This is a genomic window from Streptomyces sp. DT2A-34 (assembly GCF_030499515.1).
In the GTDB taxonomy this organism is placed as follows: domain Bacteria; phylum Actinomycetota; class Actinomycetes; order Streptomycetales; family Streptomycetaceae; genus Streptomyces.
Genome location: NZ_JASTWJ010000001.1, coordinates 5,269,914 through 5,327,584, shown reverse-complemented (window position 1 = coordinate 5,327,584; position 57,671 = coordinate 5,269,914). Strand labels below are relative to the sequence as shown.

The following is a 57,671-nucleotide window of genomic DNA, read 5'->3' as shown; positions in this document are numbered from 1 at the left end:
CGTCGAGGCGGCGGCAGATCTCGGCGACGGCCTCCTGGACGCGCTCGTCGCGCAGCACGGCGTCGGGGCGGACGGCCGCCGCGCGCTCCGCGAAGAGGCGGTGTGCCTGGTCGGGGAGCAGGGGCTCGACCGGGCGCACCGACTCGCCGGGGATGCCCAGGGGTTCACGGCTGGTGGCGAGGATCGTGAGCCCTGGGCAGCGGGTGAGCAGGGTTTCGGCGAGGGTGGCGGCCGCGTCGATGACATGTTCGCAGTTGTCAAGGATCAGGGAGTCGGCTGCGCGGGGCGCAGTACTCGATCAGCAGGGCGACCGGGTCGTCCTGCGGGGCCGTCAGCTCGTTGGTCATGAGCACGGTCTTGCGCAGACCGAGTGCGTTGACCACCGCGCCCGGCACCGCCTCCGGCTGGTCGAGCGGGGCGAGCTCGACCAGCCATGCCTGTGGGAGCTCGGCGGCGGCTTCCTCGGCGAGGCGGGTCTTTCCAGAGCCGCCCGGTCCGGTGAGCGTGACCAGTCGGGCCCTGTGCAATTCGGAACGGATGGCGTCGAGTTCGAGTTCCCGGCCCACGAAAGAGGTAAGGCGGGGACGTAGGTTGCCGGCGCGTTCGGGGGGTTGGGGTTGGGAGGCCGGCGGGTTTGACGGGGTGGGCTGCGGTTGCGGTTGTGGTTGCGGTTCCGTTTGTGGTTGTGGTTGTGGTTGCGGTTCCGTTTGTGGTTGTGGTTGCGGCTGGGGTTCCGTCTCGGAGGGCTTCGGTGTCAGCAAGTCGGTGTGCAGGGCGCGGAGTTCGGGGCCGGGGTCGGTGCCGAGGCCTTCGGCGAGGGCTTGGCGGGCGGTTTCGTAGACCGTGAGGGCGTCGGCGGCTCGGCCCGTGTCGCGCAGGGCGCGGATGAGGAGGGCGTGCAGCGGCTCGTCATACGGGTGCGCCTCGGTCAGTTCTCTCAGTTCCGGTACGGCGTCCTGGGCGCGGCCGAGGCGCAGGTCCGCCTCGATGCGGGCCCGGGTCGCCTCCAGGCGCAGGGCCTCCGGGCGGGTCGCGGCGGCGGTGCGGGCGGGGAGGTCGACCAGGGCGGGGCCGCGCCACAGGGCGAGGGCGGCGGTGAGGTCGTGGGCGGCGGTGGCGGGGGCGCCGCTGTGGAGGGCGGTGGTGCCCTGGCGTACGAGGCGTTCGAAGACGAAGAGGTCTACGTCGTTCTTCGTGGCCGTGAGGCGGTAGCCGCCGGGGGCGGAGGTGATGGCGTCCTTGCCGAGTGTGCGGCGCAGGCGGCCGATCAGGGCCTGGAGGGCGGCGAGGGCGTCCTGGGGTGGGTCGTCGGGCCAGATCTCGTCGATCAGGGTGTCGGGGGTGGTGAGGTGGCCGGGGCGTAGGGCCAGGGCCGTGAGCAGGGCGCGTAGGCGGGGGCCGGCGATGGGTATGACGGTGCCCTGTTCGTCCTCCGCCTGGGTGATGCCCAGGATTCTGTACCGCACCGGGTCATTGTGGCGGGGGTGGCTGTGGGTGGCACGGGTTTTGGTGGCCGGGAGGGTCGGTTCGGCGGGGGGGCGGGTCGGGGGCTCGTGGTTGCGGTGGTCGTTCGGGTGCGGGCCGGGAGGGTTCTCGCCCCCGCCGCCCCTACCCGTCCCATCCCCCAGGGGCTCCGCCCCTTCGACCCCGCTGGGGCTGCCGCCCCAGACCCCGCTTCGGCCCTGAACGGGCCTCGTCCTCAAACGCCGGACGGGCTGGGGTGCCTGGACCGGCGCCGAGAGGCCACGCCCTCTACGGGTGGGTGGGGGCTAAGGATGGCGCGGCCTCGTCCTCAAGCGCCGGACGGGCTGGATGAAGCAGGCCGGGGTCGAGCAGTGCTCTTGCGTCACCCGAAGCACGCCCCCCGGTCGCCCGAAGCGAGCCCTACCGTCCTCCCGAGCGCCCCCTGCAGTCGCTCAGGACCCCTGCGTTCAAGTACTCGCCTACGCCCGCCCCGCCGCCCCCGCCCCCAGCGCCCCCCGCTGCGGCCTGATCCCCGCCGGTACCGCCCGCTGTCGGGCCGGTGTGCCCGTCCAGCAGGTGCCTCGGCGGGCCAGTAGGCGGCGTAGCCACAGTTCCAGGGAGACCAGGTCGGCCAGGCCGTCGAGGGGGAGGGGTTCGCCCTCGGCTGCCGCGCGGAGGGCCTTGCGGACCACGCGGGCCTCCACCAAGCCCGCTTGGGCGAGGAGAGGGGTGCCGAAGAGGGCCATCAACGAGTCCGCGGCCACCCTCAGGCCCGTTCGGGCCGCGACCGCCGTCGGCGCGTGTGACGGGGCGCCCCAGCCCGGGGGGAGGTCGGCGACTCCGGCGCCTTCCAGGACCGTACGGAGGATCGCGGCGCGGGCGCCGGGCTGGACGCGCAGGGCCTCGGGGAGGGCTCGGCAGGCGCGGACGACCTGGTTGTCGAGGAACGGGGTGTGGAGGCGCTGGAAGCGGATCTCAGCGGCTTGTTCCAGGACTCGTAGGTCGGACGCGTGGCGGGCCAGTGCCGCACGCGCGCGGTAGTCGCCGGGGCGTTGACCGGGGCCCACGCCGTTGCGGCTCGTCGCCGCTTGCAGACGAACCGATACTTCAGCCAGCGCCTCGCCGGTCAGCCAGCGGGCCGCCGGGCCCGGTCTGGCCCAGGTGAGCGCGGCGAGCGACGCCCCTACGGCACCTCCGGGTTCCTCGAAGCGGCGGTGGAGGAGGCGGTCCGCCAGGGATTCCAGGCCTGTTCGGTAGGGGGTGCGGGACAGTTTGCGTGCCGCGCCGTACACGCGCGCGGGGACCAGGACCGAGCCGTCCGCCTTCGCCAGGGCCGCGACCGGGCGGACCAGGTGGCGGCGTTTGCGGTCCATCAGGAGGTCGGCCAAGCGGGCCGGGTGGGCGTCCAGGACCTGGCGGGCGCCGTAACCGGTGAAGTGGTCCGCGCTGCCGGACGCCAGGCGTGCGCGGTGCCTCGCCGCCGTCACCAGGCTCGGGCCCGGCTCGTCCGTCAGCGGGCCGTCCAGGTCGGCGTACGGCAGCGTCTCCTCGCCGCCGGTGACCACTACGTGGTGCAGCCGGGGGTTGGCCGCCAAGGTGCCCGCGCGTTCCAGCTCCGCCTCGCGGCCCCCCACCGCCAAGTCGTTGAAGGTGACCGCCAGCAACCGCTCCCCCGCGCCCGTGCCGTGGCCCAGCACCGTCCCCGGCATTCCCGGGAGGCCGGCGGCCAGGAGGGCGAGAGTTCCTGAGGCCGGGCCGCCGGACAGGTCCGCGCCGATGCCCGGTACCGGCATCCCGCGCGCGGCACGCCGTTCGGCGGGGCCCATGCCCGGGACCGGGCCCGGGTCTATGTCGGCGCCGGGGACATGGCGAGGTGCGGACAGACGCGCGCGTACCGCCTCCACCAGGGCGTCCCGTACGGCGTCCACCGCGCTGTCCGGGTCCGCCGTCGGCGCCGCCACCGCCAGCGAGGCGACCGCTTCGTACCCGGCGATCTCGCGTGCCCCGGCGCGCAGGATCAGCGCATGCCCCGGCGGAATGCGTCGTACGCCGTCGTACGGGGTGGAGTCGTGCAGGGCCGCCGGTACGTCGGGGGCGGCGAGCAGTGCGGCGAGGTGGCCGAAGTCGAGGTTGGCCTCGATGAGGTCGGCGAGCGGGAGCGCGGCCGTCGAGTACGCCGTACCGCCCGCCCAGGGGGTGTAGAACACGGGCCGTGCGCCGGCCAGATCGCCGCACACGGTGACCCGGCGGCCGACCTGGACGACGGCCGTGTAGCTGCCGGACCACGCCGTCAGATGCCGAAGTGCCCCTCCGCGCGCGGCGAACAGGCCGACCCGCAGTTGCTCGTCGCTCGCCCCGCAGGTGCCGAGGACCGCGATCCGGGTCTGCTCGTCGGCCTTGACCACGCGCACCTCGTCCGGGCGCCAGTCGCCGACCGCCCACAGCGGATCCGGGTCGCCCCACAGCAGTTGGGACCCCACCGGGTGCACGGTCTCGCCGTCGCCTCCGGTGGCCCCCGCGGAGCCGATCGCGGCGGCCACCGCGGCGGTGCTGCTCCATCCCACCAACCACCGCATCGACGCCTCCACAGGCTGTGGACAACCAGTGCACCGCACGAACCGGTTCACCATGCTGCCATGAAGGACGCGCGGTGGAGGGGCGGCGGAGCCGCCCGAGATCCTGGAAATGCGCCCACGCGGGCGCCCACGCGCGGTCCGAACACCCGCGCGGGGCAAGGGGATCGCTCGACGCCTGCGACGCGAATGCGCCCCCGGTACGCTCCCTAAAAACGCCCCATGCGCCCTCAAGTTCCGTGGTGGGAGCGGTAAGTACCCGGAAGAGGCAGGGTCGATTTTCGGCCAAATCGGCGCTGCAGGGACAGGCTCGCGCACGCTCCGTGCAAGTCCTGCGCACTACTCGCCGTGCTCGGCGTGGGCGCAGTCCGGGGAACGCCGTACGCCCCCCGGACCGTTCCGCCGCCCGCGGGGATGTAGGCGGCGGAATCCCCCAGCCCACTGGATCCAGTACAGCGGGCCGACCCACGCAGAAGCCATGGAACCGCTCCCCCGGTGGCTGGAGAAGAGCGCACGGACAGGCGCACGGCCACACAACGGGAGCACGCCACAACTGTGCGTAGGGGGTGCGCACTTGAGTACGGACCACAATCCCGCCATCCGGAACAATGCCCCTTAACGCTTGGGATGCGGCGAACTACGCTGGGTTTACGAATGCCGCGTGGTTATGCCAGCGCGGCAGCCGTCTGTGTCGAGGGGTGGCGCATGTCCAGGGAGCAACGCGGGCCGAACGAAAAACTCGGCGCCGTTCTCGCCCTCGCGGGAATCAGCAACGCAGGACTCGCCCGACGCGTCAACGATCTTGGCGCTCAGCGGGGCCTGACTCTTCGCTACGACAAGACGTCGGTGGCGCGCTGGGTGTCGAAGGGCATGGTGCCGCAGGGCGCCGCGCCGCACCTCATCGCGGCCGCCATCGGCCAGAAGCTGGGCCGTCCGGTGCCGCTCCACGAGATCGGCCTGGCGGACGCGGACCCCGCACCCGAAGTGGGCCTCGCCTTCCCCCGGGACGTCGGACAGGCGGTGAAGTCGGCGACGGAGCTGTACCGTCTCGACCTCGCCGGGCGCCGCGCCGGCTCCGGCGGCATCTGGCAGTCGCTGGCCGGATCGTTCGCAGTAAGCGCATACGCAACGCCTGCCTCACGGTGGCTGATAACCCCGGCCGACAGCTCGGTCGCGCGCGAGGTGAGCCCCTCCGAGGGCTCCGGCGCACCGCTCAAAGTCGGCCACAGCGATGTGCAGAAGCTGCGCGAGGCCGCCGAGGACGCCAGGCGCTGGGACTCCAAGTACGGAGGCGGCGACTGGCGTTCGTCCATGGTGCCCGAGTGCTTACGGGTGGAGGCGGCACCGCTGCTGCTCGGCTCGTACTCCGACGAGGTGGGCCGGGCCCTGTTCGGGGCGAGTGCCGAACTCACGCGTCTCGCCGGGTGGATGGCCTTCGACACCGGGCAGCAGGAGGCCGCCCAGCGGTACTACATCCAGGCGCTGCGCCTCGCCCGCGCGGCCGCCGACGTGCCCCTCGGCGGGTACGTCCTGGCGTCGATGTCGCTCCAGGCGACCTACCGGGGCTTCGGCGACGAGGGCGTCGACCTCGCCCAGGCCGCCCTGGAGCGCAACCGGGGGCTCGCCACGGCCCGCACCATGAGCTTCTTCCGGCTCGTCGAGGCACGCGCGCACGCGCGCGCCAGTGACGCGCAGGCGGCCGGCGCGGCGCTGAAGGCGGCGGAGGGGTGGCTGGAGCGGTCCCGGGAGGGGGACAACGATCCGTCCTGGCTCGGGTTCTACTCCTACGACCGGTTCGCCGCGGACGCCGCCGAGTGCTACCGGGACCTGAAGGCGCCGCGGCAGGTGCGACGGTTCACGGAGCAGGCGCTGTCGAAGCCGACGGAGGAGTTCGTACGGTCGCACGGGCTGCGGCTCGTCGTTTCGGCGGTGGCCGAGCTCGAGTCGGGCAATCTCGATGCGGCGTGCGAGCAGGGGGTGCGGGCGGTGGAGGTCGCGGGGCGCATATCGTCGGCTCGCACCACGGAGTACGTAAAGGATCTCCTGCACCGTTTGGAGCCCTACGGGGACGAGCCGCGGGTCGTGGAGCTGCGGGAGCGGGCACGGCCGTTGCTGATGGCCCCCGCCTGAGCCGGAACGACCCCGTCTTCCCTGCGTTTGAACGCGTTGTCAGTGGCGCAGTGCACTATCGGATGCAGGAGGTGGTGCAGGTGCGGCCGGGGATCGTCTACGACTGTGACGTGCTCGTGATCGGTGGGGGGATCGTCGGGCTGTCCACCGCGTATGCGATCACGCGGGCCGCACCCGGCACGCGGGTGACCGTGCTGGAGAAGGAGCCGGGGCCCGCCCGGCATCAGACGGGGCGCAACAGCGGGGTCATCCACAGCGGGATCTACTACCGGCCGGGGTCGCTGAAGGCGCGGTACGCGGTGCGGGGCGCCGCCGAGATGGTCAAGTTCTGCGCGGAGTACGGCATCGCGCACGCCGTCACCGGCAAGCTGATCGTCGCGACCGAGCGGGAGGAGCTGCCGCGGCTGCACGCCCTGGTGCAGCGCGGGCGGGAGAACGGCATTCCGGTCCGGGAGCTGGGCGCCGCGCAGATCGCGGAGTACGAGCCCGAGGTGCGGGGGCTCGCCGCGATACACGTCGGGACGACGGGCGTGTGCGACTTCGTCGGGGTCGCCCGGCAGCTGGCCGAGGCGTCGGGGGCGGAGATCCGGTACGGCGCGCAGGTCGAGCGCGTCGACCGGCGGGCCGAGCTGGGGGTCGCCGTACGGACCACGCGCGGGGACGTGGTGCGGGGGCGGGTGCTGGTGAACTGTGCCGGGCTGTACTGCGACGAGGTGGCCCGGATGACGGGGGACGAGCCGGAGGTACGGATCGTGCCCTTCCGGGGGGAGTACTACTCGCTGGCGCGGCCCGAGCTGGTGCGGGGGCTGGTGTATCCGGTGCCGGATCCGGCGTTCCCGTTCCTCGGAGTGCACCTCACGCGTGGGATCGACGGGGATGTGCACATCGGGCCCAACGCGGTGCCGGCGCTGGCCCGGGAGGGCTACAGCTGGGGCGTCGTACGGCCTCGGGAGGCCGGGGCGACGGTGGCGTGGCCCGGGGTGTGGCGGATGGCGCGGCGGCACTGGCGGTACGGGGCCGGGGAGCTGCGGCGGTCGGTGTCCAAGGGGGCGTTCGGCGTGGCGGTGCGCAGGCTGTTGCCGGCGGTGACGGCGGACGATCTGGTGCCCGCGGCGGCCGGGGTGCGGGCGCAGGCGGTGTTGCGGGACGGGACGCTGGTGGACGACTTCCTGATCCGGGAGGGGCCACGGGCGGTGCATGTGCTGAACGCACCGAGCCCTGCGGCGACGGCTTCCCTGCCGATCGGGCGGGAGGTGGCGCGCAGAGCGTTGGCGGTGCTCGGGGAAGCTTGAGCGGCCGGCAGGGGGCGAGGGGGCGAGGGTGACGGCCGTGCCGGTCGTGGCCCGAAGGGGGACCGTGCGGAGCACGTAAAATCGACCCCACTGTGTCTGACTCCCTCAACGCCCCCGAAGTCCCCCAGCCCGGCATCCCCGGCATCCCCGGCGAGGACGATCCCGGCCACGTCCCCGGTGTCTCGGTTCGGCATACCCGGGCCAAGGGTGAGCCCCGGTTCCCGGACGGGCCCAAGGCCGACCCCGCCGGGTCGCACTTCGAGCGGCGGATCCGGAGCTTCCAGCCGCGGCGGAGCCGGGTGACCGCGGGGCAGGCGGACGCGTTGCAGCGGCTGTGGCCCAAGTGGGGGCTCGACATCGACGGCCGGCGCGTCGTGGACCTCGCCGAGCTGTTCGGGAACGACAACCCCGTCGTGCTGGAGATCGGCTTCGGGATGGGGGGGGCCACGGCCCAGATGGCCGCCGCCGACCCCGGCACCGACATCCTCGCCGTCGACGTCCACACCCCCGGGCAGGGAAACCTGCTCAATCTCGCCGACCAGAACGGGCTGTCCAACATCCGGGTCGGCAACGGGGACGCCATCATCCTGCTGCGCGAGATGCTCACGCCCGACTCGCTCGACGGGCTGCGCGTCTACTTCCCCGACCCCTGGCCCAAGAAGCGGCACCACAAGCGGCGGCTCATCCAGCCCGAGTTCCTCAGCCTCGCCGCGACCCGGCTGAAGCCCGGCGCTCTTCTGCACTGCGCCACCGACTGGGAGCCGTACGCCGAACAGATGCTCGAAGTGCTGACCGCGCACCCCGACTTCGAGAACACGCAGGAAGACGGCGGTTTCGCGCCCCGTCCCCCGTTCCGGCCGCTGACCCGTTTCGAGGGGCAGGGACTGGACAAGGGTCATGTGGTGAACGACCTGCTCTTCCGGCGCGTACAGCGGTAGGAGCAGCGGGAAGAACATCCGGCAGACAGCTGGAAGACAGCCGGAAGAACAGCACCGACCGACAAGAGCATCTACACCAGCACCGACACACAACCCCCCACCGGCGCCAGAGCCCCTCGCGCTGCTGCGGGCGGCGCCCCTGCCTCGTTAGGGTCAATGCCGTGGCCACCTGTCCCCCGTACCCGACGCCTCCCACCGGCCCCACCGGCGGCGCACTGCGGCACGCGCACTGGTGGCAGAAGCGGTGGGTGCGTTACGGCGCGCTCAGCACGCTGCTCGCGCTCTCCGGGCTGGTCATCCTCGCCCTGGTACGTGAGCAGACCGGCACCGAAGGGTTCCTGGTCGGGCTCGGGCTCGCCATCCTGCCCGTGCCGCTGCTCGTCGCCTCCTTCCGGTGGCTGGACCGGGTCGAGCCGGGGCCCTGGCGCAATCTGCTGTTCTCGTTCGCCTGGGGCGCCTGCGCGGCGGCGCTGATAGCGATCGTCGCCAACAGCTTCGCGACCAGATGGATAGCGACCGCGACGGCCGACCCGTCGCACGCGGACACCCTCGGCGCGACGGTCATAGCGCCCGTCGTGGAGGAGATGGCGAAGGCCGCCGCCGTCCTGCTCGTCTTCCTCTTCCGCCGACGGGACTTCACCGGGATGGTCGACGGCGTGGTGATAGCGGGGGTCACCGCCACCGGCTTCGCCTTCACCGAGAACATCCTCTACCTCGGCACCGCCTTCGGTACCGACCAGCTCTCCGGCGACAGCGGTATCGCCTCCGTCACGGCGGCGACCTTCTTCGTCCGCGTGATCATGTCGCCCTTCGCGCACCCGCTCTTCACCGTCCTCACCGGCATCGGCTTCGGCATCGCCGCGCTGTCGGGTGAGCGGCAGCATGTGCGCCGCGTCCTCCTCCCGCTCTCCGGGCTGCTGCTCGCCATGGGCATGCATGCCCTGTGGAACGGCTCGTCGGCCTTCGGGGAGTTCGGGTTCTTCGCCGTGTACGCGGCCTTCATGGTGCCCGCGTTCGGGCTGCTGACGTGGCTGGTGATCTGGACCCGGCAGCGTGAGCTGAGGACCGTGCGCGAGGAGTTGCCCGCCTACGTCGTCGCCGGGTGGCTGACGCCGGGCGAGCCCTTCGTGCTCGGCTCGATGCGGGCCAGGCGGATGGCACGGCAGTATGCGCGGCGCCGTGGGGGGCGGGCTGCGGCTCGGGGGGTGGCGCAGTACGAGGCGTACGCCACGTCGTTGGCCTTTCTACGGCATCGGGGGCGGCGTGGGCGGGCCGGGGCCGACTTCGTCGTACGGGAAAGGGAGTTGCTGCACGAGTTGTGGCTACGGCGGGAGCTGGCGCGGCCGGCGCTTGAGCAGGCGGGGGCCGCGCAGGCTTGGTCGGCGTACGGGTACGGGGCGCCGGTGCCGGTTTACTGGCCGGCGTATGGGCAGCCGTACGGGCCCAGGTATGGGGCGGCGCCGTATCCCGCGTACAACCCGTATCGGACGTGAGCGTCGGGGGGCGGAGTGGTTGGCTCGCCCCCGCCGCCCCTACCCGTCCCATCCCCCAGGGGCTCCGCCCCTTCGACCCCGCTGGGGCTGCCGCCCCAGACCCCGCTTCGGCCCTGAACGGGCCTCGTCCCCAAACGCCGGACGGGCTGAAATGCCGAGATGCCGGGCTCAGGCCGACGCCTCCGTCAGCCTCCCCAGTTCCTCGTCCGTCAGCCTCAGCTCCGCCATCCCCAGCAGCGCCGGTAGCTGTTCGAGTGTCCGGGACGAGGCGATCGGGGCCGCTACCGTCGGCTGGGTCGCCAGCCAGGCCAGGGCCACCGTGGCCACCGGGACCTCGTGGGCCTGGGCGACCTCGTCGAGCGCGGCCAGTACCCGTCGGCCCCGCTCCGTCTCCAGGTACTTGCCGGCGCCCTGGGCGCGCGGGCTCTGCACCGCCGTGCCGGCGCGGTACTTGCCCGTGAGGAAGCCGGACGCGAGGGCGTAGTACGGGACCGCGGCCAGGCCCTCCCGCTCGGCGAGGTTCTGGAGGTCGCCCTCGTAGGTGTCGCGGGAGACCAGGTTGTAGTGGGGCTGGAGGGCGACGTAGCGGGCCAGGCCCTCGCGGTCGGAGAAGGCCAGGGAGGCCGCCAGCCGCTCCGGCGAGATGTTGGACGCGGCGATGTGCCGGACCTTGCCCGCCTTCACCAGCTCGTCCAGTGCGCCGATGATCTCCTCGACCGGCACTTCCGGCTTGTCGAAGTGGGTGTAGTAGAGGTCGATGTAGTCGGTGCCGAGGCGGCGCAGGGAGGCTTCAGCGGCCGCCTTGATGTTGGCCGCGGTCAGGCCCTGGAAGTCGGGGTGCTGGCTGACCTTCGTGGCGATGACGACGTCGGAGCGGTTGGCGCGTGCCTTCACCCACTTGCCGATGATGGTCTCGGATTCGCCGCCCACGTTGCCCTCGACCCATGCCGAGTAAGAGTCGGCCGTGTCGATGAAGTTGCCGCCCGCCGCCGCGTAGGCGTCGAGGACGGCGAAGGACTGGGGCTCGTCCGCCGTCCAGCCGAAGACGTTGCCGCCGAGGGAGAGCGGGAAGACCTCGAGGTCGGAGGAGCCGAGCTTGCGCAGGGAAGCAGTCATGCTCCATAACAACGCCCTTGGCGGAGGCCGGTCTTCCGGGGCCGCCGCAAAGTTCCCGTAAACAAGCGGACCCCGGCGCTCCGAAAACCGGCAGCCCTGACGTCGGGGGGTTGCCGTCAGGACCGCCGGGGATCAGAAGTGGGGGAACCTCAGGGCGTAAGCCCCTTGCCGCGCAGCCACGCCAGCGGGTCGATGCCGCTCGTGCTGCCGTCGGGGTGCACCTCGAGGTGCAGGTGTGCGCCGGTCACGTTGCCCGTGGCGCCCACGCGGCCGATGACGTCGCCCGTGTTGACCTTCTGGCCGACGCTCACGCTGATCGAGGACTGGTGCGCGTACCAGAGCTCGGTGCCGTCGTCGAGGGTGAGCACCGTCTTGTAGCCGTACGACCCGTCCCAGCCGGCGAAGGTGATCGTGCCGGAGTGCACCGCCTTGATCAGCGTGCCGGTGGGGGCGGCGAAGTCGAGGCCCGTGTGGTAGCCGGAGGACCAGTAGGCGCCGGCCTGACCGAAGGTCGAGCTGATGGTGTACGAGGAGGTCGGCAGCGTGAACTGCTTGGCCAGCTCGGCCAGGCGCTCGGCCTCGGCCTTCTTGCGGGCCTCCTCCTCGGCCTTGGCCTTCGCGGCGGCGGCCTTGGCCTCGGCTTCCTCCTCCGCCTTGGCGGCCGCGGCGGCGGCCTCCTTCTCGGCGGCGGCGACGGCGGCCGCGGCGGCCTTGTTGTCGATCTGGTCCTGCTGCAGTTCGGCCTGCGCGATGATCCGGCTGCGCAGCGCCTCGCCGGCGTCGGTGGTGCCCTGCGTGGTCTCCTCGGTGGCCGTGCCCATGGTGCTGAGCGCGGTGGCCGTGTCCTCGGCGGGCTCGGCGGAGTCGTCGGAGATCAGGGGCAGGTCCGGCATGGTGATGGCGACCGGCGGCTTGCCGCTGTTCGCGCTGGCCATGCCGCCCGCGCCGACGGCGGCTATGACGCCGACGCCGAGAACCGTGGAGCTGCGGGCGAGTCCCCCGCCTCGCTGCTTGGAGACGCGATGCCTGCCGCGTACGGGACGAATGGACTCCGCGGTGGGGTTCCACTCCTCCAACGGGCCCTCGTCGGTGCGGTGGCGGTCGTAGCCAAAGGTGTCTGCACCGCGTTGACTCGGCACGAACGGGGCTTGCTGGGCAGGCCGGTTGGACGCCACGTGGGCGTGCTCCTTTCCTTCCTTCTCGCCTACCGGGTTAGCTGACGGGTTCGGAGCAGGAAGGTCTCCTACGCGCGTATACCGGCCGTGAGTTCACGGCGGCATCCATGCGATTCACCCCAAGGTGGTGGTTCCCCGGTTCCCTTGCGGGATTCGGCGCGTGCGCGCGGAGCCGCCTCTTGTGACGGCTGGGACGACCGCGCTGCGTTATCGAACGTTAATAGACGCGAGGTGCGGATTCCAAGCTGTTCCACTTGATCATTAACGATTCTCGCCTGGACTTACAGGTCATGAGCGTCCTAAATCGGGCGAGTTGGCCAGGGCTCAGGAATCACACAGGTATTGACGGTATGTCAGTTGTTATGCGGAGGGCGGTCGCCCGATCACGTCCGGTGACAACGATCACTGCCGTCGTACGGCGATGAGAGCCAGGTCGTCCGCCATGCCGCCCCCGGGGTGCCCGCGCGCCTCCGCCGCGAGCACGTCGAGCGGCGCGGCCGGCCTGCGACAGGCGTTGTCCCGTCCCGCGAGCCGCTCCTCAGCAGTGTGGCACCGCTCGGGAAGCCGGCCTCCTGGGCCCGGTCGGGCCAGGGCGCCGAGCTCGCCCATGCCGAGCGGCAGCGCGGGCTCGGGGGCGTGCAGCGAGCGCACGGTGCCGTCGGCGTACAGCAGCAGGGGCGGCGGATGTCCTCGCTCGACGAGGCGCACGGTCCCGTTGCCGTGCGGCAGCTCGGCGAGCACGACGGTGGTGAAGCCCTCGGAGGAGTCGATCCCCTCCCGCCGCGTGCGCTCACGCGGCAGCGCCCGCTGCAGCCGGTGCGCGACCGCCTCCAGCGTGGCCTCCTGCTCAGCGGCCTCCCGGAAGGCCCCGATGACGACGGCGACCGCCGCGACCGCCCCCATGCCCTTGCCGCGCACGTCCCCCACGAGGACCCGGACGCCGTGCGGAGTGTCCTGCACGGCGTCCAGGTCGCCGCCGATGGAGGCGCCCTCCTGCGCGGCCTCGTACCGTGCCGCGATCTGGAACCCGCCGATCCGCTCGGCGGGCTCGGGCAGTACGGCGCGCTGGGCGGCCTCGGCGATCTCACGGGCGGAGGCGAGGCGCTCGTCGCTGCGGCGGACGAGGACGTTGACGAGGACGGCGAGCGCGGAGACGGTGACCACGGTGGCCAGCTCGGTGATCACCTCTGCGCCGGGGGTGCCGCCGAGCGCGATGCGGAGCACGAGCAGTGCGGCGAAGGCGACGAGCCCCGTGAGCACCGTGCCGCGCAGCGAGTAGAGCGGGGCGGCGACGAGGGGTGCGGCGGTGGAGAAGGGAGCGCCGGTGAATTCGGTGGGCGTGGTGTAGTCGTACGCGCCCCCGGCCGCGATCAGCAGGGCGGGGAGCAGCCGGGCGAACCGGCGTGCGTGCGAGATCCGCCGTTCCTCCACCTCACCAGGGTTGCCGAAACGGGGTGGGGAGCGAGTGGTGAGGGCCGACCGGACGACGGGGGAAAGAGGGGCAAGCCCGTGGGCCGAACACCGGGAAAACACTCAGGGCCGGAACCAATTGGTTCCGGCCCTGAACTTTCAGTAGCGGGGACAGGATTTGAACCTGCGACCTCTGGGTTATGAGCCCAGCGAGCTACCGAGCTGCTCCACCCCGCGGCGATGACTCAATAGTACGCCATCCGCAGGACAGAAAGCACACGCCTTTCCCGGCGTCACGGCAGCAGGTGCCCATTCGGGGCTTTTGCCCGCTCTTCGTACTCCGGCAGGACCAGGACATCCACCCCCTCCCGCGCCAGCAGCCCGCTCCCGTCGGCGCCCACCACAAACGTGTCCGGCTCCCGCCAAGCCGTCACCACCCGCCGCACCCCGGCCTCCAGGATCAGCCGGGCGCAGGGCGCCGGCCGCGAGGCCCGCCGGGTGCACGGCTCCAGGCTGCTGTACACCGTCGCCGACGCCAGCCTCGGATCACCGGCCGCGATCTTCCCCAGCGCCGCCTCCTCCGCGTGCACCACGGGATCGTCGCCCTCCCTGGAGTGCCCCCGCGCCAGCTCCGTGCCGTCGGCCGCCACGACCACCGCCCCGACGCTGAAGGCCGTCTCCGACGGCGGGCACTGCGCGGCCAGGTCACACGCCAGTGCCAGCCAGTGCCGGTCCGCGGCGGAGGGAAGGGCGCCGACGCCGGGCGCCGTCGGCTCGTAGCGCATCAGGACGACGTCCTCGATCCGTCGCGTCTCCAGCAGCCGGAGCCGGCCGCCCTGGTACCCGCCCGGCCCGAACAGCCGCGGTGCGTCCGGGTCCCCGACGAACAGCGGCGCCAGCACCAGCTGGACCTCGTCCGCGAGGCCCTGCTGCAGCAGCTGCGTGTGGATCGTGCCGCCGCCCTCGACCATCAGCCGCTCGACGCCGTGCACCTCGCGCAGGTGCTCCAGCAGCGCCCGCCAGTCCAGGTCCGCGCCCAGTGCGACCACATCCGCCGCGACCGGCGTCCGCCGCAGCCGCTCCGCGCCCTTCTCCGTCGTATAGACGATCTTCTCGCCGCCCGTGTGCCAGAAGTTCGCCGCCGGATCCAGTTCGCCGGACGCGCTGACCGTGACCTTCAGCGGATACTCCGGTTTGCCCGCCGCCACCCGCGCGGCCCGCCGCTCGGCCGAGTTCACCAGCAGCCGGGGATTGTCCGCCCGGATCGTGCCGGCGCCGATGAGGATCGCGTCCACGCCAGCCCGCACCTCGTCGACGCGGTCGAAGTCGGCCGGGCTGGACAGGAGCAGGCGCTCGGGGGTGGTGTCGTCGAGGTAGCCGTCCAGGGAGACCGCGGCGGACAGCAGGACGTAGGGGTACGACGGCATCGGCGCGCTCTCCGGCTCGGTCGGGGAAACTCGGGCTTGGTTCAAGTTTGAAACAAACCTACACTGGGGGCATGACGACTCGCTGGCTCACCCCCGAGGAGCAGCGCGCCTGGCGCGCCTACATCGCCTCCGCCGCCCTCGTGGAGGACGCGCTGGACCGGCAGCTCCAGCAGGAAGCCGGCATGCCCCATCTGTATTACTCCATCCTCGCCACCCTGTCCGAGACTCCGGAGCGCCGGTTGCGCATGACCGATCTCGCGGAAGGGCTGAAGATCACCCGCAGCCGGCTGACGTACGCCGTGACGCGCCTGGAGAAGGACGGGCTGGTGCGGCGCGAGGACTGCCGCTGGGACAAGCGGGGCAGCATCGCGGCGATCACCGAGGAAGGGATGCGTGTCCTGGAGCGCACGGCTCCGGGGCACGTGGAGACCGTGCGGGCGCTGCTCTTCGACCGGCTGACCCCGGAGCAGGTCGGACAGCTGGAGGAGATCTTCACCGCGGTCGCCGAGGGCTTCCAGGGAGAGGACGCGCACGCCACCGCCGACGACGTGCCCTGGCGGCGGCGCTCCGGCAAGTCCTGTTCGTGAGGCACGAGTCCGGTCTGTGACGCGGGTCTGTGACGCGGCCGACAAACCTGTTGCTTCAAATTTAAAGCATGGGGTAGGGTCCTGGACCGAGGAGCTGCTTCAAATCTGAAGCAGCTGGCCCACGTACGGAACCCGGAGATCCCGCATGCCCGACTTCACCGCCGCCGCCACCCAGCGCGCCCGCGTCCGGGTCCCGCTGCGCTTCCACGACGGTTACTCCGTGGACGCCGAGCTGGTCACCTTCCACGGCCTGACCGACGGCCAGGAGCACGTGGCCGTCGTCCTCGGCGACCCGGCCCCCGGCACCACCCCCCTGGTCCGGCTGCACTCCGAGTGCCTGACCGGCGACGTCTTCGGCTCGGCCCGCTGCGACTGCGGCCCCCAGCTGCGCGAGGCCGTCGAGCGCATCGCCGAGCGCGGCGGGGTGCTGCTGTACCTGCGCCAGGAGGGCCGCGGCATCGGGCTCTACAACAAGCTGGACGCGTACGCCCTCCAGGACCAGGGCCTCGACACCTACGCCGCGAACGCCGCCCTCGGCCTGCCGGAGGACGCCCGCGACTACACGGCGGCCGCCCAGATGCTCACCGCCCTGGGCATCGGCGAACTGGACCTGCTCTCCAACAACCCCGACAAGGCCGACCAGTTGCGCGCCCTCGGCATCGAGGTCCAGGACCGCGTCCCCACCGGCGTCTTCGCCACCCCGGACAACGTCCGCTACCTGCGCGCGAAGGTCCTGCAGACCCAGCACACGCTGCCGCTGGGGGACCTCGCGGGGCTCAACGTGGGCTGAACGGGGGCAAGACGAAGGGGCGGGCGTCCGATGCCGGACACCCGCCCCTCAGTCGTACGTCGACCACAGCCTTACGACGACGGCAGCCTTACGACGACTACGGCGTGACCTTCTCGATCGTCACCCCGCCGACACCCGCGGTCGTCCCGCGCGTGTTCACCAGCCGTACCTCACCGAAGAGCTGCCGGCCCTCGGGCACGGCCCGCGCGACCGTGACGTTCGCCGCCACCTTCGCCGAGTCGCCCGTGCCGAGCTTCACCGGCGTCGAGTCGTCGGCCGTGATCGAGCCGAGCGCGGAGGAGAAGAACGCGTCCCGGTAGTCGTACGCGGTGGAGCCGGACGGCACCTTGAAGCCGACGACCTCGACGGTGTACTTGCCGGCGGCCGGGTTGGCGATGGAGACGGCCTCCTCGGAGTCGCCGTCCGCGGACTGGCCGACGAGCTTGCCCTCGGCGTCGTACACGTTCAGGTCGAGGTCGGAGGCCAGGTCGGAGACCTTGCCGATGGCGACGTCCAGCGACGTGGTGCCCTCGGGCACCTCGATGGTGCTGGTCTGCGTCTCACCGTCGGCGATGGTCGGCCGCGCGGTCTTCGACGAGCCGAGCGTGCCGCCCCTGAGGGTGCCCTCCACGGCCTCCAGCTTGTTGGTCACCGTCCAGGAGGCGGCGACCGGAGTACCGACCTTGGCCTCCGGCACGGTCACGGCCGCCGGGTCGAAGGACGCGCCGTACACGGTGGCGTTCAGCTTGTACGGGTTGTCCAGCAGGGCCGACGTACGGCGCGAGTCGACCTCGATCTCCCAGACGCCGGGCAGCGGGTCCTCGTAGGAGGCGATGTCCGGCGTGTTGGGGTCGTTGTCGGCGACCGGGGTGCCGTACGGGCTGATGGCGCTGAACAGCGTCCGGCTGCCCTCCGCCAGGCCGCCCAGCGTGACCTGGAGCGACTTCGTGCCCTCGGGGACGGTGACGAAGTACGACTTGACGTTGTTGCGCTGCACCGACCCGGACGCGGTGAAGGTGTGCTGGACCGGCGTGGAGACCACGACGGTGTTCAGGATCTGCTTGTCGACGCCCACGGTCCTCGGGTCGTCGGCCTCCAGGATCACGCTCTTGATGCCCGCGTGCTTCGGGGCGGCCTGGACCTTGACGGTCACCGCCTTGTTCAGCGGCAGGTCGACGACCCTCGGGCCGACGATCGAGAAGGTGCGGGCCTGGTTGTTCGCCAGGCGCAGGGTGTGCGGGAGCGAGCCGGCGGGACCGGACGTACGGGTGATCGTGACGTCGTACGTCTTCTTCTGCCCGGCCTTGAGGCCGCCCTCGCGGTCGTAGACGCCCGTGCCGAAGCCCGGCGTCTTCAGCGCCTGGTCGAGCGCGGTGTCGACCGGGGCTTTCACGGCGTAGTCGTGCGCGGTGGCGCCCGCCTTGATCGCCTTCCAGGCGTCGACGACGTCGATGAGGCCGGCACCCTCCTCGTACGCCTGAAGTCCCTCGATGTGGTGGGCGGTCGAGGTGAGCGCGGTGCGCAGCTTCTGGGGCGTCAGCTTGATGCCCTGCTGCTTGGCGGCGCTCAGCAGCAGCGCGCTCGCGCCCGCCGTCTGGGGGGACGCCATCGACGTGCCGTTGTACATGGCGTAGCCGGCCGGCAGCTTCCAGCCCGCCTCGGCGACCGGCGAGCCGGGCATCCAGGCCGGGATCGTGCTGACCGCGGAGCCGGGGGCGACGACCGTCGGCGTGAAGCCGCCGTCCTCACGCGGGCCGCGCGAGGAGAAGTTGAACAGCTGGTACTTGTTCTCGACGCCGGTGCCGTAGTTGGCGGCGAAGGTCTCCTTGGAGACACCGGCGCCGACCGAGATGACCTTGTCGGCCAGACCCGGGTCGGCGATGGTGTTGGCGCCGGGGCCGGAGTTGCCGCCGGAGAGGACGAGCTGGACGCCGTAGGTGTCGATCAGGCGGTTGTACAGCTCGGCGTCGGCGTTGTTGCCGTCGTTCAGGGGCGGCAAGCCGCCGATGGACATGTTGACGACGTCGACGCCGCGGTTGACGACGAGGTCGATCATGCCCTCGGTGATCGCGACGGTGGAGCAGCTGGGCCCGAAGAGGCAGGCGCGCGACGAGACGATCTTCGCGCCGGGGGCGGCGCCGTTCATCTTGCCGCCGAACATGCCGTTGGCGGCGGTGATGCCGGCCACGTGGCTGCTGTGCGAACCGGCGGTGAGGCCGATGTTGACGAAGTCGGCCTTCTTGCCGACCCAGTCGCCGCCCAGCGGATCCATCGGGACGTCCTTGCGGACCTCCACGACGAAGTCCTGGCTCTCGGGGATGTCCGTGGCCGGGTCGTCGGTGCCGAAGTGGCCGACCTGGTGGCCGTCCTTGTACGGCTTCATCGGGGTGTCGTCGGTGAAGTCGCCGTTGTCGTCGACGTCGACGGTGACCGTGCCGGCGGCGGCGTCGTACAGCACGCCCCAGTCGTCGGTGGTGTCGCCGTCGCGGTTGACGTCGCCGTCGGCGTCGCCCTCCGTGACCTTGCCCTGGTTGGTGACGGCCTCACGGAAGGTGCTGATCCCGTACGAGCCCGCAGGGGCCTTCCAGGTCTTCCCGCCGTACGTGAAGGAGGGCCCGGAGACGGAGGTGGTCATCGCCCGCCAGGTGCCGTCGCCGTCGACGATCGGGTCGGTGGCGGTCACCCAGTCGACGATCTTGCGCTCACCGGTGGTCGTCTTCTGCAGCGCCGGGCTCGCGAGGTCGACGCCGGTGTCGAGGACACCGATGGTCACGCCACGCCCGTCCGCCTTCGGGTTCTTCTTCACGAAGTCGACGGCGCCCGTCTCGAAGGACGGGTTGTACGGGTTCTTCGCGGGGGTGTTCTTGTCCGGGCCGGGGTAAGTGGCCGCGGAGGCGCTCGACTTGCCGCCGCTGTCGAGGCTCGGCTCCTCCAGGGGTATTTCGTCCCGCAGGTCGATGGCCTGCACGGAGGAGAGCTTGGCGGCGGCCGCAATGGCCGACTCCGCCTTGGCGGTCGGCACCGTGGCCCGTACGTAGCCGAGCTTGTCGTACGTACGGCCCACGGAGCCGCCCTTGACCGCGTCCAGCTCCTCGGCGAGCTTCTCGGTCTGTCCGGGTGCCGTGGCGATCATCATCGTGACGGTCTTGTCGCGCTGTGCCTTCGCCTCCGCGAGGAGGTCGGCGTCGTCCGAACCGAGCTTGTCGTGCGCGGACTTGACGCCGGGGTCGGCCGCGGTGGCGGTGGTGCCGTCCGCGGCGAGGGCGAGGGGTATGGGCCCGGCCGCGGAGAGCGCGGCGACGAGGCCTGCGGCCACGGCGATACGGGCGGCGCGTTTCGCCCCCGGTATCGGGGCCTGGTGGGGGGTGGTGGGCATGGTGATCCCTGGTGCTGAAGGAACGTAGACGTCGGCGGCCGTATCGAGCACCTTCGACCGCCGCGGTCCGGAATGTGATCCCGGATGATCGCCCAGCTTCCCTCAAGGGACCGATTTCTGTTGGTAGTTCAGAGAGCTGAGATCGCTGACTGGCACAAACTCGCCATGCGTCACGTAGGACTTATCGGACCAGGCTGTGACATTCCTGTGAGACGACGAGGCGGTGAGGCGGCGAGCCGGCCCCCTGGGCGCCGGTCAGCCCAGCTGGACCCGGTCGATCAGCCCCGCCTCGGTGAACGCGGCCACCAGCTCGTCGCGCCCCTCGGTGAAGTGGGCCCAACTGTCGAAGTGGACGGGGACGATCCGGCGCGCCCCGAGGATCCGGGCGGCCTCCACGGCCCGGACGCTGTCGAGGGTGAGCAACTGGCGATCGAGTACCGCCACGCGGGCGGCCCCGGCGAAGAGGACGGCCGTGTCCACCGGCCCGAACCGCTCGGCGATCTCCTTGACCGGCCCGAGCTGGGCGTTGTCGCCGCTGATGTACACCGTGGGCAGACCGTCCCCGGTCAGCACGAAGCCGACGACCTGCCCGACGACCGCTTCGAGCTCCTCGCGCTCCCCCGGGCCGTGCAGCGCCGGCACCCCGGTCACGGTGATCGCACCCCCGCCGGGCCGGTCCACCGTCACGGACTCCCAGTCCCCCAGCCCCCGAGCGGTACCGCCCAGCCGGCCCGCGCCGCTCGGCGTGGTCAAGGTCAACGGCACCTCGGCGAGCAGCGCGCGGCCGGAGACGTCGAGGTTGTCGGGGTGCTCGTCGTGCGAGAGCAGAACCACGTCGATCCGCCCGAGCTCGGCGGGCGATACGGAGGCGGCGGCGGTCTTGGTCAGGGCACGGCCGTCTCCCAGCGGGTAGTCGCCGGGGGCGTCGAAGGTGGGATCGGTGAGGAGGCGCAGGCCGCCGTACTCGATGAGGGCGGTCGGGCCGCCGAAGACGCGGACGGGGACTCGCTCGCTGGTGTTGCGGGCCGTGGTGCGAGGGGTGGTGCGAGGGGCAGCCATCGTCAAACCTCACGGTTAGGAGTGAACATATCCGTGAGACACAGCTAACCGCCTCTCACGGAAAGGCGCAAGCCAAAACATGAGAAGTCGAAGTACGCCCGGGGTTGCGGACATTGAGGCTCCGTCACAGCCGATTGACCCTCAGGACCCCCATATGGCAGTCCCGATGAGCGCGGCGGGAGATATCGGATTAGCCTCCGAAATGAGCGCAAAGTGGATCTATCGATGGTGCGCTCTACCCGACCCAAGGAGGAGCAATGCGCAAGCTTCAGAAGGCCGCTGTCGCGGCCGCCATCCTGGGGAGCTTCAGCTTCATAGCCACCGGCACTGCCAACGCATACGGCGGGCACGACCACGGAGGATGCAAGTCGCACGACCAGAACATCGACATCCTCGGCCAGGTCGGCGTGCTCAACGGTCTGCTGGGCAACGCACTCAATGGTGAAGGCAGCGCGGGCGGGCAAATCAACCACACCGGCTCGAGTTGTCACCACTAGCTGTCCCAGTTCACCGCACCAAGCCTCGGCGCCGGGCCCACCAGCCCGGCGCCGAGTCCGTCTGTGCCTGGTACCCGTGCCGAAAGCAACCCGAAAACGCCGCGAGCCCCAGTCCAGAAGTCGTCTGAACTGGGGCTCTCTTGTAGGCCCTGTGGGACTCGAACCCACAACCAATGGATTAAAAGTCCACTGCTCTGCCAATTGAGCTAAGGGCCCAGGCGATGTTGCCACCCTGAGCATAGCCGCCCGTGGCCGTGTCGCCGATCGGGTATCGGGGACACGGCCGCGTCGCCGGTGCGGACGGCGTCGGAATGAGCCTTCGCGCGCCTCCGCGCCACGGGTCCGCCGAGCCGCAGCCCTACGGATCCACCACTTCGGGCGCCCCCGCCCGAGCCGCCTCGCGGGCGATCGTCCGCTCGTGGTCGGGGTTGAGGAACCAGTGCCGGGCCGAGGCCAGCCACCAGGTCATGGCGAAGCCGAGGACGACGAGCACGGCGATGGGGGCGTAGTTGAAGGTCTCCCAGGTCACCGGGGACACCTGCGGCAGCATGAACAGCACCGTGATCACGCCGACCCACGCCACCGCCACCACACCCACGGCCCTCGACCAGCGGCCCAGATGCCACGGCCCCCGCTCGAAGGCCTCCCCCTTGCGCAGCCGCAGCAGCGTCGGGATGACGTACGCGATGTACAGGCCGATCACCGCGATCGAGGTCACCGCGGCGTACGCCGTCACGTTGATCAGATACGGCAGCCCGAGGAGCAGCGCCCCGCCCGCCGCCAGCCACACCGCCGCGACCGGCGTGCGGGTGCGCGGGCTGACCGTGTGCCAGATGTGGGAGAAGGGCAGCGCCCCGTCGCGCGAAAAGGCGTAGATCATGCGGCTGTTGGCCGTCACGGACGCCATCCCGCAGAACAGCTGCGCCCCGATGACGACCAGCAGGAGCAGCTTGCCCGCCGTCGCCCCGAGCGCGTCGAGCAGGATCTGCGCGGGCGGCGCGCCCGTCGGGGACGCCAGCGCACCCTCGTACGACTGGATGGCGAAGGTGAAGCCCAGGAGGAGGACGAATCCCGCGATCCATGACGTCCAGATCGACCGCACGATGCCCTTCGGGCCCGCCGTCGACGCGTCGTGGGTCTCCTCCGTCATATGGGCCGAGGCGTCGTACCCGGTGAAGGTGTACTGGGCCATCAGCAGCCCCAGCAGCACCACGTACACCCCGCTTCCCCAGCCCGTGTTGTTCACGAACTCGCCGAACACGAAGGAAGCGGACTGGTGCCTGTCCGGTACGAAGGCCAGCGCGCCGACGATCACCGCGACACCCAGCACGTGCCACCACACGCTGATGCTGTTGAGCAGGGCGACGACGCGCACACCGAAGGTGTTCAGCAGGCCGTGCAGCACCAGGATCCCCGCGAAGAGCAGGATCGTCCGGCCCGGCCTCACCTCGAAGCCGAACTGCAGGTTCAGATACGCACCCAGGAAGGACGCGGCCCCGAAGTCGATGCCGGCCGTCACCGCCACCTGGCCCAGCACGTTGAACCAGCCCGTGAACCACGCCCAGACGGCGGCCGTACGCGGCGGCGCGAGCCGGTGCGCCCAGAAGTACAGGCCCGCCGACGTCGGGTACGCCGAGCAGATCTCGGCCATCGACAGGCCGACGAAGAGGGTCATCAGACCCACGGCCACCCAGCCCCACATGATCACGGCGGGGCCGCCCGTGTTCATGCCGAAGAGGTAGAGGGTCAGGCAGCCCGACAGGACGGAGATGATCGTGAAGGAGACGGCGTAGTTGGAGAACGCCGACATACGGCGGGCGAGGACCTGGGTGTAACCGAGCTGGGCAAGCCGTTCCTCGTCCGACAGCCCACTCGCTATCGCGTCATCTGTCATGCCCCCAGCGATTCCCGCCCGAGCGGCGTGACATGCGTCACAGGCGACTGAAAAGGGCCCGTACGACAAAGTCGTACGGGCCCTCGCAGCTCACTCGGCGTCAGCCGTTGCGCTTCCAGCGCGGCTTGTCCTCGCGGCGCTGGAAGGAGCCGCCACCGCGGTGGTCGTCACGGCGGCCGTACGGCCGGTCGTGGCCGGGCCGGTCGTGGCCGGGCCGGTCGTGGCCGGGCCGGTCGTGGCCGGGCCGGTCGTGGCCGCCGGAGCGGAAGCCCGGACGGTCGTCGCGGCGGTCACGGTTGAAGGGGCGGTCGCTGCCGCGGTGCCCACCGCGCTCGTCCCGGCGCTCGAAGGAACGACCGGCCGGCCGGTCGTCCCGACGGAACCCACCCCGGTCGTCGCGGCGCTCGAAGGGACGGCCACCACGGTCGTCCCGACGCTCGAAGGAACGGCCACCGCGGTCGTCCCGACGGTCGTCGCGACGGAAGCCGCCACGGTCGTTGTCACGGCGCTCGAAACCACGCTCGCCACGGTCACGGTTGAACCCACCGCGGTCGTTGTCCCGACGCTCGAAGGAACGCCCACCCCGGTCGTCCCGACGGTCATCGCGGCGGTCGTCCCGACGGTCGTCGCGACGGAAGCCGCCACGGTCGTTGTCGCGACGCTCGAAACCACGCTCGCCACGGTCACGGTTGAACCCACCGCGGTCGTTGTCCCGACGCTCGAAGGAACGCCCACCCCGGTCGTCCCGACGGTCATCGCGGCGGTCGTCCCGACGGAAGCCACCACGGTCGTTGTCACGACGCTCACGACGCTCGTACGCCGGAGCCTCCGACCTGTCGGCGTCCTGCGCCACCGGCTGCTGCTCGGGCACGGCCACCTCGACGGTCTCGACCGTCGCCGAAGCCTGCGCGGCCTGCGACTCAACGACCGCTGCCTCGGGGTCCTCGCCCCGCTCGCGCGCGGCCCGGGCGACGAGCCGGTCGGCCTCCTCACGCAGCTCCGCGGCGCGCCGCTGCGCCCGCTCCAGCTGCTTGGTGAGGTGAGCCACCTCATGCTCGGCCTGCTGCGCGGCGTTGCCCGCGGACTCGGCCTGCACCTCGGTCATCGAACGGGCGCCGGTGATCTCGGCGACCTCCGGGTCGAAGGCGTTGCCGCCCTGGATGATGTGGCGCGAGGCGTCGACGCCCGCGTCCTCCATCAGCCGGAAGATCTGCCGGCGCTGGTGCGGCAGGGAGAGGGACACGACCGTGCCCGTACGCCCCGCACGCGCCGTACGGCCGGCCCGGTGCAGGTAGTCCTTGTGGTCGCCGGCCGGGTCCACGTTCAGGACCAGGTCGATGCCGTCGACGTGGATGCCGCGGGCGGCGACGTCAGTCGCGACGAGCGCGTTGACGTAGCCCTTCTTGAAGTCCTCCAGCACGCGGGTACGCGCGCCCTGCGTCATACCGCCGTGCAGCGCGTCGGCCTTCACACCGGAGTCGCACAGCTGCTCGGCGATACGGTCGGCGCCCAGCTGGGTGCGGACGAAGATGATCGTGCGGCCCTTGCGGGAGGCGATCGCGGCGGTGACCGGCGCCTTGTCCTTGGGCTTCACGATGAGGATGTGGTGCGACATGGTCGTGACGTTGCCCTGGGCGCTGTCGACCTCGTGCGTGACCGGGTTGGTCAGGTAGCGCTTGACCAGCGTGGAGATCTCGTTCTCCATCGTGGCCGAGAACAGCATGCGCTGACCGCCCGCCGGGATCTGGTCGAGCAGCTCGGTGACCTCGGGCAGGAAGCCCAGGTCCGACATCTGGTCGGCCTCGTCGAGGACGGCGATCTGCACGTTCTCCAGGGAGCACGCGCCGCGGTTGATGATGTCGCGCAGGCGGCCCGGGGTGGCGACGAGGACGTCGACACCGCGCTCCAGGGCGTAGATCTGGTTGCCCATGGACGTACCGCCGCAGACGACCTTCATCTTCAGGCCCAGGACGTCGCCGTAGGGCTGAAGCGCGTCGGCGACCTGCATGGCCAGCTCACGGGTCGGGGTGAGGATGACCGCGCGCGGCTTGTGCTTCTCGGTGCGGCCGCCGGCCAGCGTGGCCAGGGTCGGCAGACCGAAGGAGAGGGTCTTGCCGGAGCCGGTGCGGCCACGGCCGAGGATGTCCTTGCCGGCCAGGGCGTCCGGGATGGTCGCGGCCTGGATCGGGAAGGGGGTGGTCACGCCGTTCTGGGCGAGCTTGCGGACGACGCCCTCGGGGAGACCGAGGTCCGCGAAGGTCACCTCGGGAGTCTCCTCGACGGACGCGTTCTCCGCGTCCTCGGGCACCACGACGTGATCAGTACTGGAAATGGACATGCGTATGCGAAACCTTCCGGAGTCTCGTCGGCACGCGCCCGTCAACTCCGTGATTCGCAATACGACCGCCTCAATGCGGTCAGCCACGGCAAGGGAGAGAACGCGCCACACGGCGCGCTCTGCAGTGGCGCCGGGCAAATGGGATCAAACGATCTACCACCATACGCACCCCAGGCCCCCCAAGGCAAACTGGCCGTCGCCCGTGTAGGCAACGTCACTTGCCACCACCCCTCTCGACCCCGCGACGCCGAGCTGATCCAAACGACAGGCCCCAGGTCACGCGGGCGCCCCCGCAGTCGGCGCCGGCTCCCGCTGGGCCAGCTGCGGCCCCGTCTCCTCATGCGCCGACGACGACGGCTCGGCCTCCGTGGGCGTCGGCAGGGCCGACGTCGGCTCCTGGCTCGGCGTCGGCTCCGGATCCGGCGTCCGGGTGGGCGTCGGCTCCGCCGTACGGGTGGGCCCCGGCTTCTCGGTCTGCCCCGGCTTGGCCGGCGGCTTGCCCCCGCCGGGGCGGAAGCGCTCACGTCCGCGGACGGCGACGCCGAGGCGGACGCCGACTCCTCCGCCCCCTTCTCGCCCTTGCGCTTCCCCTTGCGCTTCTCCTTCTCCCGCTTGCGGTCGTCCACATGCGCCCCGTACCCGGTGCCGCCACCCGACACGGCCGACCCCCCGTCGGGCGCCTCACCACCACGCTGCCCCACGGAGTGCGACGGCTTCGCGCTCCCGCCTCCGCCGTCGTCACCCACGCTCATACAGCCGGATGCGGCGGCGACGGCCATCACCGTGGCAGCCAGACGGACAGGTACGTACAAGGGGCGCACGGGAGCCACCTCCATGGGCGGGCGAAGAAGTCAACCTGCCCAACTCCCGCCGCCCACAAGAGGACACGCGCCCCGCATTCACAGGTTCACAGGCCCCTCGGAGCCCCGCTCACCCGTACCCGAGCGCGTGCAACCGCGCGTCGTCGATCCCGAAGTGATGCGCGATCTCGTGCACCACCGTCACCTCGGTCTCCTCGACGACCTCCTCCCGCGACTCACACATCCGCAGCGTCGGCCCCCGGTAGATCGTGATCCGATCCGGCAGCACCCCGGCGTACCACTCCCCGCGCTCGGTCAGCGGAGTCCCCTCGTACAACCCGAGCAGCTCGGGATCGTCCGTCGGCGGTTCGTCCTCGACGAACACCGCGACGTTGTCCATCAGCCGCGTCAACTCCGGCGGAATCCGGTCCAGCGCCTCGGCGACCAGTTCCTCGAACTCCTCGCGCGTCATCTCCAGCACAGGCCCATTGTCGGGTACGAACCCCGGGCGCGAACCAGCCGTGAAGGAGCCGCCAACGGCCCCGCATACCCACCCCCGCACTTGGGCATACGGGACCAATGGCCCGCGTCCCCGCCGCAGTCCGGAAGGTTCTCGCCCCTCTCCCCAGGGCCCCACGCGCCCTCGCCCGCCGTTACGCCACCCGCCGCCCGCACCCCACCCCGGAACTCGTCTCCCAACCCCACCCGTGGACACGCGCCCTCGGCCTGGTCACCGTCGTCCTCCTCGGCGCCTGGCTCGGCCTGCTGATCGTCGGCAACGTACGGGTCCCGGTCGGCCCCATGAACACGACGATGACGCTGCGCCCGTCCGCCACCGGCGGCACGAAGATCAACGTCTCCCCGCTCGGCGCCCTCCAACTGGACAGCCACATCGCCCCCGTCCGCCTGGACGTCAACGTCGACCAGCTGGACCCCGCCCGCGCCCAGGCCCTCGTCGACCACCCCGAACGCCTCTCCGGCCTCCAGGACGAGGTCACCCAGGACGTCGCCCACGGCACCCGCGACCTGGCCGTACGCAGCTGCGTGGCCGTCGTCTCCGGAGCCACGGCCCTGGGCCTGGCGGTCTACCGCCGCCCCCGCCGCGCCCTGGCGGCCGGCGGCCTCGCCCTCACCCTCCTGGCGGCCTCGGGCGGCACGGCGTACGCCACCTGGAACCCCGAATCCGTCCTGGAGCCGAAGTTCTCGGGCCTGCTCTCCTCGGCGCCCTCCCTGGTCGGCAACGCGCGCAGCATCGTCACCGAATTCGACGTCTACCAAAAGGAGTTGGCCCGCCTGGTCACCAACGTGACCAAGCTCTACGACGCCACCTCCACGCTCCCCGCCTACGCACCCGACCCGAGCACCATCCGCGTCCTGCACGTGTCCGACATCCACCTCAACCCGGCGAGCTGGAAGATCATCGCCTCGCTCGTGGACCAGTACAAGGTCAACGTGATCGTCGACTCCGGCGACACCATGGACCACGGCACCGCCGCCGAGAACGGCTTCCTCGACCCCATCGAGGACCTCGGCGCCCCCTACGTCTGGGTCCGCGGCAACCACGACTCCCACGTGACCCAGCGCTACCTGGAGAACCTGAAGAACGTCCACGTCCTGGACGACGGCAAGGCCCAGACCGTCGCGGGCCTGCGCTTCGCCGGCATCGGCGACCCCCAGTTCACCCCCGACCGCTCAAAGGTCCCCGGCGGCGACGCGGCCAACGAACTGGCCGGCGCCCGCCTGGCCACGTCCCTGCGCGACCAGGAGACCGCCGGCACCCCCGTGGACGTCGCCATCGCCCACGAACCGGTCGCCGCCCGCCAGACCGACGGCGAGGTCCCCCTGGCCCTGGCCGGCCACATCCACCACCAGGAGATGGAGGTCCTCCCCTACGGCACCCGCCTGCGCGTCGAAGGCTCCACCGGGGGCAGCGGCCTGCGCGCGATCGAGGGCAAACACCCCGACCCCATCCAGACCTCGATCCTCTACTTCGACCGCGACACCCGCCGTCTCCAGGCCTGGGACGAGATCGAACTGGGCGGCCTGGGCCTGACGACGGCAGAGGTACGCCGCCACCTGGTGGAGGAGAACCAACCGGGCGCGACCGACTCACCGACCGGCTCGCCGACCCCGTCCCCGAGCCCCACCCCGTAAACCGTTTTGGCGATACCTCCCGCCATCCCATATGCTTCTCACGTCCCCGACGCGCTGAGAAGCGCCCAGGCGGGCCGATAGCCCTCATCGTCTAGCGGCCTAGGACGCCGCCCTTTCAAGGCGGTAGCACGGGTTCGAATCCCGTTGGGGGCACGCAGTACGGTGTGCGACACTGTCGTACGCATTGCTTGGTCCTGTGGAGCAGTTTGGAGTGCTCGCCACCCTGTCAAGGTGGAGGCCGCGGGTTCAAATCCCGTCAGGACCGCTGAGGCTTCTTGTAGGCCTCGCGGCTGGGTAGCTCAGTTGGTACGAGCGATCGCCTGAAAAGCGATAGGTCGCCGGTTCGACCCCGGCCCCAGCCACACAGTACGAAAACCCCCACCGGTCGCCGGTGGGGGTTTTCGTCGCTCATCACCGTGAAGGGCGTACTCCGGGAACGCGAGGTCGGCGCGTCGGCCTGGAAGGAGTAAGGAGGACGGCACCTGGGTGCCCGTCCACCTGACGCACGCGGGGGAGGCGGGCCCAAAAGGGCTCGCCCCTCTTTCCCCGGGATGAGATCCTGGATCGCGTATGTCTACGCACCCTGCCCCCGCCCTCGGCGCCCTCGCCCCCCGCCTGACCGAGCTCTCCCTGCGCGAAGCGCAGCGGCTGGGTCGGCGGCTCGAAGGTGCGCGCAAGATCCGTAAGCCGGAGGCGCGCGCCGCCGTGCTCGCCGAGATCGAGGCGGAGATCGCCAGGGGCGAGGAGCGTATCGCCACCCGGCGCGCCCGTGTGCCCGCCGTCACGTACCCCGAGCAGCTGCCGGTCAGCCAGAAGAAGAGCGACATCGCGGCCGCCATCCGCGACCACCAGGTGGTGATCGTCGCCGGTGAGACCGGGTCCGGCAAGACCACGCAGATCCCGAAGATCTGTCTCGAACTCGGGCGCGGCGTGCGCGGCATGATCGGGCACACGCAGCCCCGCCGTATCGCGGCCCGCACGGTCGCCGAGCGGGTGGCGGAGGAGCTGGACACGCCGCTCGGCGAGTCCGTCGGCTGGAAGGTCCGCTTCACCGACCAGGTGAACCCGGACGCCACCTTCATCAAGCTCATGACCGACGGCATCCTGCTCGCCGAGATCCAGACCGACCGCGAGCTGCGCGCCTACGACACGATCATCATCGACGAGGCCCATGAGCGGTCCCTCAACATCGACTTCCTGCTCGGCTATCTGGCGCAGCTGCTGCCGAAGCGGCCGGATCTGAAGGTCGTCATCACCTCGGCCACCATCGATCCCGAGCGGTTCTCCCGGCACTTCGGGGACGCCCCGATCATCGAGGTCAGCGGGCGGACGTATCCGGTGGAGGTGCGTTATCGCCCGCTCCTCGAGGAGGACGGTGACGATTCCGACCGCGACCAGATCACCGCGATCTGCGATGCGGTCGAGGAGCTTCAGGGGGAGGGCAAGGGCGACATCCTCGTCTTCCTCTCGGGTGAGAGGGAGATCCGGGACACGGCGGACGCGCTGGTCAAGAGGAACTACCGGTTCACCGAGGTTCTTCCCCTCTACGCCCGCCTCTCCCACGCGGAGCAGCATCGCGTCTTCCAGGCCCACACCGGCCGCAGGATCGTTCTGGCGACCAACGTCGCCGAGACCTCCCTCACCGTCCCGGGCATCAAGTACGTGATCGACCCCGGCTTCGCCCGGATCAGCCGGTACAGCCATCGCACCAAGGTGCAGCGGCTCCCCATCGAGCCGATCTCGCAGGCGAGCGCCAACCAGCGCAAGGGCCGCTGCGGCCGTACGTCGGACGGCATCTGCATCCGCCTGTACTCCGAGGACGACTTCCTCGCCCGCCCGGAGTTCACGGACGCGGAGATCCTGCGGACGAACCTCGCCTCCGTCATCCTGCAGATGACCGCGGCCGGCCTCGGCGACATCGAGAAGTTCCCGTTCATCGACCCGCCGGACCACCGCAACATCCGCGACGGCGTCCAGCTCCTGCAGGAGCTCGGCGCGCTGGACCCGACGCAGAAGGACGTACGCAAGCGGCTCACGGACAGCGGCCGCAAGCTCGCCCAGCTCCCCGTCGACCCGCGCCTGGCCCGCATGGTCCTGGAGGCCGACAAGAACGGCTGTGTCCGCGAGGTCATGGTCATAGCCGCCGCGCTCTCCATCCAGGATCCGCGCGAGCGCCCGGCCGACAAGCAGACCCAGGCCGACCAGCAGCACGCCCGCTTCAAGGACGAGACGAGCGACTTCCTCGCGTACCTCAACCTGTGGCGCTACATCCGCGAGCAGCAGAAGGAGCGGGGATCGAGCTCCTTCCGGCGCATGTGCAAGCAGGAGTACCTGAACTTCCTGCGCATCCGCGAGTGGCAGGACATCTACACGCAGCTCCGCACGGTCGCCAAGCAGATGGGCATCCACCTCAACGAGGACGACGCCCCCGCCGACCGCGTCCACGTCTCCCTCCTCGCCGGCCTCCTCTCCCACATCGGGATGAAGGACGTGAAGGAGGGCGCGAAGAACGAGTACCTCGGCGCCCGCAGCGCCAAGTTCGCGATCTTCCCGGGCTCGGCCCTCTTCAAGAAGCCCCCGCGCTTCGTGATGTCCGCCGAACTCGTCGAGACCTCCCGCCTCTGGGCCCGCGTCAACGCCAAGATCGAGCCCGAGTGGATCGAGCCGCTCGCCGAGCACCTGCTGAAGCGGACATACAGCGAACCGCACTGGGAGAAGGACCAGGCGGCCGTGATGGCGTACGAGAAGGTCACGCTGTACGGCGTCCCGATCATCGCCCAGCGCAAGGTGAACTACGGCCGTATCGACCCCGAGGTCAGCCGCGAGCTGTTCATCCGCAACGCCCTCGTCGAGGGCGACTGGCGCACCCACCACAAGTTCTTCGCCGACAACCGCAAACTCCTCAGCGAGGTCGAGGAGTTGGAGCATCGGGCGCGGCGCCGGGACATCGTCGTCGACGACGAGACGCTGTTCGACTTCTACGACGAGAAGGTCCCGGAACACGTCGTCTCCGGGGCCCACTTCGACTCCTGGTGGAAGCGCAAGCGGCACGAGCAGCCGGACTTCCTGGACTTCGAGCGCGAGATGCTCATCCGGGAGTCGGCCGAGGCGGTCACCAAGGCGGACTATCCGGACACCTGGCGGCAGGGAGCGCTGAAGTTCCGGGTGACGTACCAGTTCGAGCCGGGCGCGGACGCGGACGGCGTGACGGTCCATATCCCGCTCCAGGTCCTCAACCAGGTCACGGACGAGGGCTTCGACTGGCAGATCCCGGGCCTGCGCGAGGAGTTGGTGACGGAGCTGATCCGCTCGCTCCCCAAGCCGATCCGCCGCAACTACGTGCCGGCGCCGAACTTCGCGCAGCGGTTCCTCGACACGGCGGTGCCGTTGCAGGAGCCGCTGACGGTGACCATGGCGCGCGAACTGAAGCGCATGGTCGGGGTCCCGTTCACCGCGGACGACTTCGACTGGCCGAAGGTCCCGGACCACCTCCGTATCACCTTCCGGATCATCGACGAACGGCGCCGCAAGCTGGCGGAGGACAAGGACCTGGAGGCGCTGAAGCTGCGGCTGAAGCCGAAGGCGCGCAAGGCCCTCTCACAGGCCGCGGCGGCCACCGCCTCCCGCGAGGGCGGCGAGTCGCTGGAGCGCCAGGGCCTGACGGACTGGTCCATCGGCTCGCTCACCCGCGTCTTCGAGACCCGCCGCGCCGGCCAGCCGGTGAAGGCGTACCCGGCGCTGGTGGACGACGGCGACCTGGTCTCCGTACGCCTCTTCGACACGGAGGCGGAGCAGCAGCAGGCGATGTGGAAGGGCACGCGCCGGCTCATCCTCCGCAACATCCCGGTGAACCCGGCGAAATTCGCGAGCGACCGCCTGACGAACGCGCAGAAGCTGGCGCTGTCGGCGAACCCGCACGGCTCGATCCAGGCCCTCTTCGACGACTGCGCGATGGCGGCGGCGGACAAGCTGATCGGCGACTTCGGGGGGCCTGCGTGGGACGAGGAGTCGCACCGCAAGCTGTACGACAAGGTGCGCGCCGAGATCGTCGACACGACGGTCCGTACGGTGGCCCAAGTGCAGCAGGTCCTCGCCGCCTGGCAGGCCGCTGAGCGCCGTCTGAAGGCCGTACGGAGCCCTGCCCTACTGGCAAACCTCACGGACGTCCGTAAGCAGCTGGACGCCCTTGTGAAGCCCGGCTTCGTGACGGAGGCGGGGCTGCGGCGCATGCCGGATCTCGTGCGGTATCTGATCGCGGTGGACCGTCGGCTGCAGCAGATGCCGACGAACGTCCAGCGCGACACGACGCGCATGGAGAAGGTCCACGAGATGCAGGACGAGTACGTCTGGCTCCTGGAGCAGATGCCGCAGGGGCGCCCGGTCCCGCAGCAGGTGCTGGACGTCCGCTGGATGCTGGAGGAACTCCGCGTCAGCTATTTCGCCCACGCGCTCGGTACGGCGTATCCGATCTCCGACAAGCGGATCGTGAAGACGATCGACGCGCTGGCGCCGTAACAGGGCGTGCACGTTGGGTGAGTTCGACCAGGAGGCTCGCCCTCCTGTAGAGTCTCTTCTCGCAGCGCAACGCACGAATAGCGCAGCGAGACCTGGTCCTGTGGAGCAGTTTGGAGTGCTCGCCACCCTGTCAAGGTGGAGGCCGCGGGTTCAAATCCCGTCAGGACCGCAGCGATAGCGAGAGGCCCGCATCCCGACAAGGGGTGCGGGCCTTACTCATGCCCCACCCCCACCCCGCCAAGACGGAGGCCGCGCCCGCGGCGCAGCCGCAATCAGACGCAGCAAATCCCGTCAGGACCACAGCGACAGCGAGAAGCCCGCAGCCCGACAAGGGGTGCGGGCCTTACTCATGCCCCACCCCCACGCCCACCCCGCCAAGACGGAGGCCGCGCCCGCGGCGCAGCCGCAATCAGACGCAGCAAATCCCGTCAGGACCGCAGCGACAGCGAGAAGCCCGCATCCCGACAAGGGGTGCGGGCCTCACTCATCTCCGCGGGCAGGCCCTCTCGACGCCGGCCCAGGCATTCCAGCCCGTCCGGCGTTTGAGGACAAGGCCCGTTCAGGGCCGAAGCGGGGGTCTGGGGGCGGCAGCCCCCAGGGGACGGCAACCACAGCGCCGGGCACCCCCCACAGCACCGGGCGCACGCAACCCGGCGCCCTCAGCGGAGCGCCCGCCCACCTTGACGGAGTCACATTCGCTCGGTACCCAGAAGTCAGGGCACTTTCCCCGTGTGGCCCCTGGAGGTGGCGTATGCCGGCATCGGCTAGGCACGAAACGCGGGCGTTGCTCCGCGCACACCTGTCGGCCGCCTCGTCCTACCGGCATCTCACCCGCCACTGCCCGATCTGCCACCGCCTGCTGCGGCTGGCGACGGACTCCACACCGCGCACCCCCCAGGCGGCTCCGCGCGAGGTCAACGAGGACGAAACCGCTTCCACCGCGTGACCGCCCCGGACGTCAACTCCCGCGCCGCCGTGGGGAGCTGGAGCTCGCTCCTCCCCTTAGCGCACATAGTCCAGAGGCAACAAGCACCGCGCCATGTGACGGGTGTCACCGCATGAGTTTCCGGAAGCGCGGTACTTACACCTCACCTACACCTGGTCAATTTAATATGTGCAATTGCACCAGCTTCCGGGGATCGCCCCGCACAGTCCGAGGGACCCCCAGGGCGCGTCCACAGGAGATCCGACGCCCCTCCCCGGACTCCGACAAGCCCACCCACAGGACCACCGTCGGCACACGCTGCGCACACAAAAAAGATCGCGCTGGACCCGGCGGAGTCCAGCGCGATCTACGACGCACCCTTGTTACGTGCCTGCGAAGCTCTGATCGGCTCGGGCGTGGGCTCTGTTGGGGCAGAACCCGCGTCGCTTGGAGCTAGAGTTCGGGCGCCGCGGAAGTTGGGGAACCTCCGTTTTGCCCGGTTATGCGGTTGTTCAGGCCTCGCTGCGCTGCTGCGGGATGCCCGCGAGCAGAGCGCGGACCTCAGCCTCGCGGTAACGGCGGTGTCCGCCGAGCGTGCGGATGGACGTAAGCTTCCCGGCCTTCGCCCACCGCGTGACCGTCTTGGGGTCGACGCGGAACATCGTGGCGACCTCAGCCGGGGTCAGCAGCGGCTCGGCATCAGGGGTGCGAGCGGTCATGAGCGGCCTCCTCGGGAGAACCGAACCTTCTCGGTTCTTTCCTCTAAATTCTGCACCTTGACCCGCGTTGCCCGAAATGGCGGACGCGAGTCGAGTCGGTTATAGGACGAACGGCTTGTCCTCGGCACTACAACTACACCATCTGTCCAGCCGCGTCGGCCAAACCGATGGAATTGCCCTCCCAGGTGTTCATCAGCGACGGATGCCGATGGACCATGCCATAGCGGACAGTCACGCCACTGTGACGATCAGTCACAGTGGCACGCAGGAGTCTCAAGACCCCCCAAAGCGTGCAATGTCGAGAGAGAGCCCTCCCCGGACTCCTTGTCCTATTTTGGCACGAGGAGGGGTTAGGGATGCAAGGGCCGCGTACGTGCGGTCCGTCACGCTTGCGTGCGTTGACACACCCTTGATGCATACGCCCGGATCGGGACCTACGTCCGATGTTGACGAGGCATCAAGAACCCAGAGCGAGCACGAAACCCCAAATCGGGCGCCCCGTCAAACGCCAGTTCGTTACATAACCGAGTGTGCCAAGTCACACCGGACCGGCTCAGACCCCCGACCGCTCAGTTCGCCGACCGCCGGTCCCGCACCGCCCGCCACCGCTCCACGAGCCGCCCGTAGGCCTCCCCCGCGGCGCCCCCGTCGCCGTGCCGCAGCGCCTCGATGCCGTCGGCCACATCGGCCGCCGAGTGGTCGTCCTCCAGCTCGCCGGGCGGCAGGGTGTGCACCAGGCCGCCGTAGTCCAGCTCGACCAGCGAGCGCGGGTGGAACTCCTCCAGCCAGCGCCCGACGTCCACCAGGCCGTCGATGAGCGGCCCCTCGTCGATGGTGTCCTTGAGCGTCCTGAGGGCCCGCGCCACGCGCCGCCGCGCCTGCACCATGGGCGTGCGGTAGCGCAGCATCGGCGGGATCTCGCCCGAGCCCTTGTCGAAGCGCCGCTCCTCGTCCGACACCAGCACGAACCAGTGCAGCGGCACCTGCCAGGTCGAGGTGCGGATCCACGGCCGGGCGTCCGGATTGCGGGCCAGCCAGCGCTCGTAGTCCTGGGCCGCCTGGCGGCGTACGACCTCCGGCAGCGCCGCGTCCAGCACCGGCTTCGGCAGCTCCTCGGCCAGCTCCCCGAGCGCCTGCCAGCCGCGCAGCCGGGTGCGCCAGGGGCACACGCACACCACCCCGTCGACGTCCAGCACGAAGGCGTCGCTGCTCTCGTGCACCGGCACGGGGATCGGCGGGGTGGGCAGCAAGTCGGCCAGGGAGCGGCGCAGTTCGTCCTGGTACGAGGGCCGGTCGGGGCGGCGGGCGTAACGGTCCCAGTGGCCGCGCTCCGGCTCCGGGAAGGCGGCCAGCGGCTCGTAGACGCGCAGATAGGTCGCGTACGGGACGATCACCGAGGACACCTTGGGCACGCCTGCTCTCTCCCCCGCGGTCTGCCAGGAAAACCTGCGAAACCCGCTCACAAACGTGCGGGAAAACTATGCAAATCGTCGCACGGTTGTACTCCGCGAGTAGGTGATCCTGAGCACTGCGGGTTGGACGGGCTCTCACGGGTCTAATCTCATGCTCACAGCCCCCGCCACCCGTACGGGAGCTCGCTCCGATCGCCGCCAGTACTCAGGAGTCACCACAGTGACCGACGTAACACACGGCGTCCTGCACACCCTGTTCCACTCGGATCAGGGGGGTCATGAGCAAGTAGTGCTCTGCCAGGACCGCGCCAGCGGCCTCAAGGCCGTCATCGCCATCCACTCCACCGCTCTGGGCCCCGCCCTCGGCGGTACGCGCTTCTACCCGTACGCGACCGAGGAAGAGGCCGTCGCCGACGCGCTGAACCTCGCGCGCGGGATGTCGTACAAGAACGCCATGGCCGGTCTCGACCACGGCGGCGGCAAGGCCGTGATCATCGGTGATCCGGACCGGATCAAGTCCGAGGAGCTGCTGCTGGCCTACGGCCGGTTCGTGGCTTCGCTGGGCGGTCGGTACGTCACCGCGTGCGACGTCGGTACGTACGTCGCCGACATGGACGTCGTGGCGCGCGAGTGCCCCTGGACGACCGGACGCTCCCCGGAGAACGGCGGCGCGGGCGACTCCTCCGTGCTCACCGCCTTCGGCGTCTACCAGGGCATGCGGGCCTCCGCCCAGCACCTGTGGGGCGACCCCTCCCTGCGTGGCCGCAAGGTCGGCATCGCGGGCGTCGGCAAGGTCGGTCACCACCTGGTGGAGCACCTGCGGGCGGAGGGCGCCGAGGTCTTCATCACGGACGTCCGCGAGGAGGCCGTGGGCCGGATCCTCGCGGCCCATCCGACGGGCGTGACGGCCGTCGCCGACACCGCGACCCTGATCCGCGTGGAGGGCCTCGACATCTACGCCCCCTGCGCGCTCGGCGGGGCCCTGAACGACGACACCGTGCCGGTGCTGACCGCCACGGTGGTGTGCGGTGCGGCCAACAACCAGCTCGCCCACCCGGGCGTCGAGAAGGACCTCGCCGACCGCGGGATCCTCTACGCGCCCGACTACGTGGTGAACGCCGGCGGCGTCATCCAGGTCGCCGACGAGCTGCACGGCTTCGACTTCGAGCGGTGCAAGGCGAAGGCGGCGAAGATCTACGACACCACGCTGGCCATATTCGCACGTGCGAAGACGGATGGGATTCCGCCGGCCGCCGCGGCCGACCGGATCGCCGAGCAGCGGATGGCGGAGGCACGCGGAGCGCACTGAGCCGTCCGGGCAGGTCGACCGAAGCCGTTAACACGGGTTTGCCCGGTACCCGCCGGTGGGCAGTTGGAGAGAACTCTCACTCTTACCGGCGGGTCGACCGCCAATAAGTGGTTAAAATCGCGGTTGACCAGCGAGGACAGGGCGCCTCGAAGGTCCTGTGCACACGCCTGTGCTGCGGGCGACGTACCGTATGGGCGCGGGCTCAGGTACCGTGGAAGCCCTACGGACCGGCCTCTCCACGGAGAGTCCGTTCCGGATCATGAACGCGTGTCAGACTCTGGGGCCGTCGAGCCCCGTCGTTGAGGGGGTCGAGCCATGGGGCGCGGCCGGGCCAAGGCCAAGCAGACGAAGGTCGCCCGCCAGCTGAAGTACAACAGCGGTGGGACAGACCTCTCACGCCTGGCCGAGGAGCTGGGCGCATCGACGTCGAACCAGTCGCCGAACGGCGATCGTTTCGAGGACGATGAGCAGGACGACGACGACCTGTACTCGAAGTACGCCGACCTCTATGAGGACGACGACGACGATCAGGACGAGGACCCCTCGGAGCAGCGTCGCGGCGCTTGACTTTGCATTGAGCACTCACCCGGTCGGTGACCTCGGTCACCGACCGGGTTCTGTGCTGCCTGCAGGGGAGCAGCCGGCGGCGTGCTTAATTTGAATACGTACCCACGAGGGCCGCGCCCGTCTCGTGGTCGCCCCTGTCCGTGATCTCGCCCGCGACCCAGGCGTCCACGCCTCGGTCGGCCAGCGTCGCCAGGGCCACGTCCGCGGACTCCTCGGGCACGATCGCGATCATGCCGACGCCCATGTTCAGGGTCTTCTCCAGCTCCAGGCGCTCGACCTGACCCGTCTTGCCGACGAGGTCGAAGATCGGGGCCGGGGTCCAGGTGGTGCGGTCGACGATCGCGTGCAGGGTGTCCGGGATCACCCGGGCCAGGTTGGCGGCCAGACCGCCACCCGTGACGTGGCTGTACGCGTGTACGTCCGTGGTGCGGGTAAGGGCGAGGCAGTCCAGCGAGTAGATCTTCGTCGGCTCCAGCAGCTCCTTGCCGAGGGTGCGGCCGAGTTCGTCGATCTGTGCGTCCAGGGCCAGACCGGCCTGGTTCAGCAGCACGTGCCGGACGAGCGAGTACCCGTTCGAGTGAAGACCGGACGCCGCCATGGCGATCACCGCGTCACCCTTACGAATGCGATCCGGGCCCAGCAGCCGGTCGGCCTCCACGACGCCCGTACCGGCGCCGGCGACGTCGAAGTCGTCCTCGCCCAGCAGACCGGGGTGCTCGGCCGTCTCGCCGCCGACCAGGGCGCAGCCGGCGAGCACACAGCCCTCGGCGATGCCCTTGACGATGGCGGCGACGCGCTCGGGGTGGACCTTGCCGACGCAGATGTAGTCGGTCATGAACAGCGGCTCGGCACCGCACACCACGATGTCGTCCATGACCATGGCGACCAGGTCGTGGCCGATGGTGTCGTAGACGCCCATCTGGCGGGCGACGTCGACCTTCGTGCCGACGCCGTCCGTGGCGGAGGCGAGGAGGGGACGCTCGTAGCGCTTGAGGGCGGAGGCGTCGAAGAGGCCAGCGAAACCGCCGAGGCCGCCGAGGACCTCGGGGCGCTGGGTCTTCTTCACCCACTCCTTCATCAGCTCGACGGCGCGGTCGCCCGCTTCGATGTCGACGCCCGCGGCTGCGTAGCTGGCACCAGTTGTCTCAGACATGGCTAGTGAGAACCTTCGTGTCGTACGGCAGGTGTTACGGGGCCTCTACGGGCGGCGGATCGCGTCGGCGGCGGCCGTGGCGGCCGGGCCGGCGGCCAGCTCCGTCTCGAGGAGCTGCTTCCCGAGCAGTTCGGGGTCCGGGAGATCCATCGGGTACTCGCCGTCGAAGCAGGCACGGCAGAGGTTCGGCTTGGCGATGGTGGTCGCCTCGATCATGCCGTCGATCGAGATGTACGACAGCGAGTCGGCGCCGAGCGAGGTGCCGATCTCCTCGATGGTCATGCCGTTGGCGATGAGCTCGGCGCGGGTGGCGAAGTCGATGCCGAAGAAGCAGGGCCACTTCACGGGGGGCGAGGAGATCCGGATGTGGACCTCCGCCGCTCCCGCCTCGCGGAGCATGCGGACCAGGGCGCGCTGGGTGTTGCCGCGCACGATCGAGTCGTCGACGACGACCAGGCGCTTGCCCTTGATGACTTCCTTCAGCGGGTTCAGCTTCAGGCGGATGCCGAGCTGGCGGATGGTCTGCGAGGGCTGGATGAACGTACGTCCGACGTACGCGTTCTTCACCAGGCCCGCGCCGAACGGGATGCCGCTCGCCTCCGCGTAGCCGATGGCGGCCGGGGTGCCGGACTCCGGGGTCGCTATGACCAGGTCGGCCTCGACCGGGGCTTCCTTCGCGAGCTTGCGGCCCATCTCCACGCGGGAGAGGTAGACGTTCCGGCCGGCGATGTCGGTGTCCGGGCGGGCCAGGTACACGTACTCGAAGACACAGCCCTTGGGCTTCGCTTCCGCGAATCGGGAGGTGCGCAGGCCGTTCTCGTCGATGGCGATGAACTCGCCCGGCTCGACCTCACGGACGTAGCTGGCGCCGCAGATGTCGAGGGCCGCGGACTCGGAGGCGACGACCCAGCCGCGCTCCAGGCGGCCGAGGACCAGCGGGCGGATGCCCTGCGGGTCACGGGCGGCGTAAAGGGTGTGCTCGTCCATGAAGACGAGGGAGAAGGCGCCCTTGACCTGCGGGAGGACCTGGTGGGCGGCCTCCTCGATGGTCAGCGGGTTGCCGTCCTCGTCGACCTGGGCCGCGAGCAGCGCGGTGAGCAGGTCGGTGTCGTTGGTGGCCGCCACGCGCGGAGTGCGGCCGCCCTCCTGCTTGGGCAGGTCGGCGACCATCTCGGCGAGCTGGGCCGTGTTGACCAGGTTGCCGTTGTGGCCGAGCGCGATGGAGCCGTGCGCGGTGGCGCGGAAGGTCGGCTGGGCGTTCTCCCACACGGAGGCGCCGGTGGTCGAGTAGCGGGCGTGTCCGACCGCGATGTGACCCTGGAGCGAACCGAGCGAGGTCTCGTCGAAGACCTGGGAGACCAGGCCCATGTCCTTGAAGACGAGGATCTGGGAGCCGTTGCTGACCGCGATTCCCGCGGATTCCTGGCCCCGATGCTGGAGGGCGTAGAGCCCGAAGTACGTGAGCTTTGCGACCTCTTCGCCCGGAGCCCAGACACCGAAGACGCCACACGCGTCCTGGGGGCCTTTCTCGCCGGGAAGTAGATCGTGATTGAGTCGACCGTCACCACGTGGCACGCCACCGAGTGTAGGCGAGATCGACCACTGGTCCGAATTGGGGATACGCGCCTGTAAAGGATCACTCGGCGGCGGCCGCGTTGACGTGTTCGCCGTTTTCGCTGGTCAGGCTGAGGTTGCGGTGATCGAGTTCGTACTTCACCGTGCCATCGAAGAGGGCCAGGAGGGTCTTCTCCGTTTTCATGAGTGAGGTGTCGCACATCATTCGGGTGGTGGACGCGGTGCCCAGCGTGATACGGCCGTCGCTGACCGTCGCCTTCGCCCTCACCTTGTTGCAGCCGAGGCTGCCGCTGACCTGTCCGGTTTTCGCGTCGAAGGTGAGGTGGGCCTTGCCGTCGGTGTCCGGGCTGGTGATGTTCCACTTCGTGCCCTTGAGCGGGGCGGCCTCCTCCTTGGTGAGGGCGACGCGGTCGCCGTCCGCCGTGGTGAGGGTGAGCTTGTCGCCGTCGACCTCGGTGGTGAGGTCGCCGGCGGAGAGGGTGCGGGCGAGGGTCTGCTCGAAGTTCGCGGGAACGTCGTCGCAGGCCATCTCGGTCGACTGCATCTTGTCGAAGGTGACGTGGCTGTCGGCGAAGGCGGCGTCGGCGCCGAAGTTGTTGCAGCCGAGGTTGCCCTTGACCTCGCCGCCGTCGGCGATGCGCAGGTAGGCGTTGCTCGGGGCGGCGCTCTTCTTGCCGTCGACGGTCACGGCGTCGACCGCCCAGTAGGCGCCGGTGACGGAGGCCGAGGCCCCGGCACCGACCGAGTCACTTCCCGCGTCCTCGCTGCCGCAGGCGGCGGCGAGCGGAAGGAGGGCCAGCGCGGTGAGGGCGGCGGCCAGTCGCTGCTTGTCCTTGCCAAGGGTGCCGAGTGTGTTCATGCCGGTGGGACGGGAGGGACACGGGACTGGTTCCGCGCGATTCCGCTTGGGGGCGGGCTGGTGATGTCCGGCGGTCAGCTCAGGAGCGGCAGCAACCCGCCCAGGTCGGCCCGCTCCCCGCTCGCGCTCACCTTCGCCTCCGCCACCGCCTCCTGCCACGCCACCCGCCCGGTCGCGAGCCGGATCCAGGTCAGCGGGTCGGTCTCGACGACGTTGGGCGGGGTGCCCCGGGTGTGCCTCGGCCCCTCGACGCACTGCACCACGGCGTACGGCGGGATCCGCACCTCGGTCGAGCCGCCGGGCGCCCGCGCGGCGAGGGCGTCGGCGAGGAGGCGGGTGCAGGCGGCGAGGGCCTGACGGTCGTACGGGATGTCGAGGCCGGGGACGGCGGCGTTCAGGTCGTCGGTGTGGACGACGAGTTCGACGGTGCGGGTGACCAGGTAGTCGGCGAGGGTCATGGCGCCGGTGCGGGCGGCGAGGAGCCGGGCGCCGGGGGCGTCCGCCAGCTTCAGCGTGAGGCGTTCCTCGGTGCGGGCGTACAGGGCGTCGAGGTCGGGGTTGGCGGCGGCGAGGTCGCGGGTGCCGTCAGCGATGTCGCCGGCGCGGGCGGCGGTGGCGAAGGGCCAGTCCAGGAGGGTGAGCTCCGCCTTGGCGGGCTCGTCGCGGTCGAGGTTGCGGCTGACGGTCTCCACGGCCATGGTCACGTGTGCGGCCAGGTCCCGTACGGTCCAGTCGCCCAGCCGGGTGGGCAGCGCGAGTTGCTCGGGGGTCAGGGTGCGTACGGCCTGACGTACGTTCCCGAACTGGGCGAGGACCGCCGTGCGGATCTTGGCGGGGTCGTAGGTGCGGGCGCGCTTCTTGGCGGGCGGCATAGGGGCAGCCTATGCGGGCTACGATGCCGTCGCGGGCCCTGTCTGCCTCTACTGGCGAGGGCCTGCGGGCATCGCGGCGCACTCCGATGAGTTCGGCGACGGTGTCCAGTCGGCGGGCGGCACGGTCCTCGGCTGCCCAGCGATCAGCGGACAGTGATCGTGTAGAGGTAGTAGGTGGGGTTGCCGGTGTCGTCCGGGGTGGCTGTCTCAGCTGCCGTCGTGACCGGCACGGCGCTCCCCGGGGGGCTCGCCGTCACCTCGGCCGCGCTGTGGTGGTCGACGTCCCAGCGCTGCCTGTCCGTACGGGCAGTACAGCAGCTTCACCGTGGTCCTGCCGGGCGCCACCGCGGCGCCCGGCGCAGCGGCCTCGATGTTGATCGTCCCGTACGGATCAGTCCCCAGCCGGGTGAGCAGCCCATGCGGGCTGCGAGTCCGCCGTGGGCACCTCGAACGCCTCCTGGTTGCGCGGGACGCCGATGCCGCGCCAGGTGAAGGGGATGCCGCGGGCGCTGTCCGGGTCGGGGCCGTCCATCAGCTGGAAGTGGAGGTGGGGCTCGGTGGAGTTGCCGGAGTTTCCGCAGCGGGCCAGCGGCCGGCCGGCGGTCACCCGGTCGCCCTCGCGGACGGTGAGCGAGCCGCGCCGCAGGTGGGCGTAGAGCGCGTAGGTGCCGTCGCCGAGGTCGAGGATGACGTGGTTGCCGACGATCCGCTTGACCCCGAGCAGGTCGCGCACGGACCCCTCCACGAGCATCAGGTACAGCAGGGCGGGCAGCGAGGTGCGGCTCAGGTGGTCGCGCTGCCCGTCTGAGGCCCGTACGACGGTGGCGTCGGCGACCGCGAGAAGCGGGGCCCCGAAGGCGGGGAAGGCGCTGTTGCGGCGGGCGATCGGCCAGAGCGAGCGGAAACCGGGGCGGGCGCCGGGCTCGGGCTCGGCGACGACGTCGATGGCGAACGTCTGGCCGTACGCGTGCGTGCCGTGGCTCGGCGTGCGGTCGGCCGGGCTGTTCAGCGCGGTCCAGCGGCCGGTGACGGGCGGGGCGACCTCGACGGGCTCCCGGGCCGCGCGCGGGCTGTCCGGGGTGCCGCCCCACCGGTTGGCCACGATGACGAGGGCGTAGGCCAGGACGATCGGCAGGAAGTTCCACCACCACGGATACCCGAGGTCCAGTGAGAAGTGCGCGATCACCAGGCCGAGGAAGGCCAGTTGCAGCCCTCGGTAGGTGAGGGTGACCAGTTTGCGTGCGGACATCGTTCCCCCTTGCTCATGTCTTCTTCGCGTCACGGCCGGGCTGTCGACAGCGCCACCAGCAGCGGTACGACCCGCCCCGGCGGTACCTCGTAGCGGCCCCGGCCCGTCGTGTGCAGCCAGCCCGCGCCGGTCAGTTGGCGCAGGTGGTGGTAGATCTGGCCGGTCGTGCCGACCTCGTCCAGCTCGGCGAGTTCGGCCGCCGTGCGCCGGCCGCCGATGACCTCGCGCAGCAGCCGCAGCCGCACCGGATGCCCGAGCGCCGCGAACGACTCGGCGGACTCGGTCCAGTCGTCGTCCAGCAGCCCTTCGGTCAGCGCCCCGTGCTGCCACTCGTACTGCTCCCCGGTCGGCAGCCGCACGGCGCCGGTGAACAGCACCCCTCCATCGGCCGCCTTCAGCTGGGCCAACTGCTCCTTGAACCCCTGCAGGGCCCAGAAGTCGCCCTCACCGAGGCGGGGAGCGGTGTGCTGCGCGTTCTCCAGCGCCGCCAGCCGTCGCTCCAGGTCGGCGACGCGTTGCTCAAGTTCCACGCCCCGATATTACGGAACTACGTAATTACGTGCAACCAGAAGTCGGCGCACAGGTCAGCGCACGACGAAGCCCCCGCCCGGCGGACCGGACGGGGGCTTCGGGGGTACGGAACTCAGGCGAGCAGCGCCGGGATGGTCTCCTCGTGGGCCTTCCGCAGCTCCTCCAGGCTGAGCGCGAACTCGCCCTGGAGGTCGACGGAGTCGCCGTCCACGACACCGATACGGGTGGCCGGCAGGCCCCGCGCACCGCACATGTCGTTGAAGCGGACCTCCTCGGAGCGCGGCACGGCGACGATCGCGCGTCCCGCCGACTCGGAGAAGAGGAAGGTGAAGGCGTCCAGACCGTCCGGGACGACCAGACGCGCGCCCTTGCCGCCGAGCAGGGCCGACTCTACGACCGCCTGGATGAGGCCGCCGTCGGACAGGTCGTGCGCGGAGTCGATCATGCCGTCGCGGGAGGCGGAGATCAGGATCTCGGCGAGCAGGCGCTCGCGCTCCAGGTCCACCTGCGGGGGCAGACCGCCCAGGTGGTCGTGGACGACCTGCGACCAGGCAGAGCCGCTGAACTCCTCACGCGTGTCGCCGAGGAGGTACAGCAGCTGGCCCTCCTCCTGGAAAGCGACCGGCGTGCGCCGGGCCACGTCGTCGATGACGCCGAGGACCGCGACCACCGGGGTCGGGTGGATGGCGACCTCGCCGGTCTGGTTGTAGAGCGAGACGTTGCCGCCGGTCACCGGGGTGCCCAACTGCTGGCAGGCGTCCGCCAGTCCGCGTACCGCCTCCGCGAACTGCCACATGACCGCCGGGTCCTCGGGCGAGCCGAAGTTCAGGCAGTCGGAGACCGCGAGCGGCTTGGCACCGGTCGTGGCGACGTTGCGGTACGCCTCCGCGAGGGCCAGCTGGGCGCCGTGGTACGGGTCCAGCTTCGCGTACCGGCCGTTGCCGTCCGTCGCGATGGCGACGCCGAGGCCGGTCTCCTCGTCGATGCGGATCATGCCGGAGTCCTCGGGCTGGGCGAGGACGGTGTTGCCCTGCACGAAGTGGTCGTACTGGGACGTGACCCACTTCTTGGAGGCCTGGTTCGGGGACGCGACCAGCTTCAGGACCTGGTCCTTCAGCTCCTGCGACGTCTGCGGGCGCGGCAGCTTGTTCGCGTCGTCCGCCTGCAGCTCGTCCTGCCAGGACGGGCGGGCGTACGGGCGCTCGTAGACCGGGCCCTCGTGCGCCACCGTGCGCGGGTCGACGTCGACGATCTTGCCGCCGTGCCAGTAGATCTCCAGGCGGTCGCCTTCGGTCACCTCACCGATAACAGTGGCGATGACGTCCCACTTCTCGCAGATCTCCAGGAACCGGTCGACCTTCCCCGGCTCCACGACCGCGCACATGCGTTCCTGCGACTCGCTCATGAGGATTTCCTCGGGCGAGAGGGTCGAGTCACGCAGCGGTACGTCGTCCAGGGTCACGCGCATGCCGCCGGAGCCGTTCGAGGCCAGCTCGGACGTGGCGCAGGACAGGCCCGCCGCACCCAGGTCCTGGATGCCGACGACCAGCTTCTCCTTGAAGGCCTCCAGGGTGCACTCGATGAGCAGCTTCTCCTGGAAGGGGTCGCCGACCTGGACCGCCGGGCGCTTGGAGGGCTTGGCGTCGTCGAAGGTCTCGGACGCGAGGATCGAGGCACCACCGATGCCGTCACCACCCGTACGAGCCCCGTACAGGATGACCTTGTTGCCCGCGCCGGACGCCTTCGCCAGGTGGATGTCCTCGTGCCGCATCACACCGATGGCACCGGCGTTGACCAGCGGGTTGCCCTGGTAGCAAGCGTCGAAGACGACCTCGCCGCCGATATTCGGGAGGCCGAGGCAGTTGCCGTAACCGCCGATGCCGGCGACGACACCGGGGAGGACGCGCTTGGTGTCCGGGTGGTCGGCCGCACCGAACCGCAGCGGGTCGACCACGGCGACCGGCCGCGCGCCCATCGCGATGATGTCGCGCACGATGCCGCCGACACCCGTGGCCGCGCCCTGGTAGGGCTCGACGTACGACGGGTGGTTGTGCGACTCGACCTTGAAGGTGACCGCGTAACCCTGGCCGACGTCGACGACGCCCGCGTTCTCGCCGATGCCGACGAGCAGGGCGTCGGACTGCGGGGCCTTCTCACCGAACTGGCGCAGGTGCACCTTCGACGACTTGTACGAGCAGTGCTCGGACCACATGACGGAGTACATGGCCAGCTCGGCACCGGTGGGCCGACGGCCGAGGATCTCCACGACCCTCTCGTACTCGTCCTTCTTCAGACCGAGTTCGGCCCAGGGCAGCTCGACGTCGGGGGTCGCGGCCGCGTGCTCGACCGTGTCCAGAGGCGTCCGGCTCATGCGTTGACCAGCTTCTTGAGGATCGAGGTGAAGAAGGGGAGGCCGTCGGTGCGGCCGGTGCCGATGAGCGGCTCCACGGCGTGCTCCGGGTGCGGCATCAGGCCTACGACGTTGCCGGCCTCGTTGGTGATGCCGGCGATGTCGTTGAGCGAGCCGTTCGGGTTGAAGTCGAGGTAGCGGAAGGCGACGCGGCCCTCGGCCTCCAGCTTGTCCAGCGTGTACGGGTCGGCGACGTACCGGCCGTCCATGTTCTTCAGCGGGATGTGGATCTCCTGGCCGGCGCTGTAGTCGCTGGTCCAGGAGGTCTCCGCGTTCTCCACCCGCAGCTTCTGGTCACGGCAGATGAAGTGCAGGTGGTCGTTGCCGAGCATCCCGCCCGGGAGGAGGTGGGCCTCGGTGAGGATCTGGAAGCCGTTGCAGATGCCGAGGACCGGCAGACCGGCCTTCGCCTGCTCGATGACCGTGTCCATCACCGGCGAGAAGCGGGCGATGGCTCCGGCGCGCAGATAGTCGCCGTAGGAGAAACCGCCGCACAGAACCACCGCGTCGACCTGCTTGAGGTCCTTGTCCTTGTGCCACAGGGCGACCGGTTCGGCACCAGCGAGCCGGATCGCACGTTGCGTGTCCCGGTCGTCGAGAGAGCCCGGGAAAGTGACGACGCCAATACGAGCGGTCACTTCGCGGCCTCCGCGACTTCCTCGACCCGGACGGTGAAGTCCTCGATGACGGTGTTGGCGAGGAAGGATTCCGCAAGATCGTGGATGCGGGCGAGCGCGGCCTCGTCGACCGGCCCGTCAACTTCCAGTTCGAAACGCTTTCCCTGACGTACGTCCGAGATGCCTTCGAAACCCAGCCGCGGCAGTGCGCGCTGCACCGCCTGGCCCTGGGGGTCGAGGATCTCCGGCTTGAGCATGACGTCGACTACGACGCGTGCCACGTGCACTCCCGGTGGTGTGGTGCTGAGCAGGTTCCTGCAGTGGTTTCAGACTACCTGCACAAAATTTCTACGCGCGTCGACTTGTAGGAAGCTACGTGATGGCAGTCACGATCCGGAAGCACCGGCCTCCATCGACGAAAAGTTCCGGAAAAGATCCCGGATCGACACCCGATACCTATTGCGCCCGCCCGTCTCCCACCACCACCCTCAATCGAAGTCGCTTCGCTCCCTCTTGATTTTTGACACGCGGGAGGATTAAGTCGAACTTCACAATGCATTGTCGGGCACGGTACAAATGAATTGTCAACGTGCCGTACGAAGGGACCGATATTCGTGGCGCAGAAGGTCGTGGTCACTCTCTTTGACGACATCGACGGCTCGGAAGCGGCGGAAACGATCGCCTTCGGACTCGACGGCAAGTCGTACGAGATCGACCTGAATGAAGCCAATGCCAAGAAACTGCGTAAGGCGCTCGCGCCGTACGTGGAGGCCGGCCGCAAGCGGTCGAAGTCAGGCAAGACGTACAAGCAGACCGAGGTCGCTCCGGACCCGGCGGCCGTACGGGCCTGGGCCCAGGCCAACAAGATGGAGGTACCGGCCCGCGGCCGGATCCCCAAGAAGGTCTACGAGGCGTTCGCCTCGGCGCAGTGAGGCGGCCCGAGGGCTGCCCTCAGGGTCCGTCAGCGGGCCTTGAGGGCGGCCGACTTGGGCCGGTGCGACAACCGACTTGCGCTACCCCCCTGCTGATCAGCTAATGTCTGGAGCACGCCGCCGGGCGGGGCAGAAAAGCCCAGCTCGCCGAGCATGCGGGTGTAGTTCAGTAGTAGAACATCCCCCTTCCAGGGGGAAGGCGCAGTGTGCAATTCCTGTCACCCGCTCTGCACCGCCGGTCCGACCACCGATGTGGATCAGGTAGGCTGGTGCTCGCACCGATCGGTGAGAGCCGGTCGGGGGCAATGCGGACGTAGCTCAGTTGGTAGAGCGCAACCTTGCCAAGGTTGAGGTCGCGAGTTCGAGCCTCGTCGTCCGCTCGGGAATGAGACCCCGGTCCAATGGACCGGGGTCTTTCTTGTATCCGCGGCCGGTCCGCCTGACATTTGTCATGCGGAGTGGTGACAGCGCGCACTGCTGCCGGGCTCCCGTTGCCGGGACGCTGATGTCATGAACATCGACGAACACGAACACGTGATTGAGGTCACTGACCTGCGGCGTGTGTACGGGGGCGGGTTCGAGGCAGTGCGCGGAATCTCGTTCTCCGTGGACCGCGGCGAGGTCTTCGCGCTGCTCGGCACCAACGGTGCGGGCAAGACGTCGACCGTGGAATTGCTGGAAGGGCTCGCCCGGCCGGCCGGGGGGCGGGTCCGGGTGCTCGGGCACGACCCCTACACCGAGCGGGCCGTCGTACGGCCGCGGACCGGGGTGATGCTGCAGGAGGGCGGGTTTCCGTCCGAGCTGACCGTCGCCGAGACCGCGCGGATGTGGGCGGGGTGTGTGAGCGGGGGCCGGCCCGAGGGTGAGGTACTGGAGCTCGTCGGGCTCGCGGGAAAGGCCGGGGTACGCGTCAAGCAGTTGTCCGGGGGTGAGCGGCGGCGCCTGGATCTGGCGCTCGCGCTGCTCGGGGATCCCGAGGTGCTGTTCCTGGACGAGCCGACGACCGGCCTCGACGCCGAAGGGCGCCGGGACACCTGGGAGTTGGTGCGCGGGCTGCGTGACGCCGGTACGACCGTGCTGCTGACCACGCACTACCTGGAGGAGGCCGAGGGCCTCGCCGATCGGCTGGCGATCCTGCACGAGGGGCGCATCGCGGCCGCGGGGGCACCGGCCGAGGTGACCGCGACCCAGCCGTCGCGGATCACCTTCGAGCTGCCCGAGGGCTACTTCCTGGGCGACCTGCCGCCGCTCGCCGAGCTGGGGGTGAGCGGGCACGAGGTCGACGGGCGGGTCGTACGGCTGCGGACCCGTCAGCTGCAGCGGGCGGCGACCCGGCTGCTGGTGTGGGCCGAGGGGGCCGGGGTGGAGCTGCGGCGGCTGGATGTGCGGTCGGCCTCGCTGGAGGAGGCGTTCCTGGGCATCGCGCGGGAGGCGTCCGGCGCGGCGGAGAAGACGGCGAAGGAGTACGCGGCATGAACGGTACGGTCACCACCCCGGCGGGCCGGATGACGGCACTGGCCCGCGCCGAGCTGACGCTGCTCGGGCGCAGCAGGGGGACACTCGTCGCCGCCCTGTTCGTGCCGCTGGTTCTGCCGTTCAGCGTGTGGTCCGCGACCAAGGACATGGACCTCGAGGAGTCCGGGCTCACCCCCGGCACCGTCGTCCTGCCGGCCGCGGTCGGATTCTCGCTGCTCTTCGCGGTGTACGGGGCGCTCGTCGGCGTCTTCACCGCCCGGCGCGAGGAACTCGTCCTCAAGCGGCTGCGCACCGGTGAGCTGCGGGACACGGAGATACTCGCCGGGTCCGCGCTGCCGGCCGTCGCCACGGGCCTCGTGCAGTCCCTCCTCCTGGCGGTCGGCTGCGCGGTCCTCCTCGACCTGCCCGCGCCCCGCGCCCCTTATCTCGCCGTGATCGCGCTGCCGTTGGGCCTCGTGCTGTGCGCCTCCCTCGCGGCGGTCACCTCGGCGTTCACCCGCACCACCGAGAGCGCCCAGGTTACCACGCTGCCCGTGATGATGGTCTCGATGCTCGGCTCCGGCATGGCCGTCCCGCTCGAGGTCCTGCCCGACCGGGTGGCGTCGGTGTGCGAACTGCTGCCGCTGACCCCGGTGATCACGCTCGTGCGGGGCGGCTGGACCGGGGACCTGTCGGCGTACGAGGCCGTGGGTGCCGTACTCACCGCGCTGGCCTGGACGGTCCTGGGCGTGTTTGCTGTACGGCGGTGGTTCCGCTGGGAACCCAGGCGCTGACGTACGGGGAGCGGGGACATGCCCAAGGCGGGGGGATGGTGGCGGCGCAAGAGCACGCCGGAGAAGGTCGAGACGTACACGAGGTGGTCGTTCCACTTCTTCGCGGTGATGGAGGTCGCGACGGTCGGGCTGCCGGTCACCGGCGAGATGCCGTCCGAGCTGGGTGGCTGGCTGCTGCTCATGGTGTGCGCGCACGCGGTGGTCTGCGCCCTGACCGCGTCGCGAGCGGTGGACTGGGTGTGCGGTCGCCGTGAGCAGCCCGTACGGCTGCTGTGGACGCTCGGCGCCGTCACCACGGCCGTCGCCGCCACGGCTCTCGCCGTTGTCCAGTACGGTCCGGAGGGTGACGGCGTCGACTCCGCGGCGGGCAGCGTCTTCAGCGTCGTCATGTTCTTCGGGGCGAGCAACATCGCGCTGGGAGTGCGCGGCCGCAGGCGCGTGTCCGCCGTCGTCGCGGGCTTCGCGGCGGGTACGGGGCTCTTCGTGCTCCTACTGAGCCGGTCCGCCTTCGCCGCGCTGGTCATCGGTCTGATCACGCTGCTCGGCAGCGGTTTCTTCGCCTTCATCGGCGTCTTCTCCGCCTGGCTGCTCGAAGCCGTCTACGAACTCGACGAGGCCCGCGAGACCCGGGCCCGGCTCGCCGTCGCCGAGGAGCGGCTGCGGTTCGGGCGGGATCTGCACGATGTGATGGGGCGGAATCTGGCGGTCATCGCGTTGAAGAGCGAGCTCGCCGTGCAGCTGGCGCGGCGCGGGCAGCCCGAGGCCGTGGAGCAGATGATCGAGGTGCAGCGGATCGCGCAGGAGTCGCAGCGCGAGGTGCGGGAGGTCGTACGGGGATACCGGGAGGCTGATCTCGGGGTCGAACTCGCCGGTGCTCAGGGCGTGTTGACGGCGGCCGGGATCGAGTGCGAGGTGACCGGGGAGGCGGCCGGGCTACCCGCCGAGGTGCAGTCGGCGCTGGCGTGGGTGGTGCGGGAGGCGACCACCAATGTGCTGCGGCACGGGGATGCCGGGCAGTGCGCGGTGGGAGTGCGGGTGGCGGAGGGGCGCGTGGTGTTGACGGTGCAGAACGACGGGGTTGCCGAAGCCTCCGACGAAGGTGGCGGCTCCGGGCTGGCCGGGCTGCGGGAGCGGCTCGCCGCGGTGGACGGCACCTTGGCCGTCGGCCACGTCGGGGAGGGGATGTTCCGGCTGGTCGCTGAGGTGCCGCTGGCGGGAGCGGGCGTGCGGGAGGCCGCCGTATGACCGGGCCCGTACGGCTCCTGCTCGCCGACGACGAGCATCTGATCCGGGGTGCGCTCGCCACGCTGCTGTCGCTGGAGGACGACCTCGTGATCGTCGCCGAGGCGGCGAGCGGGCCGGAGGCGCTGGCGATGGCCCTCGCGCACGAACCCGATGTCGCCGTCCTCGATCTTCAGATGCCCGGCGCGGACGGTGTGAAGGTCGCCACATCCCTGCGGGCCGAGCTGCCCGGCTGCAAGGTGTTGATCGTGACCAGTCACGGGCGGCCCGGGCATCTGAAGCGGGCCCTTGAGGCGGGTGTGCGGGGGTTCGTCCCGAAGACCGTCAGCGCTCAGCGGCTCGCCGAGATCATCCGTACCGTGCACGCCGGAAACCGTTACGTCGATCCGGAGTTGGCCGCCGACGCCATCGCCGCCGGGGACTCGCCGCTGACCGCGCGGGAGGCCGAGGTGCTGGAACTCGCCGCCGACGGGGCGCCTGTCGCGGAGATCGCGGAGCGGGCCGCGCTGTCGCAGGGGACCGTGCGGAACTATCTGTCGTCGGCCGTCTCCAAGCTCGGGGCGGAGAACCGGCACGCGGCAGTGCGTCTCGCGCGGGAGCGAGGTTGGGTATAGTTGCTCTCGCGCCACGGCGCACTGCGGACGTAGCTCAGTTGGTAGAGCGCAACCTTGCCAAGGTTGAGGTCGCGAGTTCGAGCCTCGTCGTCCGCTCCAGACAAAAAGCCCCCGGTTTCGGCCGGGGGCTTCGCGGTTTCCGCGCTAGGACCAGCTCGTGCCCGTCAGGCGCTCGTATGCCTCCACGTACTTCGCCCGCGTCGCGTCCACGACCTCCTGGGGCAGCGGCGGCGGGGGCTGCTCGCTCTTGCGGTCCCAGCCGGAGGCCGGCGAGGTCAGCCAGTCGCGGACGAACTGCTTGTCGTACGACGGCTGCGCGCGGCCCGGCTCCCACTGGTCGGCCGGCCAGAAGCGGGACGAATCCGGAGTGAGGACCTCGTCGGCGATGACCAGCCTCTCCCCCTCGAAGCCGAACTCGAACTTGGTGTCCGCGAGGATGATGCCGCGGTCACGGGCGATGTCCCGGCCACGGGAGTAGACGGCGAGCGTCGCCTGGCGCAGCTGGGCGGCGGTGTCGGCGCCGACCTGGCGGGCGACCTCCTCGTAGGAGACGTTCTCGTCGTGCTCGCCGACGGCCGCCTTGGTGGCCGGGGTGAAGATCGGAGCGGGGAGCTCGGACCCGTCGACGAGGCCTTCGGGGAGGGCGAGGCCGCAGACGGTACGGGACTCTTTGTACTCGACCAGGCCGGAGCCGGTGAGGTAGCCGCGGGCCACGGCCTCCACGGGGACCATCTGGAGCGACTTGCAGACGAGGGTGCGGCCCGCCCAGTCGGCGGGGGCGCCGGCGGGCAGGTCGGTGCTCAGGACGTGGTTGGGGATCAGGTCGGCGATCTGGTCGAACCACCACAGGGAGAGCTGCGTGAGGACGCGGCCCTTGTCGGGGATCTCGGTGGGGAGCACCCAGTCGTACGCCGAGATGCGATCGCTGGCGACCATCACGAGGTCGCCCGCCTCGTTCTGGTACAGGTCGCGCACCTTGCCGGTGTGCAGGTGTACCAAGCCCGGAACCTGGAGCGGCTCGGGCTTTTCTACGAATCCGGACACGGTTCCTCCCCGTGGTTGAACGAAAGGGGCGCCCGCAGGGCTCGAATAGGGCGGTGGTGGGAGACGGGCGGGCCAAGTGGCTCGATTCTCCCGTATGCCGGGGATCGCCCTTGGGGTGGGGTGGGGTCGAAAGGGGCGGTGACGTGGGCGTACGTGAGCTCAGTCACGTTTACAGATGCGGTCCAGGAGGTTGGCGGTGGCGCGCTGGACACGGGCGTCTACGTGGCCCGGGCGGTCCAGCGCCGGGGACCAGGCGAAGGTTCCCGAGGCGAAGACCAGGGCGCCGGAGGGGGCGCGGTACAGGGACGTCTCCTGGTGGCGGAGGGCGCCCTCGCGGTCGGTGTACGGGGAGTGGGCGAGCAGGATGCGCTCGTCGTGGTCCGGGAGCGGGGTGCGCGGGAAGTAGCGGTCGGCCTCGCCGGCGACCAGGCCCGCGATCTCGTCGCCCTCGTGGGCGCCGGTCGCCTCCCACAGCCAGTGGTCGGCGTTGCGGACGATCAGGGGGTGCGGCTCGGGGACCTGGCCCGCGTACTGGATGCCGATCAGCTCCTGCTCGGGGCGGTCGATCTCGCGCCAGAGCACCGGGCGGCCCGGCCCCTGGCGTTTGCGGCAGGTCATCAGGCGGTCGGGGACGCCGGACGGGGACGGGCCCAACTCCACTTGCCAGTACATGGAGTTGGCGGAGAGGAAGACGAGCGACGTGCCGTTCTCCCGGGCGATCTCCACCGTGCGGCGCATGTTCGTCGACCAGTACTCGTCGTGGCCGGGGAAGACCAGGCCGCGGTAGCGGGTGGGGTCGACGTGGCCCGCGTGCAGGTCGCGGGCGTCGGCGTAGGCGATGTCGTAGCCGTAGCGCTCGGCCCAGCGGATGAAGTCGTAGGCGTGGCCGACGTGCAGGGGCAGGCCCGCGCCCGCGTACGGGCGGTCGAAGGAGACCGTCGTGGCGGCGTCGGCCTCGCCCAGCAGGCGGCCGTCCTCGTCCCAGGCGTGGTAGAGGCTGGCGCCGATGCGGCCGTCCTCGGGGTAGAGGTTGTACGCCTGCCAGGTGACGTCGGGGAGGAGCAGGAGCAGGTCAGCGGGGTGGTTGTCGCGCACGGTGAAGGGGATGTGGGAGCGGTAGCCGTCGGCCGTGGTGAGGACGGCGACGTAGGCGCCGATGCTCCAGTACGAGGGGACCTGGAGGCGCCAGGACAGCCACCAGTGGTGGCAGGACACCGTGCGGTCGGCGGTGAGCGGCGGGGGCTGGACGATGCCGGAGAGGCGGGGGCTGGTGGTGATCTTGGCGGCGCCGTCGCCGCCGTAGTGGCCGATGCGGTAGACGTCGACGGCGAATTCCTGGGGCGGGTCGACGGTGATGTGGAAGTCGACGGCCTCGCCGGGGGCGACCGCGCCGGTCGACGTGAAGCCCTTGATCTGGCGGTGTACGTCGTCGGCGGAGCGGGGGCCGGCGCTTCGGGGGGCGGGGACCCTCGGGGTGTCCGCGGTCGGCGGGTGGGCCTGGCCGTCGACGTACCAGGGGACGACCTGGCCGGTGTCGTCGAAGTACGTCACATTGCCGCGCAGCCAGGGGACGGGGCCCTGGCCGAAGGGGTCCGTCACGGCATGCGCGAGTGCTCCCGACTCCCAGCGGCGGATCTGCTCCCCCATGGCCCTACCCCTCCCTCGTTCCCCCGTGGTGGTGCATCGAGCGTTGTGTGTGGTGCGAGCGCTGTATGCGCTTGCGGCGTGCTCGCGGTCTGCTTGCGGTTTCCGTCATGTGACGCGGGCTTTTGTGCGGCTGTCGTATGTCGCAAGCCCTTGCCATGTGCGCTATCGATCCCAGCACATCACATTACGCACGCACGCTGTCACTATTCGTTGCGAATTGGCCGAAAGTGGAACCGGGGCTTCCGACCGCATACGGCGTGAAACAGCCGTCAGACCAGGCGCACCGGCTTCTCCGGGCGTATCCCCGACTCCACCAGCCAGGCGCGCAGCGGCACCGGATCGCCGTCCTCGATGAGGCTGAGGACTCTGGGGGTCAGGTCGGCCGCTCTCTCGCCGTCGATGAGGAGCGTGGGGCCGTCGAGCCAGTCCAGGCCCGGGGCGGCACCCGCGGTGTCCATCGCGGCGCAGCACACCATCGCCGTGACGTGGTCGGTGAGCAACTCGCGGGCGGTGCGGGGTGGCTGGAGCGGGAAGAGGGGGAGCGCGCCGATGTCCAGGAGGGTGCTGCCGGGGTCGGGGGACGCCGTCTGCTCCGCGGGCGCGGCGGCCTCTTCGCGGGCCAGTTCGGCGGTCAGACCGGCGGCGAGAGCGGAGCTCCGCTCGGTTTCCTGGTCGTCGGAGGAGTCGTCCTCGGACATGGCCGCGTAGGGGGCCTTGGGCGGCTTCGGGGGTCGGGGCGGGACGGCGGGGGCCTGGCCGGGGTCGGCGTCGGCATGGGTGTCGGCGGGCCGGGCGGTCCTGGAGTCCGGTGGGATCGCGAGGTGGTCGGCCGAGAGGTGGTCCATGACGCGGGCCAGGGTCGGGCCGCTCGCCTCCGGGGGTGTGCCGTCGGTGGTGCGGCGGACGCCGAGGGCGTCGAGGACGCGGTGGAGGCGGGCCGCGTCGGTGCGCCATTTCCGGTCGACGACCTCCTCCGGGTACTCCTGCCAGCCCACCGGGGACCAGTCCGGGCCGGACTCGGCCGGGCCGCCGTGGAAGAGGCGGGCCGCGAGGAGTGAGGCGGCCTCGTCGACCACGCCGGGCTCTTCGAGCAGGTCACACGCGGGGCGCTCGCCCAGCCGGGACGCGAAGCCCTCGGCCAGGCGGTCCCGGCGGGACAGCTCGGTGAGGGCAGCGACGACGCCCGCGTCCAGCCGGGACGGCCAGCGGCCCATCCGCCAGGCGGGCAGCGCCACGCGGGTGAGCAGCCGGTCCCAGCCGGCGTACGCCAGCCCGACCTGTTCCTGGGCGACGATCCGCAGTCCGTAATCCACAGCCTGTGCACGCTCGGCGGCGGCGCTGGCCACCCCCCGCTCCATCTGGGTGGCGTGCTCCCGGCTGCTGCGCAGCAGCAGCCGCGCGACCCAGCCGACGCCCGCGCACACCGCCCGCGAGCCGGGGCAACGGCCGCGCGTCGAGGCGACGGCCACGGCGGCGTCCAGGCCCCGGACGAAGCGCCGGGCCTGGGCTATGTCCGGGTGCGCGGAAGGTCCCGTACCGGCGACCACCGGAGCGAGGACCGCACGCAGCTCGCCGACGCGCATCCACCACAGGAACGGGGAGCCGATGACCAGGACGGGGGCGGCGGGCGTACGGCGGTGGGCGCCGTGGGTGCTTCCGCCGCGCAGGCCGTTGACCTCGTGCTCGTCGCGGTCCTCGGCCGGGGGCGGGCCGTGGGACGGATGGGTGCGGTCCTCCAGCCAGCTGTCGCAGTCCGGGGTGAGCGCTATCGCGGACGGGGCGGGGACGCCCAGGCGGTCGGCGAGGTCGCGCACCATCCGGTACAGGTCCGGGGCCTGCTCCTCGGCTATCGGGACCGTGGGGCTGACGGCGGGGCGGGCGCGGGCGACGACCAGGGCGATACCGGCGGCGGCGAGCAGGACGAGGACGGCGACGGGGGTCACCACCCAGCGGGCGGCGTGCCAGCCCGGGCCGACGAGGTGGCCGGTGGAGGCGCCGACGAGCAGCACCACGGCGACCGCCGCGGGGAGCAGGGCGACGGCGAGCGCGCGGCTGCGGATGCGCAGCACCGCGAGGGCCCGGGCACGCGCGGACTGCGCACCCACCTCCACACCGATACCGGTCACGGCCGGACCTCACCCCCTCCCCGCTGCCCTGGCTGTCCGAACTGTCCTGGCTTTGCTCACTCCCCCACTGTGGCACCCGCCACTGACATCGCAATGCCGGTGGGCCAAGTGCCGGAACGCTTGCGCCGCACCCTAGTTGGGGCTCCGGCCCACGTCAGCCGGATGGGGCAGCAGTCACTCGATGGAATGGCTTTGGGGAAAGGTGGATGACGGACAGCGAGGATCAGGCCCCTGATCCCGGCATGGACCAGGCCCCGAATCCTGAGACGGATTCGGGGCCTGCGGGGTTGTCTTGCGCGGGGGCGGATTGTCTGGATGCGGTGGGCGCGGGCGCTTTTTACGCCTCCTCCGCCGCCTTCGCCGCGATGTCCGTACGGTGCTGGGAGCCGTCGAGCTCGATACGGGCCACGGCCTTGTACGCGCGGTCGCGGGCCTGGGTGAGGTCCTTGCCGGTCGCCGTGACGGACAGGACGCGGCCGCCGGCGCTGACGATGGCGTCGCCGTCGCGCTTGGTGCCGGCGTGCAGGACGTAGGCGTGCGGGGCGTCCTCGGCGGCGACCTCGTCGAGGCCGGTGATCGGGTCGCCGGTGC

The 57,671-nt window shown here is 70.6% G+C and carries 41 protein-coding genes, 9 tRNA genes, 2 pseudogenes and 1 riboswitch (2 of these 53 cut by a window edge); of the genes and pseudogenes, 24 read left to right on the top strand and 28 right to left on the bottom strand.

Translation table 11 applies throughout. The annotated features are described in order from the left end of the window. Nucleotides 1-1,466, bottom strand: a pseudogene (locus QQM39_RS23670) (BTAD domain-containing putative transcriptional regulator) (it extends 2,000 nt beyond the left edge of the window). A 477-nt stretch (nt 1,467-1,943) separates the two neighbouring features. After that, nucleotides 1,944-4,040 carry an asparagine synthase-related protein gene (locus tag QQM39_RS23665; protein ID WP_301999505.1) on the bottom strand — a complete coding sequence of 699 codons (2,097 nt, stop codon included), beginning with the start codon at nt 4,038-4,040 and terminating at the stop codon, nt 1,944-1,946. Between the two features lie 702 nt (nt 4,041-4,742). Here QQM39_RS23665 and QQM39_RS23660 point away from each other — a divergent pair. The 4 genes from QQM39_RS23660 (at nt 4,743) to QQM39_RS23645 (ending at nt 9,890) form a co-directional block, all read left to right on the top strand. Continuing rightward, nucleotides 4,743-6,167 carry an MFS transporter gene (locus tag QQM39_RS23660; RefSeq protein ID WP_301999503.1) on the top strand — a complete coding sequence of 475 codons (1,425 nt, stop codon included), beginning with the start codon at nt 4,743-4,745 and terminating at the stop codon, nt 6,165-6,167. A 62-nt stretch (nt 6,168-6,229) separates the two neighbouring features. Further along, the gene (gene lhgO / locus QQM39_RS23655; protein WP_302003700.1) at nt 6,230-7,459 is read left to right on the top strand and encodes an L-2-hydroxyglutarate oxidase; all 1,230 of its coding nucleotides are present in this window, start codon (nt 6,230-6,232) and stop codon (nt 7,457-7,459) included. 92 nt (nt 7,460-7,551) lie between these two features. Beyond that, nucleotides 7,552-8,397, top strand: a complete 846-nt coding sequence (gene trmB, locus QQM39_RS23650; protein WP_301999501.1) for a tRNA (guanosine(46)-N7)-methyltransferase TrmB — start codon at nt 7,552-7,554, stop codon at nt 8,395-8,397. 161 nt (nt 8,398-8,558) lie between these two features. Further along, nucleotides 8,559-9,890, top strand: a complete 1,332-nt coding sequence (locus QQM39_RS23645) for a PrsW family intramembrane metalloprotease (RefSeq protein WP_301999499.1) — start codon at nt 8,559-8,561, stop codon at nt 9,888-9,890. Nucleotides 9,891-10,058: 168 nt separating this feature from the next. Here QQM39_RS23645 and QQM39_RS23640 read toward each other — a convergent pair whose 3' ends face one another. The 5 genes and pseudogenes from QQM39_RS23640 to QQM39_RS23620 all read right to left on the bottom strand — a co-directional run bounded on the left by QQM39_RS23640 (nt 10,059) and on the right by QQM39_RS23620 (nt 15,018). Then, nucleotides 10,059-11,006, bottom strand: a complete 948-nt coding sequence (locus QQM39_RS23640; protein WP_301999497.1) for an aldo/keto reductase — start codon at nt 11,004-11,006, stop codon at nt 10,059-10,061. Nucleotides 11,007-11,155: 149 nt separating this feature from the next. Further along, a complete protein-coding gene (locus QQM39_RS23635; RefSeq protein WP_301999495.1) occupies nt 11,156-12,181 on the bottom strand; it encodes a M23 family metallopeptidase in 1,026 nt (341 codons plus the stop codon). Nucleotides 12,182-12,192: 11 nt separating this feature from the next. After that, nucleotides 12,193-12,350, bottom strand: a riboswitch (cyclic di-AMP (ydaO/yuaA leader). Between the two features lie 233 nt (nt 12,351-12,583). Continuing rightward, nucleotides 12,584-13,612, bottom strand: a pseudogene (locus tag QQM39_RS23630) (PP2C family protein-serine/threonine phosphatase). A gap of 142 nt (nt 13,613-13,754) precedes the next feature. Next, nucleotides 13,755-13,828: transfer RNA gene (locus QQM39_RS23625), tRNA-Met, on the bottom strand. Between the two features lie 56 nt (nt 13,829-13,884). Then, nucleotides 13,885-15,018 (bottom strand): dihydrofolate reductase family protein, encoded by a 1,134-nt coding sequence (locus tag QQM39_RS23620; RefSeq protein WP_301999493.1) that lies wholly within the window; start codon nt 15,016-15,018, stop codon nt 13,885-13,887. Nucleotides 15,019-15,089: 71 nt separating this feature from the next. On the opposite strand from QQM39_RS23620, the gene QQM39_RS23615 reads away from it, so the two are divergent. Then, nucleotides 15,090-15,605 (top strand): MarR family winged helix-turn-helix transcriptional regulator, encoded by a 516-nt coding sequence (locus tag QQM39_RS23615; RefSeq protein WP_301999492.1) that lies wholly within the window; start codon nt 15,090-15,092, stop codon nt 15,603-15,605. A 145-nt stretch (nt 15,606-15,750) separates the two neighbouring features. Further along, nucleotides 15,751-16,395 (top strand): GTP cyclohydrolase II, encoded by a 645-nt coding sequence (gene ribA / locus QQM39_RS23610; protein ID WP_301999490.1) that lies wholly within the window; start codon nt 15,751-15,753, stop codon nt 16,393-16,395. A gap of 97 nt (nt 16,396-16,492) precedes the next feature. Here the strand turns inward: ribA and QQM39_RS23605 are convergent, their stop codons facing one another. Both QQM39_RS23605 and QQM39_RS23600 read right to left on the bottom strand, forming a co-directional pair. Beyond that, complete coding sequence (locus tag QQM39_RS23605) at nt 16,493-19,771, bottom strand: S8 family serine peptidase (protein WP_301999488.1); 3,279 nt, start codon at nt 19,769-19,771, stop codon at nt 16,493-16,495. A gap of 255 nt (nt 19,772-20,026) precedes the next feature. Beyond that, nucleotides 20,027-20,830: an MBL fold metallo-hydrolase gene (locus QQM39_RS23600; protein WP_301999486.1), complete on the bottom strand. Its 804-nt coding sequence runs from the start codon at nt 20,828-20,830 to the stop codon at nt 20,027-20,029. 257 nt (nt 20,831-21,087) lie between these two features. Here QQM39_RS23600 and QQM39_RS23595 point away from each other — a divergent pair, with 257 nt between their 5' ends. Continuing rightward, nucleotides 21,088-21,327, top strand: a complete 240-nt coding sequence (locus tag QQM39_RS23595) for a hypothetical protein (protein WP_301999485.1) — start codon at nt 21,088-21,090, stop codon at nt 21,325-21,327. A gap of 143 nt (nt 21,328-21,470) precedes the next feature. On the opposite strand, the gene QQM39_RS23590 is transcribed toward QQM39_RS23595, so the two are convergent. From QQM39_RS23590 to QQM39_RS23570, 4 genes are all read right to left on the bottom strand, one after another. Beyond that, a tRNA-Lys gene (locus QQM39_RS23590) sits at nt 21,471-21,543 on the bottom strand. Nucleotides 21,544-21,685: 142 nt separating this feature from the next. Further along, entirely contained in the window at nt 21,686-23,221 is a 1,536-nt protein-coding gene (locus QQM39_RS23585; RefSeq protein ID WP_301999484.1) for an amino acid permease, read from the bottom strand. 100 nt (nt 23,222-23,321) lie between these two features. Further along, on the bottom strand, nt 23,322-25,559 hold the full coding sequence (locus tag QQM39_RS23580) for a DEAD/DEAH box helicase (protein ID WP_301999483.1): 2,238 nt from the start codon (nt 25,557-25,559) through the stop codon (nt 23,322-23,324). Between the two features lie 930 nt (nt 25,560-26,489). Continuing rightward, entirely contained in the window at nt 26,490-26,840 is a 351-nt protein-coding gene (locus QQM39_RS23570) for a metallopeptidase family protein (RefSeq protein WP_062714520.1), read from the bottom strand. 98 nt (nt 26,841-26,938) lie between these two features. Here QQM39_RS23570 and QQM39_RS23565 point away from each other — a divergent pair, with 98 nt between their 5' ends. The 7 genes from QQM39_RS23565 (at nt 26,939) to QQM39_RS23535 (ending at nt 33,974) form a co-directional block, all read left to right on the top strand. Next, on the top strand, nt 26,939-28,513 hold the full coding sequence (locus QQM39_RS23565) for a metallophosphoesterase (RefSeq protein WP_301999480.1): 1,575 nt from the start codon (nt 26,939-26,941) through the stop codon (nt 28,511-28,513). Nucleotides 28,514-28,593: 80 nt separating this feature from the next. Then, nucleotides 28,594-28,666 (top strand) — tRNA-Glu (locus QQM39_RS23560). Between the two features lie 37 nt (nt 28,667-28,703). Continuing rightward, a tRNA-Asp gene (locus tag QQM39_RS23555) sits at nt 28,704-28,778 on the top strand. Between the two features lie 23 nt (nt 28,779-28,801). After that, a tRNA-Phe gene (locus QQM39_RS23550) sits at nt 28,802-28,875 on the top strand. Between the two features lie 208 nt (nt 28,876-29,083). Beyond that, nucleotides 29,084-33,028, top strand: coding sequence for an ATP-dependent RNA helicase HrpA (gene hrpA / locus QQM39_RS23545; RefSeq protein WP_301999479.1), 3,945 nt, complete (start codon nt 29,084-29,086; stop codon nt 33,026-33,028). 94 nt (nt 33,029-33,122) lie between these two features. Beyond that, nucleotides 33,123-33,197: transfer RNA gene (locus QQM39_RS23540), tRNA-Asp, on the top strand. 582 nt (nt 33,198-33,779) lie between these two features. Further along, complete coding sequence (locus QQM39_RS23535; RefSeq protein ID WP_301999478.1) at nt 33,780-33,974, top strand: DUF6274 family protein; 195 nt, start codon at nt 33,780-33,782, stop codon at nt 33,972-33,974. 491 nt (nt 33,975-34,465) lie between these two features. On the opposite strand, the gene bldC is transcribed toward QQM39_RS23535, so the two are convergent. Together bldC and QQM39_RS23525 are read right to left on the bottom strand one after the other, a co-directional pair. Then, nucleotides 34,466-34,672 (bottom strand): developmental transcriptional regulator BldC, encoded by a 207-nt coding sequence (gene bldC, locus QQM39_RS23530; RefSeq protein WP_003949541.1) that lies wholly within the window; start codon nt 34,670-34,672, stop codon nt 34,466-34,468. Between the two features lie 569 nt (nt 34,673-35,241). Beyond that, nucleotides 35,242-36,084: a hypothetical protein gene (locus tag QQM39_RS23525; protein WP_301999477.1), complete on the bottom strand. Its 843-nt coding sequence runs from the start codon at nt 36,082-36,084 to the stop codon at nt 35,242-35,244. A 220-nt stretch (nt 36,085-36,304) separates the two neighbouring features. On the opposite strand from QQM39_RS23525, the gene QQM39_RS23520 reads away from it, so the two are divergent. Next, a complete protein-coding gene (locus tag QQM39_RS23520; protein WP_301999476.1) occupies nt 36,305-37,393 on the top strand; it encodes a Glu/Leu/Phe/Val dehydrogenase dimerization domain-containing protein in 1,089 nt (362 codons plus the stop codon). A 315-nt stretch (nt 37,394-37,708) separates the two neighbouring features. Further along, entirely contained in the window at nt 37,709-37,960 is a 252-nt protein-coding gene (locus QQM39_RS23515) for a DUF3073 domain-containing protein (protein WP_301999475.1), read from the top strand. 85 nt (nt 37,961-38,045) lie between these two features. Here the strand turns inward: QQM39_RS23515 and purM are convergent, their stop codons facing one another. From purM to purS, 9 genes are all read right to left on the bottom strand, one after another. Beyond that, nucleotides 38,046-39,113 carry a phosphoribosylformylglycinamidine cyclo-ligase gene (gene purM, locus QQM39_RS23510; RefSeq protein ID WP_301999474.1) on the bottom strand — a complete coding sequence of 356 codons (1,068 nt, stop codon included), beginning with the start codon at nt 39,111-39,113 and terminating at the stop codon, nt 38,046-38,048. 45 nt (nt 39,114-39,158) lie between these two features. Beyond that, a complete protein-coding gene (gene purF / locus QQM39_RS23505; RefSeq protein WP_301999472.1) occupies nt 39,159-40,688 on the bottom strand; it encodes an amidophosphoribosyltransferase in 1,530 nt (509 codons plus the stop codon). Nucleotides 40,689-40,749: 61 nt separating this feature from the next. Further along, on the bottom strand, nt 40,750-41,547 hold the full coding sequence (locus QQM39_RS23500; RefSeq protein ID WP_301999470.1) for an META domain-containing protein: 798 nt from the start codon (nt 41,545-41,547) through the stop codon (nt 40,750-40,752). Between the two features lie 74 nt (nt 41,548-41,621). Then, complete coding sequence (locus QQM39_RS23495) at nt 41,622-42,419, bottom strand: maleylpyruvate isomerase family mycothiol-dependent enzyme (protein ID WP_301999469.1); 798 nt, start codon at nt 42,417-42,419, stop codon at nt 41,622-41,624. Nucleotides 42,420-42,810: 391 nt separating this feature from the next. Then, nucleotides 42,811-43,668 (bottom strand): M23 family metallopeptidase, encoded by an 858-nt coding sequence (locus QQM39_RS23490; protein ID WP_301999468.1) that lies wholly within the window; start codon nt 43,666-43,668, stop codon nt 42,811-42,813. Between the two features lie 29 nt (nt 43,669-43,697). Continuing rightward, entirely contained in the window at nt 43,698-44,198 is a 501-nt protein-coding gene (locus QQM39_RS23485; RefSeq protein ID WP_301999467.1) for a helix-turn-helix transcriptional regulator, read from the bottom strand. Between the two features lie 113 nt (nt 44,199-44,311). Continuing rightward, on the bottom strand, nt 44,312-46,570 hold the full coding sequence (purL, locus tag QQM39_RS23480) for a phosphoribosylformylglycinamidine synthase subunit PurL (protein WP_301999465.1): 2,259 nt from the start codon (nt 46,568-46,570) through the stop codon (nt 44,312-44,314). Continuing rightward, entirely contained in the window at nt 46,567-47,247 is a 681-nt protein-coding gene (gene purQ / locus QQM39_RS23475) for a phosphoribosylformylglycinamidine synthase subunit PurQ (RefSeq protein ID WP_301999463.1), read from the bottom strand. The genes purL and purQ overlap by 4 nt, the downstream gene beginning before the upstream one ends. Further along, the gene (gene purS / locus QQM39_RS23470) at nt 47,244-47,507 is read right to left on the bottom strand and encodes a phosphoribosylformylglycinamidine synthase subunit PurS (RefSeq protein WP_006133353.1); all 264 of its coding nucleotides are present in this window, start codon (nt 47,505-47,507) and stop codon (nt 47,244-47,246) included. Before purS ends, purQ begins: the two co-directional genes overlap by 4 nt. A gap of 333 nt (nt 47,508-47,840) precedes the next feature. Here purS and QQM39_RS23465 point away from each other — a divergent pair, with 333 nt between their 5' ends. The 8 genes from QQM39_RS23465 to QQM39_RS23430 all read left to right on the top strand — a co-directional run bounded on the left by QQM39_RS23465 (nt 47,841) and on the right by QQM39_RS23430 (nt 52,362). Then, complete coding sequence (locus QQM39_RS23465) at nt 47,841-48,158, top strand: Lsr2 family protein (protein ID WP_301999461.1); 318 nt, start codon at nt 47,841-47,843, stop codon at nt 48,156-48,158. 155 nt (nt 48,159-48,313) lie between these two features. Beyond that, a tRNA-Gly gene (locus tag QQM39_RS23460) sits at nt 48,314-48,385 on the top strand. Nucleotides 48,386-48,465: 80 nt separating this feature from the next. Continuing rightward, a tRNA-Gly gene (locus tag QQM39_RS23455) sits at nt 48,466-48,538 on the top strand. Between the two features lie 130 nt (nt 48,539-48,668). Further along, nucleotides 48,669-49,634, top strand: coding sequence for an ABC transporter ATP-binding protein (locus QQM39_RS23450; RefSeq protein ID WP_301999460.1), 966 nt, complete (start codon nt 48,669-48,671; stop codon nt 49,632-49,634). Further along, on the top strand, nt 49,631-50,407 hold the full coding sequence (locus QQM39_RS23445) for an ABC transporter permease (RefSeq protein ID WP_301999458.1): 777 nt from the start codon (nt 49,631-49,633) through the stop codon (nt 50,405-50,407). The genes QQM39_RS23450 and QQM39_RS23445 overlap by 4 nt, the downstream gene beginning before the upstream one ends. 18 nt (nt 50,408-50,425) lie before the next feature. After that, entirely contained in the window at nt 50,426-51,652 is a 1,227-nt protein-coding gene (locus tag QQM39_RS23440; RefSeq protein ID WP_301999457.1) for a sensor histidine kinase, read from the top strand. Further along, nucleotides 51,649-52,263, top strand: a complete 615-nt coding sequence (locus QQM39_RS23435; protein WP_301999456.1) for a response regulator transcription factor — start codon at nt 51,649-51,651, stop codon at nt 52,261-52,263. The genes QQM39_RS23440 and QQM39_RS23435 overlap by 4 nt, the downstream gene beginning before the upstream one ends. A gap of 23 nt (nt 52,264-52,286) precedes the next feature. Then, nucleotides 52,287-52,362 (top strand) — tRNA-Gly (locus QQM39_RS23430). A 45-nt stretch (nt 52,363-52,407) separates the two neighbouring features. On the opposite strand, the gene QQM39_RS23425 is transcribed toward QQM39_RS23430, so the two are convergent. The 4 genes from QQM39_RS23425 to purD all read right to left on the bottom strand — a co-directional run. Then, nucleotides 52,408-53,307 (bottom strand): phosphoribosylaminoimidazolesuccinocarboxamide synthase, encoded by a 900-nt coding sequence (locus tag QQM39_RS23425; protein WP_301999455.1) that lies wholly within the window; start codon nt 53,305-53,307, stop codon nt 52,408-52,410. Nucleotides 53,308-53,466: 159 nt separating this feature from the next. After that, nucleotides 53,467-54,954: a N,N-dimethylformamidase beta subunit family domain-containing protein gene (locus QQM39_RS23420; protein WP_301999453.1), complete on the bottom strand. Its 1,488-nt coding sequence runs from the start codon at nt 54,952-54,954 to the stop codon at nt 53,467-53,469. 269 nt (nt 54,955-55,223) lie between these two features. Then, on the bottom strand, nt 55,224-57,080 hold the full coding sequence (locus QQM39_RS23415) for a hypothetical protein (protein ID WP_301999451.1): 1,857 nt from the start codon (nt 57,078-57,080) through the stop codon (nt 55,224-55,226). A 337-nt stretch (nt 57,081-57,417) separates the two neighbouring features. Beyond that, on the bottom strand, nt 57,418-57,671 hold the end of the coding sequence (gene purD, locus QQM39_RS23410; protein ID WP_301999450.1) for a phosphoribosylamine--glycine ligase. 1,000 nt of this gene lie beyond the right edge of the window; the window shows 254 of its 1,254 coding nt (coding positions 1,001-1,254); its start codon lies off the right edge, out of view — the gene reads right to left on this strand; the stop codon is at nt 57,418-57,420.

Bases quoted from the DNA above. Each gene is read 5' to 3' on its own strand.
- QQM39_RS23435 (WP_301999456.1), top strand. From the start codon at position 51,649: ATGACCGGGCCCGTACGGCTCCTGCTCGCCGACGACGAGCATCTGATC.
- QQM39_RS23665 (WP_301999505.1), bottom strand. From the start codon at position 4,040: ATGCGGTGGTTGGTGGGATGGAGCAGCACCGCCGCGGTGGCCGCCGCG.
- QQM39_RS23535 (WP_301999478.1), top strand. From the start codon at position 33,780: ATGCCGGCATCGGCTAGGCACGAAACGCGGGCGTTGCTCCGCGCACAC.
- QQM39_RS23595 (WP_301999485.1), top strand. From the start codon at position 21,088: ATGCGCAAGCTTCAGAAGGCCGCTGTCGCGGCCGCCATCCTGGGGAGC.
- QQM39_RS23450 (WP_301999460.1), top strand. From the start codon at position 48,669: ATGAACATCGACGAACACGAACACGTGATTGAGGTCACTGACCTGCGG.
- lhgO (WP_302003700.1), top strand. From the start codon at position 6,230: ATGCAGGAGGTGGTGCAGGTGCGGCCGGGGATCGTCTACGACTGTGAC.
- QQM39_RS23605 (WP_301999488.1), bottom strand. From the start codon at position 19,771: ATGCCCACCACCCCCCACCAGGCCCCGATACCGGGGGCGAAACGCGCC.
- QQM39_RS23640 (WP_301999497.1), bottom strand. From the start codon at position 11,006: ATGACTGCTTCCCTGCGCAAGCTCGGCTCCTCCGACCTCGAGGTCTTC.
- QQM39_RS23500 (WP_301999470.1), bottom strand. From the start codon at position 41,547: ATGAACACACTCGGCACCCTTGGCAAGGACAAGCAGCGACTGGCCGCC.
- QQM39_RS23600 (WP_301999486.1), bottom strand. From the start codon at position 20,830: ATGGCTGCCCCTCGCACCACCCCTCGCACCACGGCCCGCAACACCAGC.
- QQM39_RS23620 (WP_301999493.1), bottom strand. From the start codon at position 15,018: ATGCCGTCGTACCCCTACGTCCTGCTGTCCGCCGCGGTCTCCCTGGAC.
- purL (WP_301999465.1), bottom strand. From the start codon at position 46,570: ATGAGCCGGACGCCTCTGGACACGGTCGAGCACGCGGCCGCGACCCCC.
- ribA (WP_301999490.1), top strand. From the start codon at position 15,751: ATGCCCGACTTCACCGCCGCCGCCACCCAGCGCGCCCGCGTCCGGGTC.
- QQM39_RS23495 (WP_301999469.1), bottom strand. From the start codon at position 42,419: ATGCCGCCCGCCAAGAAGCGCGCCCGCACCTACGACCCCGCCAAGATC.
- QQM39_RS23660 (WP_301999503.1), top strand. From the start codon at position 4,743: ATGTCCAGGGAGCAACGCGGGCCGAACGAAAAACTCGGCGCCGTTCTC.
- QQM39_RS23440 (WP_301999457.1), top strand. From the start codon at position 50,426: ATGCCCAAGGCGGGGGGATGGTGGCGGCGCAAGAGCACGCCGGAGAAG.
- QQM39_RS23615 (WP_301999492.1), top strand. From the start codon at position 15,090: ATGACGACTCGCTGGCTCACCCCCGAGGAGCAGCGCGCCTGGCGCGCC.
- bldC (WP_003949541.1), bottom strand. From the start codon at position 34,672: ATGACCGCTCGCACCCCTGATGCCGAGCCGCTGCTGACCCCGGCTGAG.
- QQM39_RS23445 (WP_301999458.1), top strand. From the start codon at position 49,631: ATGAACGGTACGGTCACCACCCCGGCGGGCCGGATGACGGCACTGGCC.
- QQM39_RS23515 (WP_301999475.1), top strand. From the start codon at position 37,709: ATGGGGCGCGGCCGGGCCAAGGCCAAGCAGACGAAGGTCGCCCGCCAG.
- QQM39_RS23420 (WP_301999453.1), bottom strand. From the start codon at position 54,954: ATGGGGGAGCAGATCCGCCGCTGGGAGTCGGGAGCACTCGCGCATGCC.
- QQM39_RS23565 (WP_301999480.1), top strand. From the start codon at position 26,939: ATGGCCCGCGTCCCCGCCGCAGTCCGGAAGGTTCTCGCCCCTCTCCCC.
- QQM39_RS23580 (WP_301999483.1), bottom strand. From the start codon at position 25,559: ATGTCCATTTCCAGTACTGATCACGTCGTGGTGCCCGAGGACGCGGAG.
- purM (WP_301999474.1), bottom strand. From the start codon at position 39,113: ATGTCTGAGACAACTGGTGCCAGCTACGCAGCCGCGGGCGTCGACATC.
- QQM39_RS23490 (WP_301999468.1), bottom strand. From the start codon at position 43,668: ATGTCCGCACGCAAACTGGTCACCCTCACCTACCGAGGGCTGCAACTG.
- QQM39_RS23585 (WP_301999484.1), bottom strand. From the start codon at position 23,221: ATGACAGATGACGCGATAGCGAGTGGGCTGTCGGACGAGGAACGGCTT.
- hrpA (WP_301999479.1), top strand. From the start codon at position 29,084: ATGTCTACGCACCCTGCCCCCGCCCTCGGCGCCCTCGCCCCCCGCCTG.